Genomic DNA, 55,394 nt, shown 5'->3' with positions numbered 1-55,394 from the left:
TAGCCGGTCCAGTGGCGGGTTGTTTCACCGCTGGCGCGCAACAACCCGCCAGCCGGCACACAACCCGCCACCGTCACCTGACCGGGTCAGTCGGCTTCGGTGCCGGTGAGGAGGGCGGCCAGTTGGGTGGGTTTGTAGAGGACCTGTTTGCCGGTGCGTTGGGGTTCGACCAGGCCGGTACGGCGCAGGAGCTGGAGCTGCTGGCTGACCGCGGAGGGAGTGACCTTGAGTTCGGCCGCGACGTCGGTGGTGGTGCGCGGGTGGGTGAGGAGTTCGAGGATGCGGGCTCGGGCGGTGCCGATGAGTTGGGCCAGGTCGCGGCGTGACGGTGGGTCGACGACCGACCAGAGGGTGGCCTGGCCGCGGGGCGGGTAGCCGAGGATCGGTTCGGCGCCGACGTCCATCGGGATCACGGCGTGCGGGCCGAAGAGGGTCGGCTGGAGGACGAGGCCACGGCCGTCGACACTTTCGGTGCGGCTGACCTCGCTCACGCGGTCGACGCGAAGCAGGCCGTCGCCGTAGCTGATGGCCGGCCCGAGTTCGTTCAGCATCACGCCCGTGCCTCGCTGGGTGACGACATGCCCGCGATAGCTGATGTCGGCGGTCAGCAGCGTGCGCATCCGATTCCAGTACGGCGCTATCGCGGTCTGCCAGTACGCGCGGAGAGCGTCGACCACCTTCGTCACGCCGTCGGGCCCGGCCAGCTCGGCGGGAACCTCACCGTTCACCGCGACGAGCTGGCGTTCAAAGGTCTCGCGGTCGACCGAGGCGATGAGGTCGAGCTCGTCGCCGATCTGGGTGAGCGGTGACGTCGGACGCGGGGTCAGGAAGTCCGGACTGCCCATTGTGTCGTTGACCAACCGGCGCAGCACGCTGAAGTCCAACGACCCGACCAGTGGCTGAACCGCCCGGACCCAGGGCAGCTGAAGCGGGAACCGTCCCGGGTCCTGCAACGCCCGCAGCGACAGCACAGTCTCGGCCGCCGGCGAGACCGCGAACCGGACATCCTCAAGGTCCCGCGAGGTCAACTCATACGTGAGCACGCCTGCCCCCTTGTCGATGTAGCCCAATCCTAAATCGTTCGCAGGCCGCCGCGACGCCCCGCGACAGTCGGGGAATGAGTATCGAGATTGCCGTCGACGCGCGACCGCGCACGACGTTGCTCGGCGTACTGGCCGTGTGCTCGGCGGTCGGCGTCGGGACTGTCTACTTCCCGCAGGCGCTACTGCCATCCGTCGCAGCGTCGCTGCACGTACCGCTGTCGGACGCGGCGCTGGTCGTGACCGCGCCGCAGGCCGGGTACGCCGCTGGCATCCTGACCGTCGTACCGCTGGGTGACACAGGGGCGCAGCGGCGGCTGCTGACCATCTTGTTCGCCGGTGTCGCGGTCTTTGCGATCGCGGCCGCGGCGGCACCGTCGTTGCCGGTCCTGGTGATCGCGTCGTTCCTGATGGGCTGTGCGACGGTGGCATCACCGGTGATCGGTCCGTACGTCGCGGGCATGACCGGTTCGCGGCGATTGGGCAGCGTCAACAGCATCCTGCTCAGCGTGGGCGTCCCCGGGATGATCCTGTCGCGCGCGATCGCCGGGTTCCTGGGCGAGGAGTACTCATGGCGGTACGCCTACCTGGGTGCCGCCGTACTGGCGCTGGTGTGCGCCGCCGTAGCGTGGACTCGGCTGCCCGTGCCGGTGCAGGTCGAGCCGGCGGAGTTCCCGCAGTACCTGCGCCGGCCCTTCGACCAACTGAGGTTGCGCAGCGGTCTGCGTCGATCGGCGTTCTACCAGGCCTGCACGTTCGCGGGCTTCACCGGCACCTGGGCGACTCTGGTCCTCGTCCTGCAGGATTCCTTCGGCCTCGGAGCCGGCGCACTCGGCTGGATCAGCCTGGTCGCGATCGCCACCATGGCCGTCGTCCCGTGGACCGGTCGCATCGTCGATCGCCGTACGCCGGATGCCGTGACGGCCTGGATCCTGGCCGGAACTGTTCTCGCCGCCGTACTCATGCTGGGTGCGTACGCCGGTGGTGCGCTGGGACTCACGCTCCTCGTGGCCGGCGTACTCGTCCTCGATGTGTCGATGCAGTCGGGGATGGTCGCGAACGTCACGCGGATCTACCAACTCGACCCCGGCCGGCGCAGCGCGATGAACACGGCGTACATGGTCTGCGCCTACTCCGCCGGCAGCCTCGGCTCCTGGACCGCCGTACGCCTCTACCACGCCCTCGGCTGGTGGACGGTTCCTACCTTCGTCGCCGCCCTCGCGAGCCTCGCCCTTCTCCGCCTGGTCCTGAAGCCTGACAGTTCGGATGGCGGTCTCGTCGTACATGCATGACTACGACGACGATGTTGAGGGAATTGACTGGGGAGTACGCGGTGGATGCGGCGCGGTCGAGGTTGGGGTTTACGGCGCGGCACACGGTTGGACCTCGGGTTCCTGGGGAGTTCGAGGTGTTCAGTGGGGTGCTTCGGCTGGATGGGGAGGATCCGGGCCGGTCCACGGCGGATCTGACGATTCAGGCGGACAGCATCCAGACCGGCGACCGGCGGCGGGACGCCGCGCTGCGTGAGCATTTCCTCGACGCGGAGACGTATCCGTCGATCAGGTTCAGGTCCACGAAGGTGAGCCAGACCGGTGTGACGACGTTCACGGTGACGGGGAATCTCACGATCCGTGGCGCCACGCGGCCGGTCGTCGTACCGCTGGAACTGACAGGTACCGATGATGGGGTCGCCTTCACCGGATCGCTTCCGCTGCTGCGCAAGCGCTGGTCGGTGAGCTGGAACGCGGCCGTCAACCTCATGGTCGCCCAGAAACTGGACCTCCACCTGGAGCTCACGGCCAATCGCATCGCCTGAGACTGGGTTGTCTCGATCGCCTCTGGTGGTTAGTGTCGGACTGCCGCGGGAGCTCGCACCGGAGCGGGCTGAGAGGGCGACTGTGTACGGCGTCGCCGACCGCTGAACCTGAATCGGGTAATTCCGGCGTAGGGAGGAAGCGATGCAGGAATCCGTCTGGGTGAACGGTACAGAGACCACGGTCGCACCGGGGAAGTCCGTTGCCGACCTGATCCAGGAGTACTCCGACCGCACCACCGGGATCGCGGTCGCGGTCAACCAGACCGTGCTCACGCGCAGCGAGTGGGCCGGTACCACGCTCAAGCCGGGCGACCGGGTCGAGATCGTCAGCGCGGTCCAGGGAGGCTGACATGGACGACCCATTGGAGCTCGGCGGGCGGACGTACACCTCGCGTCTCATCATGGGTACGGGCGGTTCGGCCAACCTGGAAGTGATGGAGGAGGCATTGATTGCCTCCGGCACCCAACTCACCACGGTCGCGATGCGCCGGCTCGGCACCGGCCACGAGGGCTCGGTCCTCGACGTACTGGCGAAGCACGGTATCGAGGTGCTGCCCAATACGGCCGGTTGTCACACCGCCGCGGAGGCGGTGCTCACCGCGCGGATGGCCCGGGAGGCCTTGCAGACCGACCTGATCAAGGTCGAGGTCGTTGCCGACGACCACTTGCTGATGCCCGACCCGGTCGAGTTGCTCGATGCCGTGGACACCTTGGTAGCCGACGGCTTCACCGTGCTCCCGTACACGAACGACGACCCGATCCTCGCACGCCGCCTCGAGCAGGCTGGGTGTGCGGCGGTGATGCCGTTGGCGGCGCCCATCGGTTCCGCGCTCGGGATCCGCAATCCCCACAACCTCGCGCTGATCGCCGAGGCCGCGAACGTCCCGGTGATCGTCGACGCCGGAATCGGTACGGCGAGCGACGCGGCGCTGGCGATGGAGCTCGGGTGTGACGCGGTCATGCTCGCCACCCCGGTCACGCGCGCGGAGAGGCCTGCCTTGATGGCGGCCGCGATGCGCGACGCGGTCGCCGCCGGCCGCGCCGCCCGCCTGGCCGGCCGGGTCCCCCGCCGCTGGCACTCCGCCCTCGCCTCCTCCCCAGCGACGGGCATCGCATCCTTCGGCTAAAGCAGGCGACCCATCAGCGTGCGGGCTTGGGACAAGTCCAGCGGGTGGTCGAGGAGCAGTGCGCTCAGGGAGAACGAGACCGCCTGCTCTGGCCGCAGGTCCAGGGGGCCGTCCCAAGCAAGGGCAGGACCGGCACCGACGTAGTCCTCGGAGCGTAGGAACCACGGCCGGACATCACCCGGCTGGAACAGAAGCAGCGTGGTGAAAGCGTCGGCACGTTGCTGGATGAAGGCCAGCCAGCGGCTGGTCGATCCGTAGGCGGCGTCGCTCCCCTCGCCGGAATCGCTGAGGACAGTTGTGGTTTCGACCGTTGGAAGGCGCCAGAAGATCCCGCCGTACCCGGCGCCGGCGCGGCCTGTGGTGGCCGGGCTGTCGATGCGCACCGGGCCGTAGCGGGCGGTGAAGACGCTCTCCCAGTCGAGGCGCCAACCGCCTTCGGCCAGCGCTCCGCGGAGTAGCCTGCGCTCCGCGAGTTGGGGCCGGCCCTGTTCGTCGTACCAGGTGACTTCGTCGGTCAGGGTGTTGCCGTCGACGGTGACGCCACGGCTGCGTTGCTGACCGTGGTTCGGGAGCAGCGTCGGTCCGCGATCCGGGAGGAAGGTCCGTCCGCCCCAATGCGACGTACCGTTGACTCCGGCAACGGCCAGCGAGACACCGTAGTGGTGCCGGTGATCGACCGGGCTTACCTCGGTGAGCGGGTGACCGCCGAGCGTCCGCACGGGATGCAGGTACGGCCGAGGCGAATGCACCTGCGGCATTCGCCGCCCGAACTCGTAATGCGCGAGCGGCAAGGAATCGCCGCCGAGCACGAACCTGTCCCCCTGCTGCTGCCACCCGACCCGCTCACCCGGAGCATCCCCGGTCAGCTGCGTTGCCTGCGGCACCGGACCCGTGCTCGCCCGCACCGCCAGCCGAAGATCCGGTACGCCGTCCACTTCGGCATCCGCACCGGAGATCGCGGCGTACAACCGACGCCAGGCCAGCTCCCCCAGCTCCTGCTGCGGGACCCGCACAGTCGTCAGCGAAGGTACGGCGAACCGCGACAACCCGATGTCGTCCATCCCGGCGACCGACACATCGGCCGGTACGGCGACGCCCACTTCGTTGAGCCGGGCAAGCAACCCGAACGCGACCAGATCGTTGAACGCGACAACGGCCGTCACGCGGGACTCCAGCACCCGCTCGACCGCGGCGTACCCGTCCTCGATCGACCAGCCGCAGTCCAGCCGGACGAGCTCGAGATCCGGGATCTCCCGCTGCGCGATGTCCAGCGACCGCAGCCGGGCCTGGTTGGACGCACTGGCCGGCGGACCGGCCAGGAACGCGAGCCGGCGGTGCCCGAGACCGACCAGGTGGTTCACCACGATCCGCACCGCGCGGCCGTAGTCGACCGCGACGCTGGCAACCTCCGGCGGGCCTGGCCGGTTGATCAGAATCACCGGCTGGACCTGCGGCAGCAGTTCGAGCAAGCTCTCCTCGTCGAGCCGCGGCGAGACCATGATCAACGCATCGCAGCGTCGGCGCGCCGCCAGCGCGATCCCCGCCTCGGCGGCCGGGTCCTCGTCGGTCTCGGCGACCAGCACCCGGTAGCCGGCCGCGGCCGAGGCGTTCGTGATGCCGCGCAGGACCTGCTGGAACAGCGGGTTGGCCAGATCCGGGACCACCAGCGCGACCATGTCGGTGCGGCCGAGCGACAAGCTGCGGGCCAGATCGCTGGGCCGGTAGTTCAACCGGTCGGCGGCCGCGCGAACGCGTTCGGCGATGTCCGGAGCGACGGTCAGGCGCCCGTTCATCACCCGCGAGACGGTCGCCCGGGACACCTCCGCCGCCCGCGCGACATCGGCGATCGTGATCGAGTCCTTCGGTGTCCTGCCCATGCGCCGTCTTCCGTTCGTACCCAGCCCGGTTGGGAAACCGCCTTCCGAAGCCTATTCGAGCCTCGGCCACTGTGTTACCTTCTCAGGAAAGAAACCGGTTTCTCAACCCCTGTGAGGTGGCGTGAGACCCAGCGCACTGGGCGGGTACGACGACTGGCCGGACTTCGTCCGGGACACCCTGCCACTGACCGGGGACGAACTGACCACCAAGGTCGCCGGACTGCTCGGCGTACCGGAGCCCGGCGCCGCGCCCGCCGTGCGCACCGTGGACGAGTGGCAGGCGGATGGCATCCACACCAGTGAACTCGAGTGGACCATACCGTTCGGACCGCCGACGCGTGCGTGGCTGCTCCGGCCGGCCGGGCGAGCGCCGCGGGCGGGCCTGCTCGGCCTGCACTGCCATGCCGGGGTGAAGTCGATCGGTGCCGAGCGGCTGGTCGACGTACCGCGGCCCAGCCGGGTTGCGGTCAGGGTCCGCGAGGACCTGTACGAGGGCCAAGCCGCCGCCGGTGTGCTCGCCCGCGCGGGCTTCGTGGTCCTGTGTCATGACACCTTCGCCTGGGGTTCCCGCCGCTTCGAGCTCCCGGCCGAGGACGACGAGTCGTACGACGTCGCCGCGGCCGTTCACGAGCACACGGTGGCGAAGGCGGCCGGGATTCTCGGTACGTCGCTGGCCGGCATGGTCGCGTACGACGACCTGACCGCGCTGAGTGTGTTGCGCGGAATCGAAAGCGTGGAAAAGGTCGGCGTCTTCGGCCTGTCCGGCGGTGGTGGCCGCGCCGCGATCCTCACCGCGCTAGATCCCGGCATCGAGGCGTCGGCCGTGGTCTGCATGATGACGACCTTCGCCGGGCTCATTCCGTCGTACGTCGACGCCCACTCGTGGCTGTTCTCGACTCCCGGTCTGGCCCGGCATCTCGATCACCCGACGCTCGCCGCCGGCCGCGCCCGCCACCAGCAACTCGTCGTGTACGCCGAGGACGACGAGCTGTTCAGCCCGGCCGGCATGCACGACGCCGACCGTGAACTCACCGAACACTTCCACTACGGCCCCGGCAGCTACGAAGGCGTCTGGCTTCCTGGCCGGCACCGCTTCGACGCCGGGATGCAGCGACTCGTCGGCGACTTCCTCACCAAGGCGTTGTATACCTGAGTGCGGACGACCCGACTCTGGAGGAACTCTTGAGCAAGCTCTCACACCCGCAACCGGAAGGTGTTGCCCCAGGCAACGGTTACAGCCATGTCGTGACCGGCCCCGGACAATGGGTGGCGATCGCCGGGCAGGTCGCACTGGACGCCGACGGCGCGTTCGTCGGCGTCGGCGACCCGGCCGCCCAGGCCCGGCAGGTGTTCGCGAACCTGGACGCGTGTCTGAAGGCCGCCGGTGCCACCTTCGCCGACGTGGTCAAGCTGAACTTCTTCGTCACCGACATCGCCTACCTGCCGGCGATCCGCGCCGCCCGCGACGCGTACGTCGACACCACCAACCCGCCCGCGAGCACGGCCGTCCAGGTCGTCGCACTCTTCAGCCCCGACGCCCTGCTCGAGGTCGAGGCCTACGCGATCGTCTAGTGTCCTGAGTCCGACTCAGGGCACTAACGCAACAGGTCGACGGCGACGCGCGCGGCCTCGCCGATCGCGGCGTCGACCCTGGGCTGGCGGAAGTCGCCGCGAGCAGCGAGCGTGAACACGGCGATCGCAAAGGCAGCGCCGCCCGGCAGCGTCACGACCCCAACCTCATGCCGCAAGGCACCGAACGTCCCGGTCTTCCCCGCGACGCGTACGCCGTCGTGCGGGAAGCCGGACGCCAGCCGGTGCATGAACAGTTGCCGATGCATCGTCGCCCGGACGAACGCCGTCTGCTCCTCCGAGAGCAACTCCCCCGTCCACAACCGGCGCAGCAGTGTCGTCAGGTCGCGCGGGCTGCTGGCGGACGCATTTGCCGCTTCGTACACGCCAGCCGGATCGGTCCGATCGTTGTCGGCCAGTACGGCGAGTGCCGCATCCGGGTCGTCCACGCCGGTCCGGCGCTGCAGGTCGCGCAGGTTGCCCGCGGTCCCCCGTCGTACCCGGGTTCGTTTCAAACCGAAGGACTCCAGTAGCTCCGCCAGCCGTTGCAAACCGACCACGTCCAGCAACGCATCCGCGGAGGCGTTGTCGGACACGGTCATCATCGACACCGCCAGGTCCCGCAGCGACATGGTCACCGGGTCCGCCAGGATCGACACCCCGGTCGGTCCGGCCGTCCGCGTCGACGGGTCCAGTGTCAGCTGCCGCCGCGGATCGACCTCGCCCAGATCGACCAGCCGGCAGAAGCCCGCCAGCAACGGCACCTTGTAGACCGACGCCATCGGTACGACGGTGTCCGCGTCGACCTCGACCGTCGAATCCGGCGAGTCGAGCGCGACCGCATGCATCCAGCCGCGAACGCCGGCGTCCTCGAAGACCGCGCGGATCCGGGCGCTCATGACGCCACCATCGCATCGGTCAACTGAGCCATCACATCCGCCGGGCGCAGGAACGGCGTACGCGTCCTGGACCACACCAGGCGCAGTCGCACCGGCAGTGGATTGTCGACAATGCGATGCCTGCCGACTCCAGGCGCCGTCAGCGAAGGATCGGCGGTCACCACGATCGCCTGGCCCGCAGCCGCCATCGCAAGCCCGGCCCGCTCGTCGGTGACCACGACCGTGCCGCCGTCCGGCCGATGCAGCGCAAGCGTGTCCAGGAACAGATCCCGAGCCGCCGGCGCCTCGGCCCGCGGCCGGACGGCGATCGGCACCCCGGTCAACCGCCGGAGCGCGACCTCCTCCCCGTCGTTCGCACCAAGTGCCTTCGGTGCGAGTGCCCACGTCGGCAGCAACGTCACCGGCCCAGCCTCGAGCCCGTCGAGTACGGCGGGATGCAGTACGGCGGCCAACGTCAACCGACCCGCGGACACCTGACCTACGAGCGAACTGGTCGGCGCAGAAACCACAGTCACCCGGCTCCCCGGAATCGCGGCACCACAAGCCGCGGCCACTGCCGCACCGGCCGACGGCGGGACCTCCGGCGCCAGCCCGAGCCGGATCTCGGGACCTTCTGGATCACGCGACACTGCGGCCTGACGCAGTTCCTCGATCGAGGTCAGGGCGCGGCGAGCGTACGGCAGCAACGAAGCGCCGGCCGGCGTCAGTTCGACCCGGCCCTGCCCGCGCTCGAACAGCTTCGCGCCGACCAGCGCCTCCAGCCGGCGCAGCCCCTGCGACAGCGGCGGCTGGGTGATGCCGACCACCCGGGCGGCGTCGCCGAAGTGGTGCTCCTCGGCCAGCGCGATGAAGATCTGCAGATGCCGTTCGGTCAGCATTGACGCGGCTGACCTGCGGCGATATCTCCAGACAATCGATTCATGCGCAAGAGCATATTCGACAGCGTCCATCGCCCTCGCCTTGACTGAAGCCCCAGTACGACGAGAGGAGACAGCGTGAAGGTAAGTCGTCGAGGCATGCTGACCGGCGCGGCCGCGGCCGGAGCCACCGGGGTGATCGGAATGGCTACCCGCAGCGAAGCGGCACCGACAGCGAGCGCACCCACGGACCGGACGCCGGTCGAGTTCACCTGGCTCGGCACCCACGCGTGGCAGATCCGGTGCGGCGAGCACATCGTGCTGACCGATCCGTGGCTGACCCGCTTCGAGACCGGGACGTTCACAACCGACGGCGTGAACCCCAAGACCAGACTGGTGATCGACGAGGCCGTGATCGATCGCCACCTCACCGCGGCCGACGCGATCCTCGTGCACCACGGGCACTACGACCACATGGCCGACGTACCGTACGTCGCGCGGAAGACACAGGCGACGGTCCTCGGCACCCAGTCGCACGTCAACCTGCTGCGGGCGATGCGGACGCCGAAGGACCTGCTGTCACCCGTGCGCGGCGGTGAGTACCTGGCCTTCGACGGCTTCACCATCGAGGTCTTCCCGTCGCTGCACTCGTGCGGCGGGAAGCGGCACGACTACGCCTTCGCGGGCTACCGCCTCGACGCCGTACCGCCCCGGCCGCGGGTGATCGAGGACCTGGTCGAGGGCGGCACGCTCGCGTACGTGATCACGATCGGCGGCCTACGCATCCTCAGTCTGAGTACGGCGAACTTCGATCCGAACGCACTGCGCGATCTGGAGGTCGATGTGGTCCTCGCCGCACCAGGCGGCGAGCCCGGCATCACCGACCGACTGCTCCGGACGATCAAACCGGTGCGCACGGTGCTGGCGACCCACTGGGACGACTTCGGCAAGCCGATCGATCAGCCGGCCGTGCCGTGGACCGACCTCACCCCGCTGCGCTCCTCGGTCGAGCGCACGGGGGCGAAGTTCGTCGTACTGGAGTTGCTGGCGAAGGTCACGCTCTGACGCGGTAGTGGTACTGCGAGACCGTCCGGAAACCGAGGCGGTCATAGAGGGCACGGGCCGGGGTGTTGGCCTCGACGACGCACAGGAAGACGCGCTCGACACCCCTGCTCGTTGCCTCCTGCAACAACGCGCGGATGACGGTTCGGGCCAGGCCCTGGCGCCGGAAGCCTTCGTCGACGGCCAGGCAGTAGAGGCCGGCCCAGTCGTCGACGAGCGCGAGCCGGCCGATCGCCTTGGCGTCCTCGGCCGCACCGGGCAGGACGGCGTAGAGCGCACGGCCGCGCTCGAGGATCTGCTGGGCCGACGCCTGCTCGGCCGGACCGCCGCCGCGACCGTCGACAGCCCACCAGCACTTCATCCAGCGATCACTGGGAACCGAGGAAATATTCACGTCGGCGTCCGACTCGGGGAGCTTGGCAAGGACGTCGGCGATCTCGGCGCACTGCACGAGCGTCGGGTTGCGTACCTCGTAGCCGCGCGCCTCGAGCTGGGCGTCAAGGTCGGTCGGCTGGGCCGCCGGGCTGATCTGGAACGACGGCGTGATGCTGTGCGCCTGGTACAGGTTTTCCACGTAGTCCAAGGCTTTTCCGAGGTCGAACGGTGCACCCGCGGGCAGCACCGAGTTGGCTCGGAGGGTGACACCGTCGTTGCGTCGGACCAGCCAGCCGTCCAGCTCGGTGCTGTGCGCGGCGGGCCAGCCCTGGTTCATCAGATTGTCGATGCAAGCAGCGGTTATCACCCGTCCGAGCCTAGAACCATTCGGATCAAATTGCAAGGGACTGGAAGTTTATTCATCGACTGCGTAAGGATCCGATCGCGTCCGCGAGCAGGTCGATGCCCTCGACAACAGCCTTCTGGGTCAGCCCGCCGTACCCGAAGACCAGTCCGGCCGGTCCCGGCGACGCGACCCAGTACGGCGTCAGTCCGTAGACGCCGAGACCGCGTTCGAGCGCCGCCGCCTGGACGTCGGCCTCGGTCAGATCCAGTGGCAGCAACGTCATCACATGCAGGCCGGCCGAGATCCCGACCGGCACCAGCTCGGGCAGTCGCGCCGCTAGCCGGTCGACCAGCGTGTCCCGCAGCAACCGGTACCGCGGCCGCATCCGGCGCAGATGCCGATCGAACTCACCGCGAGCCACGAAGTCCGCGAACGCCAACTGGTCGAACACCGGCGAGCCGCGGTCGTCCATCAGCTTCGCCCGCGACATCGGCTCGACCAGCCTGGTCGGCAGGATCAGCCAGCCCAGCCGCAACCCCGGCGCCAGCGTCTTGCTCGCCGTGCCGGCGTACGCGACCCGGTCCGGCGCGAGGCCCTGCATCGCACCGATCGGCTCGCGGTCGTAGCGGTACTCCGCGTCGTAGTCGTCCTCGATGACCAGCCGATCACCCTCGGCGGCCCAGGCCACCAGCGCCGCCCGCGTCTCCGCCGACGCGACCGCGCCGGTCGGGAACTGGTGTGCGGCCGTCACCAGTACGACGTCCGCCCCCGACCGCTCCAGCGCGTCCACATCGATCCCCGACTCCAGCACCGGTACGCCGACCGCCTCGAGACCGGCCGCTCGAGCCACCTCGCGCAGATCGTTGTCGGACGGATCCTCGACCGCCAGACAGCGATAGCCCTGCTCGGCAAGGACCTGCAGGAGCAACCGCGATCCCTGCGCGAAGCCGTTGCAGATCATCATGTGTTCCGGGCGGGCCGCCGTACCGCGGACTCGATTGAGGTAGTCGGCGAGCGCCGTACGCAGCTCGATCGTGCCGCGCCCGTCGAGATAGGCGAGGCTCTGGTACGGCGTCTCGTTCAGGACCCGCCGGATCGAGCGAAGCCACGCGGCGCGCGGGAACTGCGAGACGTCCGGACGGCTGTAACGGAAGTCGATCCGCGGCTCCCCGGCCGGCTTCGCAACCGCGCCGTCCGGCTCGGCGATCTCCACCGGCGCGACCTGCGTGTAGCCTCCGCCCCGGCTGACCAGGTATCCCTCCGCGACCAACTGCTGGTAGGCCTCGACCACGACGCCACGCGACAATCCGAGGTCGTCAGCCAGCGCGCGGGTCGATGGCATCACGGTGTCGGCGCGCAGCAGGCCCTCGCGGATGCGAGCCCGGATCCCGCCTTCGAGCTGCTGATGCAGCGGCACTCCGGCGTCCCGGCGGAGCTCGACCAACAACTCACCGGCGCCTGAACTGGTCCTGATTCGGCTCACGAAACTGGACCTTATCGGAGTACCGCTTCGCTGTCAGGGTGGTGGACACAACCCGCTGCGAAGGAGCCAGAACGATGACCACCCTGCTACGCGCCGGCGACGCCGGCTACGACGAGGCCCGCACCGTCTGGAACGCGATGGTCGACCGTCGCCCCGCCGTGATCGCCCGGTGCCACGACACCGCCGACGTGGTGGCCGCGGTCCGGTTCGCGCGGACGGCCGGACTCGAGATCGGGGTCCGCTGCGGCGGCCACAACATCGCCGGTCTCGCCGTACCGGACGGCGGCCTGATGATCGACCTCACGCCGATGAACGCGGTCCGGATCGATCCGGACCGGCAACTGGCCTGGATCCAGGGTGGCGCCTTGCTGGGCGAGCTGGACCGGGCCGCGCAGGAACACGGTCTGGCGACGACCGCGGGCAACGTCTCGCACACCGGCGTCGGCGGCCTGACCCTCGGCGGCGGGATGGGCTGGCTGGCCCGGCAGTTCGGCCTCGCCTGCGACAACGTGGCGTCGTACGAGGTGGTCACGGCGGACGGCGAGGTGGTTCGCGCGAGTGCCGAGGAGAACCCGGAGCTGTTCTGGGGACTGCGCGGTGGTGGCGGGAACTTCGGGATCGTCACGTCGTTCGAGTTCCGCCTGCACCAGGTCGGGACGCGGGCGTTGGTTGCCGAGTTCACCTATCCGGCGTCGGCAGGTTTCCCTGTACTGCGGGGCTGGCGGGAACTCAACGCGAACGCACCGCGGGAGGCGACGTTCACCGCCAGCATCAAGGCGGACACCGTCACCGTCGGGTACGTGTGGGTCGGGAAAGGCGGCTACAACCTGCTGCCGTCGTTCCGTGCGCTGGGTCCTGTGCTGGATGAGTCCATCGAGGAGATGCCGTACTTGACCTTGCAGAGTCGGGACGACAGCGTGCAGGGACACCGCTACCGCCGCTACTGGAAGGGCCACTACTTCAAGGCGATGCCGGATGACGCGATCCGTGCGTTGCTGCGGACACCTGGTGTGGCTGCGAGCCTGCAGGCGTACGGCGGTGCGATCGCCGACGTACCGGATGACGATGCTGCGTTCAGCCACCGGGACACGCTGTTCGAGTTCGTCACCGCGACGCGATGGGAGGACCCGGCGGAGGACGAGGCACGGATCACCCAGTTGCGCGAGTACGCCGCGACGCTGGCGCCGTACGCGAACGGGGCCTACATGAACACGCTCAACGGCGACCCGATCAGCCGTGCGTTCCCGCCGGCGAAGCTGGCCCGGCTGGTCGCGCTCAAGACGGCGTACGACCCGGACAACGTCTTCCACCTGAACCAGAACATCCGGCCCGGCGAGGCAGCCACCACGGCGGCCGCCTGACTGGTACTTGTGGACGGTGGACTTCGAGGCCGTGTTCGCCGACGTGGCGCGGGTGATCGAGGGCGCCGGCGTGTTCATCATGGCGATCGGCCTCGCGGTCGTCCTGATCCGCTACGTGTACGACGTACTGAAGGGCGGCACGAACACCTACCAGCGCCTGCGCGTCAACCTCGGCCGAGTCATCCTCCTCGGCCTGGAGATCCTGATCGTCGGCGACATCATCCGCTCGATCATCGTCGACACCTCGGCCCAATCCGTCCTCATCCTGGGCCTGATCGTCGTCATCCGCACCGTCCTCAGCTTCGCTCTGGAGGTCGAGATCTCCGGCTCGTGGCCCTGGCAGCAACGCCGCACGCCGGCGGTCCCGCCGGACACGGCATGATGGAGTGGTGACAACAGAACTGACGCCGGAGTTGGCCGCGACGATCGAGGAGGCGTTCGGCCGGCGGGACCGGTCGAACATGCAGCCGACGATCGACTTCTTCGAGCGGTTGCTGACCGAGCATCCGAACAACCCGTACGTGCTGTACGAGGTCGGCGGGTCGTACGACACCGACGGGCAGGAAGCGAAGGCGATCGAGTACTACGAGCGCGCGCTGCCCGGGTTGAGCGGGGAGACGCGACGCAAGTGCCTGCTGCAGTACGGCAGCACGCTGCGCAACCTCGACCGGTTCGACGACTCGCTGGACGTGTTCAAGAAGGCCTGTGCGGAGTTCCCGGAGTCGGACTCGCTGCGGGTGTTCAAGGCACTCACCCTCCACGCGGCCGGACAGAAGGACAAGGCACTGGCGTCCTTGCTGCTCGTCATCGCCGACCGCGTGGACAGCGCGGAGATCAAGCGCTACGAGGCGGCGATCCGAGGCAACGCTGACTACCTGGCCGGTCTCTGAGCCCGGTCAGCAAGCGCAGGCGATCCCGAGCGGCGCGGTGAGCGGATCGGTCGCCCGGCGTTCGATGCCGTCGGCCGTCTCGACCGGCAACCCCTCCCGGGTCCAGTACTCGAACCCGCCGATCATCTCCTTCACCGGATACCCGAGCCTGGCGAACTCCAGCGCCGCCTTGGTCGCCCCGTTGCACCCCGGCCCCCAGCAATACGTCACCACTGTCACACCGTCGGGTACGACGGACGCCGCGCGGGCAGCGATCTCGCGGGTCGGCAGGTGGACCGCGCCGGGCACGTGACCCTGGTCCCAGCTCTCCTGGCTGCGGCTGTCGATCAGGACCCAGCCTGGGGCCCCGGCACCGATGTCCGCGGCCACGTCGGAAACGTCGGCCTCGAACGACAACCGGCCGGCGAAGTGCGCGACGGCGGCGTCGCGCCCGGCAGCGGGCGTCTGCAGAACAACCGAGGTCAGAACGGTCATGGTGGGCTCCTTAACGCTCATGGGAGCCACCAGCGTCAGGCATCCGCGCCACCTCGCGACAGTGGCAGAAATGCCCTGGTACCACAAGATCCAGTCAGTCCCGGCGACTGATCTTCGCCCGCGCCCGGGCCACGTGGATCGCCGCCTTCAGCGTGTCGACGTCATACGCGCCGTAGTGCCGCTGCCCGTTGATGAAGAACGTCGGCGTCCCGGAGACACCGCTCAGATCGGCCGACTCCACGTCCTGTGCGACCCGGGCCGCCGCGACGTGCCGCTTCACCTCGTCGTGCAACCGGTCCGTGTCGAGTCCGAGCTGACCGGCGTACCCGAGCAGGTCGGCCGGCTGCAGCTTGTCCTGGTTCGCGAGCAGCAGGTCGTGCATCTCCCAGAAGGCACCCTGGGCAGCCGCTGCCTCCGAGACCTCGGCCGCGATCTGCGCCCGCGCATGCACGTCGCTCAGAGGTAGGTGGCGCCAGACGTACCGCAGGTCGTCGTCCAGGAGCAGGTCGCGGACGATGGGCTCCGCCATTCCGCAGTACGGGCACTCGAAGTCGCCGTACTCGACCAGCGTCACCGACGCGTCCTGCGGACCGCGGATGTGGTCGCGTTCGGGATCGACCGGGTCGATCAGGTCGACCAACTGCTCCGCGTCGCCGAGGAGCGCCAGCGCCTTCTTCGGTGGCGAGAGCAGCTTCGCGGTCCGGAACACCAGCCAGGTCAGGGCGGACGCCACCACGACCGCCGACAGCAGGCCGAGCTTGGCCTCCACCAACTCCTGCCCCTCGAAGGCAATCGTTGCTATCAGCAACGACACGGTGAACCCGATGCCGGCGATGGTGCCGCTGCCGATCACGCCGGCCCAGCCGACCTGCGGGCGGAAGCGGCCGCCGGTGGCGCGGTCCAGCAGCCAGGACACACCGATCACCGCGACCGGCTTGCCCACGACGTACCCGATCAGGATGCCGAGCGTGATGGGCGCGGTGTACGCCCGGCCGAGGAAGTCCAGGTCGATCGGGATGCCGGCGTTGGCCAGGCCGAACAGCGGGACGATCAGGTAGCTGGTCCACGGGTGGTACAGGAACTGCAGGCGCTCGTTCGGTGAGATCGTCGCGGTCAGTCCGACCGTCGCGGACCGCGCCAGTTCGGGCGTCGGCTGCTCGCGGAACAGGCGGACCAGCCCGGTCGCCTGCTCGAGTTCCTCACGCCCCGGTGTGTACGCCGTTGCCGTCAGGCCGATCGCGAGTCCGGCGACGACGGGGTCGACGCCACTCGTGAGCAATGCGGCCCACATGACCACACCGAGTACGACGTACAGCCAGGCGATGCGGACCCGGTAGATGGCGAGCGTCAGGACGATGGCGAACGCGACGATCGCCGCCGCCAGCATCATCAGGTCGACGTTCTCGCTGTAGACGACGCCGATCACGACCAGCGCGAGGAGGTCGTCGACGACGAACACCGTCAGCAGGAAGATCCGGATCCGATCGGGTACACCGCGGCCGACCAGGGCCAGCAGCCCGAGCGCCAGTGCGGTGTCGGTCGACATCGCGACACCCCAGCCGTGCGCGCCGTCGCCGCCCACGTTGAAGGCGAGATAGATCAGGACCGGCACGATCATGCCGGCGACGCCGGCCAGCAGCGGCAGGACGAACCGGCTGCGCTCGCGCAGGTCACCGAGGTCGAATTCGCGGCGCGCCTCCAAACCGACGACGAGGAAGAACAGCGTCATCAGACCGCTGTTGATCCACTCCCGTAGGTCGAGACTCAGGACGTTGTTCCCGAGGCCGACGGACAGTTCTGTCCGCCAGAAATCCTCGTACAGACCGGGGGCGACATTGGCCCACAGCAGGGCGACCACGATGGCCGCGGCGAGGACGCCGGAACTGCCCGCTTCGGTCCGCAGGAAGGCACGCATCGGTGCCGCGAACTCCCGCCGCCAGCTGGTCTGGCCGCTCAGCAGAGCGGAGAAGTCCGTCATGGGCTTCACTGTAGCGTTCTGGGTCCAGCGACCCAGAAAATTCGGTGGGCGGCCCGGCTAACATTTTCCGGCCAGGGGGCTGCATCATGTCTCCTGAGGATCACTCCAGCCACGGGGTGCCCGATGGCTCGAGCACGACTGGAGTCCCTGTGATGACCGATCAGGATCTCGCCGCGACGTCGGCGGACGCGTTCGCGCGTCTGGCGATCGAGCTGCACGACGCCCCGGGGGTGGACGAGACGGTCGATGCCGTCGTTCAGTTCGCCCTCCAGGCGCTCAACTGCACGTACGCCGGGGTCGCGCTGTACTCCCGTGGATCACAGCCGGAGATCGCCGCGGTCACCGATCCGGTCGTCAGGGACGTGTACGACCTGCAGCTCACTTCTCAGAAGGGTCCGTTGGTCACCGCGTTGCGGGACCGATCCACGGTCCTGATCCGCGACACCACCACCGCCGACGACCGCTGGCCGGAGTGGGCCGCGAAGGTTGCTGCGCTCGGGGTGCGCAGCGTGCTCGACGTCCCGCTGGCCACTGGTGAGGCGGCTCGTGCGACCGTCGGTGTGCTTGGGCTCTACAGCCCGATCCCGGATGCGTTCACGGAGGACGACGAGGCGATCGCCCACATCCTTGCGCGGCATGCCTCCGTCGCCCTCGCGTCTGCCCGGCATGAGGAGTCGATGGCGCAGGCGGTCGACGCTCGCAAGCTCGTCGGTCAGGCGATGGGCATCCTGATGGAACGCTTCGATGTCGACGGCGACCGGGCCTTCGCCATCCTCAAGCGCTACTCCCAGGACACCAACACCAAACTCCGCGACGTCGCCCAACAGTTGATCGACACCCGCAAGCTCCCGCGGTAGCGCTACACCGCGGTGCCGGTCAGCCGGCTGATCAGCGCGTCGAAGGCGCGGTCCGGGAGGACGCGGCGGAGCGTGATCAGGGGTTTGGCGGCGAAGCCGGCGGTGTAGCGGGTTCGGGGACGGCGGGCAGTGACGGCCTTGCCGATGGCATCGGCGATGACTGTGGGCGGGGAGTTCCGGCGGGCATTGGCTTCGGAGCTCATCGAAGTAGCCATGGCGTCTGCTCGTTCGGCATAAGGACCGTCGGCGGAGACCTTGCGGAGGTTGCTCGCGGCAATGTCACCCCACTCGGTCTGGATGCTGCCCGGCTCGATCACGACCACGTCGATGCCGAAGGGCTTGGCCTCCAGGCGCAGGCAGTCACTGAGTGCTTCCAGTGCGAACTTCGTGCCGTGGTACCAACCTCCGAGCGGGGTGTAGATCCTGCCGCCCATCGAGCTGATGTTCACGATCGTGCCGCTCCGCTGCGCCCGCATCCCGGGCAACACCAACTGGATCAGCCGGGCGGCACCGAACACATTCACCTCGAACTGGTACCGCGCCTCATCCAGCGGCACCTCCTCCACGGCGCCGTACGACCCATAGCCGGCGTTGTTCACCAGTACGTCGATGCGCCCCGTCTCACTGAGGATGCGGTCGACCCCGGTGCGCAGCGAATCGTCGTCGGTGACGTCCATGGCGATTGTGCGGATGCCGTCGGCGGCCAGCTTCTCCATCCGGTCGACGCGGCGGGCGGCGCCGTACACGACGTACCCGAGCGCGTGCAGTTTCCGCGCGGTGGCCTCGCCGATACCGGACGAGGCGCCGGTGACGAGGGCGATCCTGGCTGTCATGGCACTCCCAGGGGATAAGCTGAACGCTGGTTCACGCCTATCATGAACCAGCGTTCACGATATTGCAACGCCCAGCCGAGGAGGCCCATGAGCCCGCGCGCCGACGCGGTCCGCAACCGGACGAAGATCCTGGACGCCGCCCGGGAACAGATCACCCTGCAGGGACCGGACGCCGGGATGGACGAGATCGCCGCGGCCGCCGGGGTGGCCGTCGGCACGCTGTACCGGCACTTCCCGAACAAGACCGACCTGGTCGGTGCAGTCCTCACGGAGCATCTGGATCGCGTCGCCGACGACATCGAGGCGGCCCGGGAGAGGACGGCCGGCGGCGCCAAGGCGATGGACGAGATCCTCGGACTCGTCGAGCGCGTGCTGGAGGCATCCGCCACGGACCACGCGGTGAAGGCGGCGGCCCGCCTGCTCGGCGCTTATCCGACCGACGAACTCGTCGAAGATCGCACCGGCACGGCCTTCGCGGAACTGATCCAGGCCGCCAAGGACGACGGAGATCTGCACGGCGATGTGACGGTCCAGGACTTCTATCTGCTGATCAACACAGCCCCGACCGACCAGCCTCCGGCGGTGCGATCCCGGTGGCTGACTCTGGTCCTCCCCGGCCTGACAGCCCGCGGCCGCTGATCCGCCCGACGTTTTTATCCGTCCTGCAGGCGCTGGCCGGGGTTACTTTTCTGACAGCGTTGTCCCCGATCTTTTCCGGCCGGGTGGGGGCATACTTCGTAAAGAATTGGGTACGGCGCCGTCGGTGCGTTCACCATTTCGAGGGGTGTGGACACCTACACGACGTTGGGTTGATCTCGACGCCGGGGCTTGTGCGGCCAGAACCGCGGACCGGGTCACGTCCCGGCGTCCAGCCCCAGCCTGCGCGGCTACCCTGTCGAAATGGGTGAGTGGCGTCCGCTGACCGGACCGTCGCGGCAGGTGGCGTTGGAGATCCTGCTCGACGGCCCGCTGTCGCGCGCCGAGTTGTCACGCCGCGTGGGCTTGTCACCGGGCAGTTTGACCCGGCTGACCAAACCGATGGTGGAGTCCGGCCTGCTGGTCGAGGTCGCCGGAGGACCGACGGACGCCCGGGTCGGCCGGCCTTCGCAGCCGCTCGATCTCGATCCCGGCGCCCACCACTTCGTCGGCGTCAAACTCACTGGCGACACGGCGATCGGCGTACTCACGACCTTGCGGGCCGAGGTGATCGCGAGTGCCGAGCGGCCGCTGACCGATCCGACACCGTCCGCGGTGGCCGCGCTCGTTCTCGAGCTCACCGACGACCTCGCGGTCCAGGCGCCGGGACCGATCACCGGTCTCGGCGTGGCCCTCGGCGGCCGGGTGGCGAACAGCTCCGAGGTCCGTTGGGGGCCGTATTTGAACTGGGTCGACGTACCGTTCGGCGAGATCCTCGCCGCCCACACCAGTACGCCGGTCGTGATCGCGAACGACCTGGTCGCGCTGACCGAGGCGACCCACTGGTTCGGCGCGGGCCGCGGCATCGACCGCTTCGTGCTGCTGACGATCGGGGCCGGGGTCGGATACGGGCTGATTGTCCACAATCGGATCGTGGACAGCCCGGACACGAGCATCGGCACCATCGGCCACTACCCCCTGCTGCCGGACGGACCCCGCTGCGATCGCGGGCACCACGGCTGCGCGATCAGCATGCTGACAGTCGGCGCCATCACCGAACAGGTCGGCACGGCGCTCGGCCGGTCGGTCGACTACGAGGAGTGCCTCGACCTCGCAGCCAGAGGCGATCCGGCCGCGAGCCAGGTGATCAGTCGCGCCGGCCGCGCGCTGGGCCGACTGATCGCGGCGGCCGCGAACTTCACCCTGCCCGAACTCGTCGTCCTCGGCGGCGAGGGCGTCCGGCTGGCCGACGTCGCGCACGACGACCTGCTCGCCGGGCTCCACGCCGACCGGCACCCGTCCAGCGCGGAACTGCCGATGGTGCTCCAGCCGGCCGACTTCAGCGAGTGGGCCCGCGGCGGCGCGGTGGTCGCCATCCAGACCTTCGTGCTCGGACGGGAGTAACTGACTATCAAACGATAAACAGTTACACTCTCCGCATGGACGATCTCCTCAGGCGGTGGGTGGACGGCTGGCGGCGATGCCGTGGGCTCGAGCCGGCGATCGAGTACGACGATGCGCTCGCCGTCGTACTGCGGTTGCCCGGACGCGACCGGGAACTGTTCGCCCGTGCGGACGACGCAGCGGTCGTCGACCAGCTGGTGGCGCAAGCGGCCGAGGATGTCTGGCTGACTGTCACCACCCAGCACGGCGACGAGATCGCGCGGCGGCTCCGCGCGGCTGGATTGCAGACTTTCGCCGAGCAGAAGGTCCTGATGTCGATCGATCTCGCCGATCACCCGCAGCCGGAGCCACCGACGTCGTACGAACTGACGGCGGAGACCGACGGATCACTGGAGTATCTGCGGCTGCTGCACCACGGTGAAGTCGCGGCGCGCGGCATGGTGGCGATTGTCGACAATGATGCGGTGATGCATGACATCCACACCGATCCGGCCCATCGGCGGCGCGGACTCGGCAGCGTGGTGATGGGCGCCCTCAGCCGACGAGCAATCGCCCGCGGCGCACGGACCGGTCTGCTGATGGCCACCACCGAAGGCGTTCACCTGTACACGAAGCTCGGCTGGTTGCCGGAAGCAACGATGGTGACGGCGACCGGGTCAGGCGGTGCGGGCCCGGTGGGCGGCGACCTTGGTGCGGTTCTGGCAGGCCGTTGAGCAGAACCGCTGCGTGCGGTTCTTGGTCGCGTCCAGGAAGAGGTCGTCGCACCGCTCCGCCTCGCACCGGCGAAGGCGATGGACGTCGTCACTGCCGAGCAGCATCGCGACGGCGGTGGCGAACTCGGCCAGCCAACCGGTCGCCTCGGACGCGTCCGGACCGGCGAAGTGCAGGTGCCACGGTGCGCCCTCGTCCCGGACGAGCTGCGGCGCGGCCTTGGTTACCCGGAGTAAGTCGTTCACCAGGTCGACCGCCGGATCGACCTCCGGTAGTCGGCTGAGGGCGTCGTACAAGGTCTTGCCGCCGGAGGCGTAGTCCGCGGGATCCGGAGAGCCGACGCGGTTGGTGGTCAGCCGCAGCACACTGCCAACGGCTTCCGTGGAGGGCGTTGTCGCGGGCCGTCCCTGACGCCAGGCGGAGCCGAAAGTGTTCGCCAACGCGATCGCCGCGAGGAGCGATGCCTTCAGGTGATCGGTGGCCTCCACTCGTCCATTATGACGAGGCAGGTCAGCCCAGGGCATGCCAACTCGTACTACCAGAGTCGTACGTCCGGCCCGGGCAACATCCTTCCTTACTCCGATGATCCTGATGGTTGCCAGAAACAACAATGGCGGTCATGCACCTGGTTCAGTCTCGCCACCGCCCGGCGACACGTGGGATTGCCGGGCTTTCCGAGGCGGTCGTCGACCTCTCGGCTGTCCGCGACAACGTCCGGACCTTCCAGCGGCTCGTCCCGCAGGACGTGATGGCCGTGGTCAAGGCGGATGCCTTCGGCCACGGCGCTGTACCGGTGGCCCGGGCCGCGGTCGAGGCCGGGGCGACCTGGCTCGGTGTCGCTCGCGCCGACGAGGCACTGCAGTTGCGCGCGGGCGGACTGACCACTCCGATTCTCACCTGGCTGTACGACGCCGCGGAGCTGATGCTGCTCGGCGATGTCGACGTGGATGTGAGCGTCTCGACGATCGCGGAACTCCAGCGCGTCGTTTCGATCCCGTCCGTCCACTGCGTGCACCTCAAGCTGGACACCGGACTGCACCGGGCCGGCAGTGCACCTGACCAGTGGATCGAGCTCACCCGTGCGGCGGCGCATTACGAGGCGCTCGGCGCCGTCACGGTCCGCGGGATCTGGTCCCACCTCTCGCACGGCGACTCCGCCGACGCCGTGCAAAGCCAGAGGCAGCTCCAGCTCCTGCGGACCGGGGTGAGTCTCGCGCGACGGGCCGGTCTGCGGCCGAGCGTCGTACACCTGGCCAACTCGGCCGGTGCGATCACGCTGGACGCGCCGGACTGCGACCTGGTCCGGATCGGCGCCGGTCTGTACGGCATCGACGAGACAGGCATCGGGCTGCGGCCGGCGATGCGGCTGATGAGCAAGCTGGCTCAGGTACGCCGGATCCACGCCGGTGAAGGGGTTTCGTACGGCCACGACTACATCGCGCCGCGGGACACCACGGTCGCGCTGGTCCCACTCGGGTACGCCGACGGCATCCCGCGGGCCGCGGCCGGTCAGGCGACTGTTCTCTGCCGGGGCGCCCGGATGCCCGTGATCGGGCGGATCGCAATGGACCAGTTCGTCGTCGAAGCCGGTGACCTGGCGCTCGAGCCGGGCGAACCGGTGACTGTCTTCGGCGACGGCTCCCAGGGTGAGCCGACCGCCAGGGACTGGGCCGGTTGGGCCGGCACCATCCCGCACGAGATCTACTGCGGCATCGGATCCCGGGTGCCCCGACGCTACGAGGAAGGCAACCGATGAAGGTCGCGGTAGTGATGGGCGGTGCGAGCCCCGAACACCGGGTCTCACTGGCGAGCGGCAGAGGTATCGCCAAGGCGGTCGAAATCCTCGGCCACACGGCGATCCCGCTGGTGATCGATGTCGAGGGCAACTGGGTCGACGGGCAGCACGAGGCGATCGAGATCCTGCAGGCCTGCGACGTCACCGTCCCGGCCCTGCACGGCGAGGGCGGCGAGGACGGCACCCTGCAGGGATTCCTCAACCAACTGAAGGTCCCGTACGTCGGCGGCGGCGTCGCGGCGAGCGCGGTCGGTCTGGACAAGCACCTCACCAAGGCGGTCCTCAAAGCCCACGCCATCGCAGTCACTCCGGGCGTGACACTCAGCGGACCGGATCTCACCGACACCGAGGCCGCGATGCAGACGATCAAGGCGGCCGGCCTCGACTTCCCGGTCTTCGTGAAACCGGGCAACGGCGGTTCCAGCTACGGCGTGACCCGGGCGACCGATCTGGTCTCGCTTGCGCAGGCGATCGCGGACGCCGCCGATCTCGATCCGCACGTACTGGTCGAACGGGAGATGGCCGGCCGGGAGATCGACCTGGCCGTGCTGCAGTTCCCCGATGGCCTGGTCGACACCGCGCCCGCGCTGGAGATCCACAGTGATCCGTCCCAGCCGTTCTTCAACGCGACAGCCAAGTACGACAGCAGTGCCACACGTTTCGTCGTACCGGCGCCGCTGGATCCTGCGTTGGCCGAGCGGCTGCGGCGTACGGCGATCGAGGTGTTCGAGGTCCTGGGTTGTGAAGGGCTGGCCCGGGTGGACTTCTTCGTCCCGGCCGACGGCGAGCCGGTGGTCAACGAGATCAACACGTTCCCCGGGTTCACCCCGGCGTCGCAGTTCCCGCGGATGTGGGCGGCGGCCGGGATGAGCTACGCCGACGTGGTCGACACCCTGCTGCGGACGGCGGTGGCGAACGGATGACCGTCCTACTGAGTGACGAGCGGATCACCACCATCCCTGTGGTGGAGACCGGCGAACCGCTGGTCGACCTGTACACCCGCAGTATCTCGACGCCGAACCAGCAGTTCGCCCGCGAGAGCGTGGCCGACCGGCTGGCGGTGGCGGACACCTTCCTGCCGGCCGGGATTCAACTGCACGTGGTGGAAGGGCTCCGGCCGATCGAGAGCCAGCAGGAGATCTACGACGGCTACCGGGCCGAGCTCGAGCGGCTGCACCCGGGCATCTCCGATCACGACGTTCACGTGCTCGCGAGCCGGTTCGTGTCCCCGGTCGAGGTGGCCCCGCACGTCGCCGGCGCCGCGGTCGACCTCACGCTGATCGGCGCACACGGCCCGCTCGACCTGGGTACGCCGATCGACGCGACACCCGAGCAGAGCAAGGGCGCGTGCTTCTTCGACGCGACCAACATCAGCAGGGAGGCGCGGACCAACCGGGCGTTGCTGGCCGACGTACTGTCCGCGGCCGGGCTGGTGAACTACCCGACCGAGTGGTGGCACTGGTCCTTCGGCGACCGCTACTGGGCCTTTCTCGAAGAGCGCGGGGAGGCGCTCTACGGGCCGGCTCACGCTGGTGAGGTGAGCCTTTCGGCCGCGGTCGTGATGCGATCCGGGCGGGTGTAGACGTTCATACTGCCGTTGCGGATGAAGCCGGCCAGGGTGATCCCGGCCTCCTCCGCCAGATCGACCGCGAGGGAGGACGGCGCGGAGACGGCGGCGAGGACCGGGATGCCCGCCATCACAGTCTTCTGGGCGAGCTCGAACGACGTACGCCCGGAGACGACCAGGATGCAACCGGCGGCCGGGATCATGCCGCCGAGGACTGCCCAGCCGACGACCTTGTCGACGGCGTTGTGGCGGCCAACATCCTCGCGGACGACCAGCAGTTCACCGGTCGCTGTGAACAGGCCGGCCGCGTGCAGGCCGCCGGTCCGGTCGAACACCTGCTGCTTGGCCCGCAACGCGTCGGGCAGTCCGGCGAGTACGTCGAATGGCACGGTCATCGGATCGTCTGCCGGGGAGAATCGCGTCTTCACCCGGACTGCGTCCAGGGACGCCTTGCCGCAGACGCCGCAGGATGACGTGGTGTAGAAGTTGCGCTCTACACCCGCGAGCGGCGGCGGTACGCCAGGTGCGAGGCCGAGGTCGAGGACGTTGTAGGTGTTGCGGCCTTCGTCGTCGAAGGAGTCGCAGTACCGCGCTTCGCGGATGTCGTCGACGCTGCCGATCACGCCTTCGGTGTGCAGGAATCCGTGTGCCAGCTCGACATCGTGTCCGGGGGTTCGCATGGTGACGGCGAGAGGTTTGCCGTCGACGCGGATCTCCAGCGGTTCCTCGACGGCGATCGAGTCCGGGCGCTTCCGCTCGCCTCCCGGGCCGAGACGCAGTACTGGACGGCGGGCGATCACACGGCCCATGGGCGTGCTCCTGGATCGAGTGGCAGCAGTCTCGCGGCGATCGCTTCGGCCGGGCCGGGGTCGACGACGGCCAGTCCATCGGCTGCGGCTGGACCACGGAGCATTGCGGATCCGCCATGCCCAACCGGTACGGCGCCGTACGGCTCGAGGCGGACCGGGACGAGGCGGGTGCTGCGAGGGTGGCACTGGAGGCCGCCGGGGATGGGGGTGAGCGTGAGGCTCGGGAGCGGGAGGCCGCGCATGCGGAGGACGGCCGAGACGCCGAGGGTGAGGAACGCGACGAGCGCGGCGAAGGGGTTGCCGGGGAGGCCGATGACCAGCCGGCCGTCGGGCAGCTGGGCAAGGGCTTGAGGGTGGCCGGGACGGCAGGCGACGCCGTCGACGATCAGCTCGGCGCCGAGGGCGGACAGCGCCGGGCGGAGGTGGTCGGCTGGGCCGGAGGCGGACGAGCCGGAGACGAGGATCAGCTCGGCGTCTGTTGTGTCGAGGGCGTTGATCAGGTCGGCGCCGGAGTCGGCGAGGTGCCTGACGGATGCGGCTACGGCGCCGGCGCGGGTGATCAGGCCGGGGAGCATCGGGCCGATGGCGTCGCGGACCCGGCCCGGTCCGGACGGGCCGCGGTGGGCGAGTTCGTCGCCGGTGACGAGGGCGGCTACGCGTGGTTTCGGGATGACGGTCAGGCGGTTGCGCCCGACGGTTGCGGCTAGGCCGAGGACGGCCGGATCGACGGTGACGCCGGCCGGCAGGAGTTGTTCACCGGCCTTGCATTCTTCTCCGGCCCGCCTGATGTGCTTGCCTTCGTCGCTTGGGCCGTCGAGGCGGTCGCCGAGCAACAGGCTGTCCTCGGACCGCATCACCGAGGTCGCGTCCGCCGGCACCGCGGCGCCCGTCACAATGCCGCAGGCCTCGCCCTCCTCCAACCTCACGAGGTCAGCGCACCTGATCCCCACATGTCCGACCACGCGCCAGGGTCCGGTGCCCCGCACCGCAAACCCATCCATGGCGGAGCGATCCACCGGAGGCACGGCAACCGTAGAAACCAGCGGCGCGGCCAGCGTGAGCCCATCCGCGTCGCTCAAACTCCGCGAGACCGCCCCCAGTGGCGTCCCCGCGGCATGAGCCACCTGCCGAGCGAAATCCCACGAAACATCAGCCCGCCGCGCCCGAAGCTCACGGCCGGGATCCGAAACCTCAGCCCTGCCCTCGCCAAGCTGCTGGAGGGCCGGGTCGTGGTCTGTGGTCACTTGGTGGCCAGCTGCTGGGCTGCTAGGGCGGCGATGGGGTCCAGGTCCTCGGCTCCGGATTGGACGTGGGCTATCAGGGCTGCCTTCATGCGCGGGTCCCAGACGGCGTTCATGTGGGTGGCGACCGCGGTGGCGGCGTCCGTGGGTGGGCGGTGCGCGAACTGGGCGGCGATCTCGTTCGCCAGCCGGACGTGCGGGGGCAGTCCGGCGCTCATCGGTTGCCGCCGGCAACGGCAGGCTCGCGTTCGGCCCGGGTGGCCACCCGGTCGGGCAGCAGGTCGACCTGGACCGCGGTCACCTTGTACTCCGGGCAGTTCGTGGCCCAGTCGGAGTTGTCGGTGGTGATCACGTTCGCCCCGGTGACCGGGTGGTGGAACGTCGTGTAGCAGACCCCGACCGGCATCCGGTCGGACAGCTTGGCTCGCAACTCGGTCCGGCCGACCCGGCTCGACAGTGCGACCTGGTCGCCGTCCTCGATCCCGCGGACCTCGGCGTCGTGCGGATGCATTTCCAGAATGTCCTCCGGGTGCCAGGCGACATTCGCCGTACGACGGGTCTGGGCGCCGACATTGTATTGCGACAGGATCCGCCCGGTGGTGAGGATCAGCGGGAACTTCCGCGTCGACCGCTCCGTGGTCGGCACGTACACGGTCTCCATGAACCGCCCCTTGCCGCGGGTGAACTCCTCCTCGTGCATGATCGGCATCCCGTTCGGGAAGTCCACGTTGCACGGCCACTGGATCGAGCCGACCTCGTCCAGCTTCTTGAACGAGACGCCCATGAACGTCGGCGTGGTCTGCGCGATCTCGTCCATGATCTGGCTCGCCGAGTCGTAGTGCATCGGGTAGCCCATCGCCTGGGCGATCTCGCAGACGATCTCCCATTCCTGCTTGCCGGTCGCCGGGGCCATGATCGGGCGAACCCGGTTGATCCGCCGCTCGGCGTTCGTGAACGTGCCGTCCTTCTCCAGGAACGATGTCCCCGGCAACAGCACGTGCGCGAACTTCGCGGTCTCGTTGACGAACAGGTCCTGCACTACCAGCAAATCCAGAGCACCGAGCGCCGCGAACACGTGCTGCGTGTTCGGGTCGGACTGCGCGATGTCCTCACCCTGCACGAACAGACCCCGGAACGATCCCTCGATCGAGGCGTCGAACATGTTCGGGATCCGCAGGCCCGGCTCGTTCAGCAGCGGCGTACCCCAGAGCTTCTCGTAGACCTCGCGGACGCCGTCGTCGGACACGTGCCGGTAGCCCGGCAACTCGTGCGGGAACGAACCCATGTCGCACGAACCCTGCACGTTGTTCTGCCCACGCAACGGGTTCACCCCGACGCCGCGGCGGCCGATGTTGCCGGTCGCCATCGCGAGGTTCGCCATCCCCATCACCATGGTCGAGCCCTGGCTGTGCTCGGTGACGCCGAGCCCGTAGTAGATCGCGCCGTTGCCGCCGGTCGCGTACAACCGGGCCGCCGCGCGGATCTCCTCGGCCGGTACGCCGCTGATGTCGGCCACCGCCTCGGGGCTGTGCTCGGGCTGCGCGATGAACGACTCCCACGTCTCGAAGTCCTCGCACCGATCCGCCACGAACGCGCGGTCGACCAGGTTCTCGGTGACCACGACGTGCGCGATCGCATTGATGATCGCCACGTTCGTGCCGGGCGCGAGCCGCAGGTGGTGCGCGGCCTCGATGTGCGGTGAGCGGACCAGGTCGATCCGCCGTGGGTCGATCACGATCAGCTTGGCGCCTTGCCGCAGCCGCTTCTTCATCCGGGACGCGAAGACCGGGTGGGCGTCGGTCGGGTTGGCGCCGATCACCAGGATCACGTCGGCCTCCTCGACCGACTTGAAGTCCTGGGTACCGGCCGACTCGCCGAACGTCTGCTTCAGGCCGTACCCGGTCGGCGAGTGGCACACCCGCGCGCAGGTGTCCACGTTGTTGTTGCCGAAGACCGCGCGGACCATCTTCTGTACGGCGTAGACCTCTTCGTTGGTCGTCCGCGACGAGGTGATCGCCCCGATCGCGCCCGGCCCGTACTGCGCCTGGAGCTCGCGCAACCGACGTGCGGTGAACGAGATCGCCTCGTCCCAGGAGACCTTCCGCCACTCGTCCTCGATCGTGTCGCGCACCATCGGCTCCAGCACCCGGTCCGGGTGGCTGGCGTACCCGAACGCGAACCGGCCCTTCACGCAGGAGTGGCCCTCGTTCGCGCCGCCGTTCTTGTACGGCACCATCCGCACCAGCTCGTCACCGCGCATCTCGGCCTTGAACGAGCAGCCGACACCGCAGTACGCGCAGGTGGTGATGACGGACCGCGTCGGCATACCCAGCTCGACGACGGACTTCTCTTGCAGAGTCGCGGTCGGGCACGCCTGCACGCACGCGCCGCAGGACACGCAGTCGGACTCCATGAACGAGACGCCCGCTCCGGCCGCGACCTTCGAGTCGAACCCGCGGCCCTCGATCGTCAGCGCGAGAGTTCCCTGTACTTCGTCACAGGCGCGGACGCAGCGCGAACACGCGATGCACTTGGACGCCTCGAAGTCGAAGTACGGGTTGGAGGAGTCGGTCGGCAGGTCCAGGTGGTTCGCGCCTGCCTCGACCCCGGAGCCGTACCGGACCTCGCGCAGGCCGGTGACGCCGGCCATGTCCTGCAGTTCGCAGTCGCCGTTGGCCGAACAGGTCAGGCAGTCCAGCGGATGGTCGGAGATGTAGAGCTCCATCACACCCCGGCGGAGTTTGCCGAGCCGTTCGTTCTGGGTCCGCACGGACATGCCGGGTGCCACCGGTGTCGTGCAGGAGGCCGGCGTACCGCGGACTCCGTCGATCTCGACCACGCACAGCCGGCAGGAGCCGAACGCCTCCAGGTTGTCGGTGGCGCACAGCTTCGGGACGTCGACCCCGGCCTGCTTGGCCGCGCGCATGACCGAGGTCCCGGGTGGGACGGTCACCGTGATTCCGTCGATGGTCAGTTCGACGGTGGCTTCGCCGGGGCGGGCCGGCGTACCGAAGTCGGGTTCCTTGAGGAGCGTCATGCACCAAAGTCCTTTCCGAAATGGCGGACGGCACTTTGTACCGGCATGGGTGTCAGCCCGCCCATCGCGCAGAGCGAGCCGTCGGTCATCAGTTCACACAGGTCGTCGAGCAGGACGAGGTTCTTCTGCCGCTCCTCACCGGCCACGATCCGGTCGATCGTCTCGACGCCGCGGACGGCGCCGACCCGGCACGGGGTGCACTTGCCGCACGACTCGGCCGCGCAGAACTCGAACGCGAACCGCGCCATCGAGGCCATGTCGACGGTCTCGTCGAACACCACGATCCCGCCGTGCCCGACCATCGCACCGGCCGCCGCGAACGCCTCGTAGTCCATTGGCAGGTCGAACTGCTCGACCGGGAGGTACGCCCCGAGCGGGCCGCCCACCTGGACGGCCCGCACCGGGCGGCCCGACGACGTACCGCCGCCGAAGTCGTTGACCAGTTCGCCGAGAGTGATGCCGAACGCGGTCTCGACGATCCCGCCGCGGGCCACGTTCCCACCGAGCTGGAACACGCTCGTGCCGAGCGACCGGCCGGTCCCGTACGCCGCGTAGGCCGCGGCACCCTCGGCCAGGATCACCGGGACAGTTGCCAGCGACAACACGTTGTTCACCACGGTCGGACGGTTGAAAAGCCCTTCCAGGGCGGGGATCGGGGGCTTGGCCCGGACCTGTCCACGCTTGCCCTCGAGGCTCTCCAGCATCGAGGTCTCTTCACCGCAGATGTACGCGCCCGCACCGACGCGGACGTGCAGCTCGAAGGCGAACCCGGAGCCGAGGACGTCGTCCCCGAGCCAGCCCTCCGACCGGGCGATCTCGATCGCGGCCCTGAGCGTCGCCACCGCGTCGGGGTACTCGGACCGCAGGTACACGTATCCTTCCGAGGCCCCGACGGCGTACGCCGCGATCGTCATCCCCTCGATCAGCGTGAACGGATCGCCCTCGATCAGCATCCGGTCCGCGAACGTCCCGGAGTCGCCCTCGTCGGCGTTGCAGCAGACGAACTTGAGGTCGGACTCGGCCCCGAGCACGGTCCGCCACTTGATCCCGGTCGGGAACCCGGCGCCGCCACGGCCGCGCAACCCGGAGTCCACCACCGTCTCCACCACCTCGGCCGGCGTCCGTGCCAGCGCCGCCCGCAGTCCGCGCATCCCGCCGTACGACGTGTACTCCTCGGCGGAGAGTGGATCGGTCACCCCGACCCGGGCAAAGGTGAGTCGTTGCTGCCGCTTCATCCAGGGCAGTTCGTCGACGAGGCCGAGGTGAGCGCCGATGTCGCGGACCTCGCCGCTGATCATCCCGGCCGCGAGCAGGCCATCGACATCCTCAGGCGCCACCGGACCGTAGCCGACCCGGCCTTCGACGGTCTCGACCTCGACCAGCGGCTCGAGCCAGAGCATGCCGCGCGAACCGTTGCGCACGACCTGCACATCCTGACCGAGAGCGGCGGCCGCCGCGGCGATCCGCTCGGCGACCTCGTCCGCTCCGACGGAGCGTGCGGCCGCGTCGCGCGGAACGTAGACACGGATCGTCATCGGGCCTCCCCGAGAAGGGCGTCGAGCCGTGCCGGTGTTACGCGACCGTGCAACTTCTCGCCGACCTGGACCGCAGGTCCGAGGGCGCAGTTGCCGAAGCAGAAGATCTCGTCGAGGGTGATCCGGCCGTCGTACGTCGTCTCACCGAAACCGCAGCCGATACTGCGCTTGGCGTGCTCGGCCAGATCGGCCGCACCGACTGATCGGCATGCCTCCGCCTGACAGATCGCGACCGTCGTCCGTCCGGCCGGCGCCCGGCGGAAGTCCTTGTAGAAGGTGACCACGCCGTGCACCTCGGCGACGGCGATGTTGAGGACGTCGGCGATGACCGGGATGTCGGTCTGGTCGACGTACTCCAACTCTTCCTGGACGGCATGCAGGATCGGGATCAGCGCCCCCCGCAGCCCACGCAGTTCGGTGGCTATCTCGCGTACTCGCTGGGCACGCCCGGGGACCGGGACGGGGGCTGCGGCCACGACCTCACTCGTCATGTATACAACATTCCGTCGCCAGCATCGCAGGGTCAAAGCAATGCTGCCTATCAGTCGATAGGCAGCGTCTATGAAGACCGCCGGCGAAATGTCGAGGCCGCTCGGGTGGGTACGACGTCCGGGGCATGAACGACTACGGAGTGACCGGTGCGAGCACCGAGGTCCAGGTGGTGTTGAGGGTTCCCGTCGAGCAGGTGTGGGCGGGAATCACGGCCGTGGATCGGTACGGCGAGTGGAGTCCGGAGTGTTACTACGGCGCCTGGCTCGACGACAACCGGCTCGTCGCCGGGGCACGGTTCGAGGCGCGGAACAGATTCGCGGACGGGTTCGAGACGTACGTGACGTGCGTGGTCACGGTTGCCGACGAGCGGGCCAGGTTCGGCTGGGACGTGTACGGCGACGAGGACGAGCCGTTCGCCCACTGGGAGTACGACCTGCGACCGCAAGGCGCGCAGACCCTGGTGCACCAGACCTTCACCCACGGTCCCGGCGAGAGCGGCCTGCGGGTGGGCGTCCGCAACGACCCCACCCACGCGGCGCACGTCATCCAGGGCCGGCTCGATCAGCTCGCCGGCAACATGCGCAGAACCCTCACCGCGATGGAGGCTGCCCTCCTCCCTAGCTGACCCACGTCACGGACACGGACTTGCCAGGTCCTCCGCGGGGACCTGGATGGACTGCTTCAGGGTGCGGATGCGCTCGATCTGCGCCTGGGTCTTCGCATCCTTCGCCAGTTCGGCGTACACGGGCTGGACCGCCTTGGTCAGTGCCGCGAGATCCGCGGTGCTGGCCGTGACGATCTTTCCCCCGAGATTGCAGAACGCAACGGCGTTGGCAGCCTCGGTGGTCCGGTTCGCGAGCACCCATTCCTGCAGGTCTTTCACTGCGGTCTGCAGGACCGTCCGGTTGGCCTCCGACAACCCGGCGTACACCTCGGGGTTGATGACGAGGGTGTTCACCTTCTCGTTGAAGGTGACGTTCCCGGCCGCGGTGGACGGCGCCGGAAGTCCGCGGGCCAAGCTGAATCCCGACTCGACGCCGGCCATCGACCCGTCCTGGACGCCCTGGACGAAGCTGCTGTCGGTGATGTCGACCGGCTTCCCGCCGAGCGCCCGGAAGGTCGCCTCGTTGAGCACGGAACGAGGTGTCCGGATGGTCTGGAGGTTGTAGTCCTCAACCCGCACCAGAGCGTGCCGGAAACCGAAGGTGTGGCGCGGGCTCTCCGGCAGCAGCGTCAGACCCGTGACGCCGGCCGCCTCGAGGCCCGACATCAACTCGGTGGACAGGTCGGAACTGGTGACGATCTTGTCGGCCAGCGCGTCCGACGTGACCAGGAACGGAGCATTCAGCGCACGGAACGAGGTCACGCCTTCGGTGTCCCAGGCTCTGGCCGGGACCATCCCCATTCCGAGTTGCTTCGCCTTGACCATCCGGGCGATCTTCTGGTCCCACTCGACGGATTCCTGCCCGGACGCCTGCCAGACCGGATAGATGAGCACTTCCCCGGCGGAGCCGGAGCGGACCAGTTCAACCAGCTTCATGATCGCGATCCCGCCGGGCGAGTCCGGATCGTCGTCGGCCGTCCCGATCTGGATGGTCACCGGGCCCGCGTAGGCCTCGGCCCTCGTCTCAGGTACGTCGTTGCCGCAGGCCACCGCCGCTCCCAGCAGCGCCACCACCAGCGTGAAAATCCCCAGGCGTCGTCTCGGATTCATGACTCCCCCACCCCCGACGGAGGCTTGGCCGCACTCGGCCGCGCACTTCCGATGCGCTGTCGATACCCACCGTCACATCGGCCCCCCTGCGGGCCGGTCGCGACGGCGGTGAGCTACGCCGACCGTCACTCTCCACAGTCGCACGACTCAGACCCCTCCACCACCTCCGGCCGTCAGGGACCGGCCTTGCTGTGGCTCAGGAGGCAGCTGAGGTGTCGGTGGGTCCGGGGGCTACCCAGAGGCAGTCGGCGGTGCCCTCGTCGAGACTCTCGGTGTAGATGTCGACCTTGTGGGTGATCACGTTCAAGCACTCGTTGAGTTCCTGGATCTGCGCGCTGACGTAGTCCTGGTGGCTACGGAGCAACGCCAGGCGGTCCTGCTCGTTGCCCGGCCCTTGACGCACCAGATCGGTGTACTTGCGGATCGTGTCGAGCGGCATGCCAGACGAGCGGAACTTGATGCACATGTCCAGCCAGTCGACGTCGTCCTCGGTGTAGACGCGCCGGCCGTTCGACTCCCGCCGGACCGGGTCCGCGAGCAGCCCTTCCCGCTCGTAGAACCGCAGCGCGTGCACACTCAGCCCGGTCCGCTCCGCCACCTGCCCGATGCTCAGACCCATGGGCCGCACCCTAACCCGGCAGCTAGACCCACAACTACCTGTTAAAGCAGGGGCTTCAAAGCTGTCAGGGCCTGATGTACGTCGGCTTGCGTGGAATAGATGTGGAAGGACGCGCGGAGCTTGCCGTCGCGGACGGCGGCACGGATACCGGCGGCCGCGAAGGCGTCGTCGGCTCCGGCGATGTTGGTGCTGACGATCGCGCTGTTCGACGGCGGCAGACCGAGGCCGGCGCGGAACTCGTTCGCCAGGTCGACGTTGTGGCGGTTGATCGTCTCGACGCCGATCTCCTCGACCAACTCGAGCGCCGGTGCGGCACCGACGAAGCAGAACCAGGCCGGCGACTGGTCGAACCTGCGCGCGCCGTCAGCGAGGTCCATCCGGGTCCCGTAGTACGAGCTGTGCACGTCCTGACCGGCGTACCACCCGGCGGCCATCGGGCGGCACCGCTCCTGGAGTCGCGGCGAGAGGTAGCCAAGCGTCGCACCGCGGGGCGACATCAGCCACTTGTAGGTGTGGGCGACGAGTACGACGATGCCGTCCACGGTCAGCGGCAGCCAGCCGATCGCCTGGCTCGCGTCGATCGCCACGAGCGCACCGACCTCCTTGCTCGCGGCAACCACCGCGGGCAGGTCGAGGACGGCACCGGTCGACGACTGGACCGCACTCACCGCGACCAGGTCGACACCTGGTCGGATCGCCGAGACCAACTGGTCCCCCGGTACGCCGGCAACCTCGATGCCACGGTCCTCGTGCACCTTCCACGGGAAGACGTTCGACGTGAACTCGACGTCGTCGGTGAGAACCTTCGCGCCATCCGGAAGGGCGGCCGCGATCGGGACCAGCGCCGCCGAGACCGTACTGCCGACGAAGACATCCCGTACGTCGGCTCCGACCATGCGCGCGAACGACTCTCGCGAACGGGTCGTGGACTCGTCCCACGGCTCCCAACTCGTGGCGCCGACCCGCCAGTCGGACAGCACCGCCTGCAACGCCTCCCAGGCCGGCCTCGGCGGCAATCCATAGGAGGCCGTGTTCAGCCAGCCCGGCTCCGGATCCCACAACCCCGCGAACTCGTCGACACCGCCCACGTGCACTCCTCAGCTCGGCTCTCCGGCCACCTTATGCGGGGCTTGACCTAGACAGCGGTCTAGCTCCTAGCCTCCGGGACATCGAGTCACGACACAGGAGGCGTTCGTTCATGCGTTATCGCACGTTGGGTGGGACGGGGATCGAGGTCAGTGTGCACTGCCTCGGAACGATGATGTTCGGTGCCGTCGGCAACCCCGACCACGAGGACAGTGTCCGGATCATCCATACCGCGCTCGACCAGGGCATCAACTTCGTCGACACCGCGGACATGTACTCCACCGGCGAGTCCGAGGAGATCGTCGGCAAAGCCCTGAAGGGACGCCGGGACGACGTCGTCCTGGCGACCAAGGTGCACTTCCCGCTGCACGACGGGAGCCGTAACCAGAGCGGGAACTCGCGCCGGTGGATCACGCGGGCGGTCGAGGACAGCCTGCGCCGGCTCGACACCGACTGGATCGATCTGTACCAGGTCCACCGGCCGGATCACACCACGGACATCGAGGAAACACTGTGGGTGATGAGTGATCTCGTCTCCCAAGGAAAGATCCGCGCGTTCGGGTGCTCGGCGTTCCCGGCCGAGGAGATGGTGGAGGCGTACCACGTCTCGGAGCGGCGCGGGTACGGGCGTTTCCGCACCGACCAACCGCCGTACTCGATGATCAGCCGCGGGATCGAGCGCTCGGTGCTGCCGACCTGCCGGCGGCTGGGGATGGGGGTGCTGACGTACAGCCCGCTGGCGTGGGGCTTCCTGTCCGGCAAGATCCGCAAGGACCACCCGATCGACCTCACCACTGGCCGCGCAGCCCTTGCACCGCACCGTTTCGACCCATCACTGCCCGCCAACGCCGCGAAGTACGACGCTGTCGAGCGGCTGATGGAAGTTGCCGAGGGCATCGGGGTCACGCTCCCGGAGCTGGCGCTGTCGTTCGTCACCACGCACCCGGCGGTCACCTCGGTGATCAACGGCCCGCGCACGATGGACCAATTGGAAGGCCTGCTGAAGGCCGCCGACCTGATCCTGGACGACGCCGTTCTCGACCAGATCGACGAGATCGTCCCACCCGGCACCGACCTCTACGAAGCCGACGCCGCCTGGCAACCCCGGTCGCTGACGGAGGTCGCGCAGCGCCGTCGGCCGGCCGCGGACCGGTGAGGTGCGGACCGCCAGGCCATCACAATCCGCGGCTCAGGAGGCGTGCCCAGCGCAACTCGGTGTCGCCGGGCACATTGTGATGGCCTGGCGGTCCGCGCATCAGCGCGTGCGGATCTTCGTCACCAGCGCGTGCAGGGTCGCGCGCTCGGCCGGGGTCAGCGGCTGCAGGGTTGTCTTCTCGACGTCGCGGACGGCCTGCTGGGCCGTCCTTAGCGCAGTCCGGCCCCTGGCGGTGAGGGTGATCCGGTAGCGGCGGCGGTCGGCCGGGTCGCGCTCTCGCTGGACCATCCGCTTCTCGATCAACGCGTCCATCAAGCGGACCATGTCGGCGGTGTCCATCCCGAGTGCGGCAGCGAGCGCGTTCTGCGCCGACGGGCCGAGCTCGGCCAGCTCCGCCAGGGCGGCGTACTCCCACAACGTGAGGCCGGGGCGCTCGGCCAGCCGGTCGGCGATCGCGCGCCGGCCGGCCACCGCCACCTTGTGCAGCACGAAGGTGGTCGTCCCACTGAGCGTCTCCATCGCGCTATTGTAGGCCCGAACCAACTGTTGGTTGTTCCCAACTAATTGGAGATGCTCACCCATGGACGCGCTCTACCCGCGGCTGCTGGTCCGCGACTTCCCGGCTGCCGTCGACTTCTACCGGCCCGCACTGGCCGAGCTGTACGGCGTTCAGCCGGTCAAGGTGATCCCCGAGGCGCAGTACGCGAACTGGGATCTGGACGGCCAAACCGGTCTGGTGCTGTTCGGACGGGCGATGATCGCGAGCACGATCGACACCGCCGCCTTACCGGCTGAGGTGGAGTCCCAGGACGCGTCGATGCTGGTGCTGAAGGTCGACGCTGTGGACCCGGCGGCCGCGGTGCTGGAGAAGCTCGGCGCCACGGTTCTGACACCGCCCCAGGACCGCCCGCAGTGGGGCCCGAACCTCCGCACCGCCCACCTCCGAGCCCCCGACGGCACCCTGCTCGAGCTCCAGTCGTACTGACCGCACTTTTCGATCGTTGGAAATCGGGAACCGGGGTGGGGTAATCGGAAGAAAGAGTGAGGTCGATGGCACCCCTGCCGCAGTCCATCCGCAACGCCGCGGAACCCTGGACAGCACAAGAACTCAGCAAGCTCAAGGCACTCGCCGCAGAGAACCTGCCACCCTCGGTGATCGGTCTCCGGCTCGGCCGGCCGGAGGGAGCGATCCTCAGCAAGGCGCTCCAGACCGGTATCACGCTCACCCCACTGAACCGCCCGCCGTACGGCACCTGATCCGGGGCTCGTCGACGTACCGTGGAGGTACGGGGACGATCCCAGGGAGGGTGTCATGAGTTTCGACAGGCCCGGCGTGCCGCATCCCGGTCACGAGATGGACCCGAATATCGACCAGGATCTGGTCGAAGAGGGTGTCGAACTGACCCATCACGAGCCGGACATCCCGGACCACCCGGGCGGTCCCTCGGCCGGTCCGCAGCCGAACCCGCCCCGGCGCCCACCGCACGAAGTGCCGCCGTCGACTGACGACTGAGCGGTCCGGGCGGTCGCGTGCATTACCGTGTGTGCCCATGACCAGTGGTTGGGGGTGACGGCATGGCGGTGACGATGCGTGACGTGGCCCGGCAGGCCGGAGTGTCACCGAAGACCGTCTCCAACGTGATGAACGGGTACCCGTACATCCGTGAGGAGACCCGGATCAAGGTGCTCGCCGCGATCGATGCGCTCGGCTACCAGATGAACATCTCCGCCCGGAACCTCAAGTCCGGCCGGACCGGCATCATCGGCCTGGCCGTGCCCGAGCTCAGCCTGCCGTACTTCGGCGAGCTCGCGGACGCGGTGATCGAGGCCGCGGAGCTGCACGGCCTGACCGTGATGATCGAGCAGACCGGCGCGGACCGCGACCGCGAGCTGACCGTGATCAAGCGGCCGCGCGGTCACTTGGTCGACGGCCTGCTGTACAGCCCGCTCGGCCTCGGGCAGGAAGACATCGGGCAGCTGACGACGTCCGCACCGATGGTCCTGCTCGGCGAACGCATCTTCCACAGCCCGGTCGACCACGTGATGATCGACAACGTGGCCGGCACCAAGGCCGCGGTCGAGCACCTGCTCCAACTCGGCCGCCGCCGGATCGCCGTCCTCGGCGTCCACCCCGGCGAGAAGGTCGGCACCGCCGCCATCCGGTACGACGCGTATGCCGAGGCGCTCACCGAGCACGGCGTACCGGTGCCGGAGGAGCTCGCCTTCCACGCGGGCAAGTGGCACCGCTCGACCGGCGCCGAGGCGACCCAGGCTCTACTCGCCTCCGGGCGCAAGTTCGACGCCGTCCTCGCCCTCAACGACACCCTCGCCCTCGGCGCGATCCGGACCCTCACCAAGCACGGCCTGCGCGTCCCGGACGACGTCGCCGTCGCCGGCTTCGACAACATCGACGAAGCTCAATACAGCACGCCGACCCTGACCACCGTCGACCCCGGCCGCGCCCAGATCGCGCGCACCGCAGTCGACCTCCTCGTCCGCCGAATGAAGGGCGACGACTCCGAACACGAGGAGATCGTGGCGCCGTACAAGCTCCACACCCGCGAATCCACCCTCGGCACCAACTGAGCCCTTGACGGTCCCAGAGCACCCGGGCATCATCTCTACACCGATGTAGTACACCGATGTAAAGTAGGCTCGCATGGTTGACGACCGCCCTTCTCGTCCACGGCGCAGAGCAGTACTAGGTGGCATGCTCGGCGCCCTCGCGCTCACCGGTTGCGGCAGCCTCGGGTCCCGGCCGCGGGTCCGGGAATGGAATCTGTTCGGCGGCGGTGACGGCGCCCGCCTGCTGCAGATCCATCAGCAGTACGTCGCCGAGCACCCAGACGTCGACTTCGAGGCGCACACGCTCGCCTGGGGTCCGCCGTTCTACACGAAGCTCGCGATGTCCGCGGCCGGCGGCCGCGCGCCCGAGGTCGCGACCCTGCATCTGTCCCGGCTGAAGGGATTCAGCCCGACCACGATGCTCGATCCGATCCCGGTCGACCTGCTCGAGGAGGCCGGCGTCCGCGAGGCCGACTTCCTGCCGGCGACGTGGAACCGCTGCATCGTCGACGGGAAGCTGTACGCCGTACCGCTCGACCAGCACCCGTTCGTCCTCTACTACAACACCGACGTCTGCAAGAAGGCCGGTCTCCTCGGCCCGGACGGCAAGATCAAGCCGGTCCAGGGCGTCACCGAGTTCCTCGACATGCTCAAGGCGGTCAAGGAGACCACCGGCAAGTACGCCGCCTCGGTCGAGACCACGAACCCGTGGCGAATCTGGTGGACTCTCTACGGCCAACTGGAAGGCAAGTTCTTCAGCGACGACGGCACGCGGCTCGTCCTGGACGACGCCAAGGCGCTGGAAGCCCTTGAACTGATGGCGAAACTCGCCACCGACGGACTCACCCCGAAATCGTCGAACTACGCCGCCCTGGTCGCCCAGTTCACCAACGGCGACGCCGGCCTGAGCTTCAACGGTGAGTGGGAGGTGACGACGTACCAGACCGCGAAGACGCCGTTCAGCATGGCGCCGTTCCCGGTCGTGTACGACGTACCGAGTTTCGCCGGCGACTCGCACACGTTCGTGCTGCCGCACCAGGCCAACCGGAACAAGGACGACACCAAGGCGACGATCGAGTACATCGCCTGGATCCTCAAGCACAGTGCGGACTGGGCGGCCGGCGGCCACATCCCGGCGTACCAGCCGGTGGCGAAGAGCCAGAAGTACCTGGACCTCAAGCCACAGGCGGAGTACCGCAGTGTCGCGCCGGATGTGCTCTACGACCCGGACGGCTGGTTCAGCGGTTCGGGAGCGCAACTGGAGAACGAGGCCGGGGCCGCGTTCAGCGGAGTGTTCTCCGGCCAGGCGACCCCCAAGGCGGCGCTCGCGCAGTTCAAGGCCGCCACCCAGAAGTTGCTCGACACCCCGTCCCCGGTCTGACAGGAGGTCACGTTCATGGCCGTACAGACACAACCTCAGGTCACCACGACCACGCCGCGCACCGCGGCGAAGCCGGCGACGGGACAGCCCTGGAAGGAACGCTGGGGCGGGCTGTTCTTCGTCGCGCCGTTCCTGCTGCTGTTCGCCGTCTTCATGATCTGGCCGATCATCTCCGGGCTGTGGAACAGCTTCTTCAACACCAGTCTCGCCGGGGTGAAACAGGAGTTCCTCGGGCTGCAGAACTGGCGGGAGATGTTCGGCGATCCGGCCGTCTGGTCGTCGCTGAAGAACACCCTCGTCTTCACCGCGATGAGTACTCCACCACTGGTCGTCATCGCGCTGGTGATGGCCCTGCTGGCCAACCGCAAAGGCCTGCTGGGCTGGCTGTTGCGGTTCTCGTACTTCGCTCCGTTCGTCCTGCCGGCGACAGTCGTGACCCTGATCTGGGTGTGGATCTACCAGCCCGGGTTCGGCCTGGTGAACGGGCTGCTGACGGCCGGCGGGTTCGCTGAGATCGACTGGCTGAACACCGAGAACCGGGCCATGCTCGCCGTGGTGATCACGACCGTCTGGTGGACGGTCGGATTCAACTTCCTGCTCTATCTCGCTGCCCTGCAAGGGATTCCGGCCCAGGTGTACGAGGCGGCCGCGATCGACGGCGCGAACGGCCGGCAGCAGCTGTTCCGGATCACGCTCCCGCTGCTGAGCCGGACCACCGGGCTGATCGTCGTACTGCAACTGGTGGCGTCGTTGAAGATCTTCGACCAGATCTACCTGATGACCAACGGCGGTCCGAACTTCGCGACCCGGCCGATCATCCAGTACATCTACCAGAACGGCTTCACCAACTACCGGATCGGCTACGCGTCGGCGATCTCGTACATGTTCTTCGCGGTCATCGTGGTGGTCGCGGTGCTGCAGTTCAGACTGTTCTCGGGCCGGAAGGAGGCCGACCAATGAGGACGACGTGGACCTTCCCGAAGGTGGCGACCATCGTCGGTGCGGTACTGCTGGCCGCGCTCTGGCTGGTTCCGTTGCTCTGGGCCCTCGACACCTCGCTCAAGCCGGAACCGGAGACGACCCGGTCACCCATCACGTGGTTGCCGGCAGCACCGACCATGGCGGCGTACAGCAGCGTGCTCGACCAGGGAGACCTGATTCGCTGGTTCTTCAACAGCACCGTCGTGTCGGTGCTGGTCACCGGGCTGACCCTGGTCGTCTCGGTACTGGCGGCGTTCGGCTTCTCCCGGACCAGGTTCCCCGGCCGGCGGGTCCTGTTCGGCCTGATCATCGCCGGCATCCTGGTCCCGCCGCAGGTGCTGATCGTGCCGCTGTTCCAGGAGATGACCGGGCTCGGTCTGGTCGACACCTACTGGGGCATCGTGCTGCCGCAGGTGGTCGCGCCGGTGATGGTGTTCGTACTGAAGAAGTTCTTCGACGGCATCTCCCGCGACTACGAGGACGCCGCCCGGGTGGACGGCGCGACCCGGTGGCGGATCGTCTGGAGCGTGATGGTGCCGATGTCGCGGCCGATCCTCGTTGCCGTCGGCATCTTCACGTTCATCGGGGCCTGGAACAACTTCCTCTGGCCGTTCATCGTGACCACCGACCCGTCGATGATGACGATCCCGGTCGGACTCGCCAACGTGCAGGGCTCCTACGGCCTGCGCTACGCCCAGATCATGGCGTCCGCCGTGCTGGGCGGACTTCCCTTGCTGATCGTCTACGCCCTGTTCCAGCGCCATGTGGTGCGTGGGGTGGGCGACGCCGGCATCAAGGGATGACCTCACCTCTCACGACAGGAGCCACCTGGTGACCTCTGCCCGCATCATCATCGACCCCGCGTTCACGGTTGCCCCGGTCAACCGGCGGACCTTCGGCACGTTCGTCGAGCACATGGGCCGCTGTGTCTACACCGGCATCTATGAGCCCGGGCACGCGACCGCCGACGAGGACGGCTTCCGCAAGGACGTCCTCGAGCTGACCCGGGAGCTCGGGGTGTCGGTGGTCCGCTACCCCGGCGGCAACTTCGTCTCCGGCTACCGCTGGGAGGACGGCGTCGGCCCGCGCGAGGGCCGGCCGCGGCGGCTCGACCTGGCCTGGCACAGCGTCGAGACGAACGAGTTCGGCCTGGACGAGTTCATCCGCTGGTGTGCCAAGGCCGGGGTGGAGCCGATGATGGCGCTGAACCTCGGAACTCGCGGCGTGCAGGAGGCGCTCGACCTGCAGGAGTACTCGAACCACCCAGGTGGGACCGCCCTGTCCGACCTGCGTGAACAACACGGCGCGTCGCCGTACGGCGTCAAACTGTGGTGCCTGGGCAACGAGTTGGACGGGCCGTGGCAGATCGGGCACAAGACCCCGGCCGAGTACGGGCGGCTCGCGGCCGAGACGGCCCGGACGATGCGGATGATCGAACCCGATCTGGAGCTGGTCGCGTGCGGTTCGTCGTCGTCGCAGATGCCGACCTTCGGCACCTGGGAGCGTGAGGTGTTGCGGGAGACGTACGACTTCGTCGACCACATCTCATGCCACGCGTACTACGGCAACGACGACGGCGACACGGCGTCGTTCCTGGCCTCCGCGGTGAACATGGACCGCTTCATCGACGCCGTCACGGCAACCGCGGACCACGTGGGTGCGGAACTCAAGAGCAGCAAGCAGATCGGCATCTCGTTCGACGAGTGGAATGTCTGGTACAAGGACCGCTCGCGGCGGACCGACGGACCGCACGACCAGTGGGAGGTCGCCCCACGCCGGATCGAGGACGAGTACAACGTCACCGACGCCGTTGTCGTCGGCAACCTCCTGATCTCGTTGCTGCGGCACAGCGACCGGGTCGCCGTGGCCTGCCTCGCGCAGCTGGCGAACGTGATCGCGCCGATCATGACGGAGCCGAACGGCCCGGCCTGGCGGCAGCCGACGTTCCACCCGTTCGCGATCACGTCACGACTCGCGGCCGGCCAGGTGCTGCGGCTGGAGACCGACTCGCCGACCGTCAGCACCGCCAAGTACGGCGACGTCCCGGCCGTCGACGCGGTCGCGACGTACTCCGAGGGCGAACTGGCGGTCTTCCTCGTCAACCGCTCGTCCGAGGACACGGTCGACGTCACCGTCGACGTCAGCCGCTCCGGCGTCACCACGATCGAGGAAGCCGTCATGGTGCACGACGCCGATCCGCTGGCCACCAACTCGGCCGAGCACCCCGACCGAATCTCCCCACAACCAGCCGATTCCCGCCTGCAGGACGGCAAGCTGACCGTCACCCTGCCGGCCATCAGCTGGGTCGCGCTAAGGCTGTCGACCGACTGAGCTCGCGGTGTCAGACTGGGTGACCGTGGCCACCCAGTCTGACCTTGCGGACACCTCGCGGATCGAGGCCTTCAGCGACGGCGTGTTCGCGATCGCGATCACCCTGCTCGTCCTCGAGTTGCACATTCCCGAGCTCGAAGCGGACGAGCGGCTCTGGCCGGCGTTGGTGCGGGAGTGGCCGCAGTTCGCGGCGTACCTGACCAGCTTCGCGGTCCTCGGCATCATGTGGGTCAACCACCACTCGATGTTCCGGCAGATCCGGCGGGCGGATCGCGGACTGATGTTCCTCAACCTGCTGCTGTTGCTGTGGACCGCATTGCTGCCGTTCCCGACGAACCTGTTCGCCGAGTACCTGCGCGACGACACGATCGATGCCCATGTCGCGGCCGCGGTCTACAGCACCAACCTGACGCTGGCGGCGATCGCGTTCAGTCTGATCTGGTGGCACGTGCTGCGGTCTCACCTGGTCGATCACAACCTCACGCCGTCCGAGCAGCGCGCGTCGGTCCTGCGCTACTCGATCGGCACGTTGTTCTACGCGGCCTGTATCGGGCTGTCGTTCATCTCGGCCCCGCTTACCTTGCTCGTCCAGTTCGTCCTTGCCCTGTACTACGGCTTCGAGCAACTGAGGACCCGGTCGTCAGCCGTGGCCTGACCCGTCGTCGCCGGACTTGCCCTTCCCGGAGGTGCCGGAGTCCCCACCCTTGTCGTCACCCGGCTCGATGGTGTTCGAGCCCTTGGTGGTCGTGCGATCGCCGCCCTTGTCATCGCCGCGCTCGGTCGTCCTGGTGGGCGACGGCGTACGGGTGCGGTCGCCGCCGTGGTCGTCCGGACTCAGTGTCGGCGTCGGCGTGACCGTGGCGCTCTGCGGGTTCACGGTGACCGGCGGCGGCAGCCAGAGCTGGGCTGGTGACTCGTTGGGGGTGCCGGGGTCGAAGGCCGTCCAGACGGCGGTGCCGCCTGCGACCAGGCCGGCTGCCGCAGCCAGGCCGAGCAGTCCGGTGCCGGCCCAGGCCAGGTAGCGGGCCGGGCGGCGAGTGGACGCCGGCTCAGCGGATCGCGACTGCAGGACGACCGGTCGGCGTCTCGGGTCTTCTGACTCCATACTCCGATGGTGTCCGGTCGACCGGGTCCGGCACCATCGGACCTTGGTACTAGTACCCCTGGTCCGGCTGCCGCTGGGCGTGCCGCTGCGCCCACAGCGCGGCCTGCGTGCGGTCGGTGACGCCGAGCCGCTGGTACACGTTGGTCAGGTGCGCCTTGACCGTGCGCTCGCTGATTCCCAGCCGGCGCGCGATCGTCTTGTTCGGCAGCCCGTCGCCGACCATCCGCAGTACCTCCTGCTCCCGCCCGGTCAGCTTGACCTCCGGACCGGGGCTGCGCCGGTGCGTCAGCAGCACCCGCGCCGCCTTCGGGTCGAGCGGCGATCCACCCGCCATCACCTCGCGGATGCCGGCCAGGATCACCTCGGGCTCACTGTGCTTGAGCAGATACCCCTCCGCGCCCGCCTGCAGCGCGTCCAGGATCCGCGTCTGGTCGCTGAACGACGTCAGCACCACGACCCGCACGGACGAGTCCGCGGCGACGATCCGCCCGGTCGCCGCGACCCCGTCAGTGCCCGGCATCGACAGATCCATCAGTACGACGTCCGGCCGCAGCTCGGCCGCCATCGTGACCGCCTGGTCCCCGTCGTCCGCGGCGCCGACCAGCTCGAGGTCGTCCGCCGTACCGATCAGCTGGGACAGGCCGGTCCGGACGATCGCGTGATCGTCGGCGATCAGTACCCGGATCATCAGACCGGCACCTCGACTTCCACTCGTGTCCCCTGACCTGGCGCGGCCCGCACCGTCAGCATGCCACCTGAGTCCGCCAGCAGGTCGCCGATCGACCGTAGCCCGAGGTGTCCGTTGCTGCTGCGCTCGTCCAACCGCGACTCGTCGAATCCGCGCCCGTCGTCGTCCACGACCAGTCGTGCGACGCCGTCACTCCGGTCCGCGCTGATCAGCACACCGCGCGCCCCACTGTGTGCGGCCACGTTGCGGATGATCTCCTGCGCGGCCCGGAACAGTAGCGCGGCGACTGCGGGTGGCAGCTGCTCCGCACCGTCGGTCTCCAGCCGTACGTCGATCCCTACGCGCTCGAGACCGGCAGCCAGCTCAGCCAGTGCGGACGCCAGGCCTTCCTCAGCCAGGTTGGGTGGGTAGATGTCGACCAGCAGCGACCGCAACGAGCCGATGCTGCCACGTAGGCGCGAGGCGCTGTCCGCGATCAGTTCGGCACGCTGACCCTCGGTCGGATGACCCAACCGCATGGCGTCGAGCGCGTAGTTGAGCCCGGTGAGCTCCTGCACCACTCCGTCGTGCAGTTCGCCCGCGATCCGGCGCCGTTCGGCATCTGATGCCTCGACAGCGTGCTGCAAGAGCCGGGCCCGATCGCGCTGCTGCTTCTGGACTCGGCGGGCCAGCGACCAGGCGAACGGGATCTGCACAAGCTCCAGCAGGAGCAGTGCCCCGAGTGACGGTGGAGCGAAGCGCTGCCAGGCGGCCTGTCCGGCCTCGGTGACGGCTTGGTACTGGAAGTACGCCTCGAACAGCATCGGTTCGCCGTTGGCCGCCCGGACGCCGACGTACACCTCGAGGAGCTTCTCGTACGGGATCTCGAAGCGGTTCTCGGGGCGGCTCAGGTCGCTCACCTCGGAGGCGCTGCCCTGCACGCGGAGTGCCTCGATCTCCTCCGCGCCGAGGGGAAAGGTCTGCCCGATCAGTTCCGACTGGTCGGAGTAGACGATCGTGCCGTTCGCGTTCCACAGCTTGACCCGGACCAGTGAGCCCTGCAGCACGTACCTGCGCATCGCGGCGTCGAACGCCTGCAGGGCGGCAGGCTGACCCGCGACGACCTCCGCGGTCAGGCGTGGCTCGACCACGCCGCGCGCGGTCACGTACGTCACCTGCCGAGCGGACTCGGAGGCCTGCTCGATGCCGGCCTGACGAGCGATGTACGCGATCAGCGCGGCCAGCGACAGCAGCACGATCAGGCCGGCGGCGGTGAAGCGCACCAACAGACCGGCGGTCGAGACCGGCTCGCGCTCGGCCCGCCTACGTCGCAGTTTCACCATGCCTGGGATCGTAGGGCGGCCGGACAGTCCGCGGGCAGCCCGACAAGAGTCGTAGTACCAAGGTGCACTACCGATGCCGACCTCGGGCCGACGACCGTGGTTGGCATGAAGCTCCCGCTGTCACTCACCGTCGCAGGCCCCGCGGCCAGAGCGCAGTTCCCTGCACTCGCCGCCGCGGCCGGACTGGTCGCGCTGCGGGTCGGTGTGGTGCTGCTGCGTCCGTGGCCGCTGGCTCTGGCCGTCGACCACGCACTCGACGACCGCTCTGCCGGCGGACCGGATCCGCTCCTGGTACTCGGCGCCGCGGCAGCGGCCGGCGTGCTGCTGAGCGGCGAGATCGGCCTGCTCGATATGGGGAGTCTGCGCGCCGCGGAGGGTGCGGCCGAGCGGATCGGTGCGGCGCTGCGGGCCACGATGTTCCAGCGGACCATGACCAGATCGCTGCGCTGGCACGACCGGATGCGCAGCGGCGAGCTGGTCTCGCGGCTCACCACCGATGTCGGCCGGGTGCTCGACGGCATCGTCGCGCTGGCCACCTCGTTCCTGCCGGATGCCGTGATGCTGCTCGGCGTTCTGGCCCTGCTGTCCGCGTTCGACCCCGAGCTTGCGCTGATCGGGCTGGCCGTCGTACCGGTGCTGGCGGCGTTCGCCGTACGGCAGCGCCGGCTGATCAAGTCCGCTCAGCAGGACGCACGCGCCGAGTCCGGACGACTCGCAGGTACGACGACCGACCTGCTGCGCAATGTGCGAGCGGTGCAGGCCTTCGGCCGGACGGACCGGGCTTCTGCCGTCTTCGGCACGCGGAACCGCGCGGTACTGGACGTGGAACTGCGGGCGATCGACGTGGATGCACGCTGGACTCCGGTTGCCGACATCGTGCTCGCAGTCGGGTCGGCGCTGGTCCTGATCGTCGGCGGACGGCATGTGCTGACCGGTGCACTGACCACTGGGCAGTTGCTGGTCGTGCTGGCCTACCTGCGGGACCTGTACTCGCCCGTCCGTGGTCTTACCCGACTGTCCGCCGTACTGGCCAAGGCTGGAGCGAGTGCGACCCGGGTGCGCGACGTACTGGACAACGACGAGGCTGTGGTCGATCGACCGAGCGCACGGCCTGCGCCCCGGCTGGTGCACGAGGTCCACTTCGAGCGGGTCGGGTTCAGCTACGAGGCGGCGCACCCGGTGCTGCTGGACTTCGACCTGCGGATCGCGGCGGGCGAGACGGTGTGCCTGCTCGGCCCGAGCGGCATCGGCAAGAGCACCGCGCTGCACCTGCTGCTCCGCCTGTACGACGTGGACGCGGGCAGGATCCTGATCGACGGGGTGGATGTGCGGGACTGCGACCAGCGGTCGCTGCGGGAGCGGTTCGCGTTCGTACCGCAGGACCCGTGGCTGCTGGACGCGACGGTCGCCGAGAACATTGCCTTCGGCAACCAGGAAGCGACCCGGGCCGGTGTGGTCGCGGCCGGCCGGGCGGCGCTGGTGGACGAGTTCGCCGGCCGGCTCCCGCAGGGGTACGACACCCCGCTCGGCGAAGGCGGCGTCCGCCTCTCCGGTGGTCAGCGCCGCCGGGTCGCGATCGCCCGGGCCGCCGTGTCGACCGCGCCGATGGTCCTGCTCGACGAACCCACCGCATCACTCGACCCCGAGTCCGCGGCGGCGGTGATCGAGGCGATCCGCAGTACCACGACGAACCGCACCGTGCTGCTCGTCACCCACGACCGCGCGCTGGCGTCGATCGCTGATCGGGTCGTCACCTTGGTTTCCTCCCGGCCGCCGGCCAGGGGGCTCCTCCAGAACGCCGGAAGGAGGTGAACACCATGCTCCGGATCAAGCCGACCATGCACCACGGCCACGGTCGCGGACGGTCCCGTAGCCGTTCCCGCAGCCGCAGCCGCTCCCGCAGCCGCTCGCGCGACTGACGGACCCGGCCCGCCGGACACCGCTCAGGGTGTGTCCGGCGGGCCGTCAACCTTCTGGAGGGGACAGCGATGGACGAGTTGGCGGTAGACGGCCTGGCGGTGTGGGAATCGGCCGAAGGTTCGGAGCTCCCCGGCGGGATGCTCGCGATCGAGCGGCTCGGCGTCGGCACGCGCTGCGAGACCTGGCTGGTGTGGTCCCCCGATCTGTGGGCTCCGGCCGTGCTGAAGGTCGCCCGCCCGCATCAGATCCGCCACCCGCGCGCCGTCCGGTCCCTGCGACGGGAGACGGCCGCCCTCAGCGGGAACCAGCATCCGGCCCTCCCCCGGTTGCTTGCCGACGGCACCGACGACGCCGTACCGCACATCGTGATCGAGTACGTCGACGGTCCTTCGCTGGCGGACGAGATCGACGAGAACGGTGCGCTGCCCGACCTCCAGGTCGCGCTGGTCGGCGCCCAGCTCCTGCCGGCTCTGGCGACCCTGCACCGCCGCGGCCTCGCGCATCTGGATCTGAAGCCGGACAACGTCGTACTGCGGGACGGCCGGCCGATCCTGATCGACTTCGGCACCGCCCGCCGGATCGGCTCACTGCAGCCGGCCGGGCATCCCGTCGGCACGCTCGGGTACGCCTCGCCCGAGCAGGAAGCGTGCACACCGGTCAGTGTCGCGATGGATCTCTACAGCCTGGGCTGCACTCTCGCGGAGTGCCTGGACCCCGGCACCGGCAAGGTCTGGCAGGTCGTCAATCGCCTGACCTCGACGGACCCAGCCGCCCGCGGCACTGTCGCCGAAGCGTTGCTCGATCTCGCCGATGCCGCCGGTGAGCTGCGGCCGTGGCCCGAGTGGCTCGACCGTTTCTACCGCTCGAACTGAGTGACCTCGACGCCGAGGGCGACCTCGATCCGGGCGATCTCGTGGTAGCCGCGGGACTTGTAGAGGTTGACGGCCGGAGTGTTCGCGCTGCCGGTCGAGACCAGGCTGGCCGGCCGCGGCTCCTGCTGGTCGAGGTGGTCGAGCAGGGCGCGCCCGTGACCGCGGCGGGCGTACGCCGGATCGACGATCAGGCGGGAGATCTCGACTGTGTCGTCGTCCGGGAACTCGTACGCCACCGCGCCGACCAGGACGTCACCGTCGTACCGGCCGAGCCAGTGTTCGGTGGACGACATCAGACCGGCGAGGTCCTCCTGCAGTGGCGGGATGCCGTCGAAGCCGATCAGCTCGGCCTCGATGGCGTACGCGGCGTGCTGGATCGCCAGCAACCGTTCGGCAAGCGTGCGGTCGCTGAGGTCGAGAGGGCTGATCACGCCCGTCAGGCTACGCGGCCTTCCAGTAGCCCAAGGCCTTCACCCGGTGCTTCGGTACGGCGAGGTCCTTCAGGACGTACGTCGTGAGGGCGCGGGTGGTAGCGGTGTCGCAGGCGATCCAGACGTACGCGCCGGACGCCTCGCCGAGGAGCTTCGGAAGATCCGCCTTGACGCTCGCGACCAGTTCCGGCCGTGGGATCGCACGGAGCTCGTGCCGCTCGGGGTCGATCCGGAACGGGAGCGAGTGGTCGGCGTCGTGCGAGGTCTCGAACCAGATCGTGGCCGGCAGCTTCGGTGCGACCGCGAGCAGCGAGTTGATGGCCGGCAGGGACGCCGGGTCCCCGATCACCAGCATCCGCGCGGGCAGTGGGTCCGGCACCTCGAACCCGGTCCCCTGCACGGTCGCCTCGATCGTGTCGCCGGGCTGGGCCTTGCGGGACCAGTCGCTCGCGCAGCCGTCGTGCAACGCGAACTCCAGACTGAACGTCCCGGCGTCGACATCCGGGTCGACCAGCGTGTAGGCCCGCTGGTGCGGCTTGCCCGCGTTGTCGAACCACAGCCGCACCCACATCGTCGGGTGAACCCCGCTGGCTTCGAGTAGACCGCCATCGGTGAAGTGCACCCGGCGGTAGCGCTCGGTGACCTGTTCGGCACCCGTCACGGTGAAGACGAAGTCCTTCCCGCGGAACAGCTTGAGCACCACACCTTCCCAGCCGTGCCCCACGAGAACCTCCCCTAGAGTCGATGTCATTGCGGCCGAAGAATCTGACTTGTAAGTTAGCGCAGCCTAACCTAACTGAAACGAGGCCAGGAGTGAATGCTCGGGTGTTCCGGGACGCGTACGGCGTACCGCATCTGCGGGCTGGAGACCCGCTGGCTCTCGTGTACCTGCAAGGCACCAACGCCGCGGCCGACCGTGCCTGGCAGCTCGAGCTCGAGCGCCGCCGGTTCCTCGGCACCAGCGCGGCCTTCCTGGGCGCCGAGGCGGCGGGCTGGGATGTGTTCGCGCGGCAGGCCCGGCTCGCCGACACCGCGCAGCGCTGCTTCGAGGCGCTCGACGAGCAGACCCGCGAGTGGATCACGGCGTACGTCGAGGGCGTCAACCACGCGCTGCCCGGTGGAGCCGCCCGTGCCCCCGAGTTCGCCGAGACCGGCCTCACGCTGCAGGAGTGGGAGCCATGGGCGCCGCTCGGCATCTGGCTCGCGGTGCACATCCTGTTCGCCGGCTTCCCGAGCAAGCTGTGGCGCACCCACGTGGCGCGGACCCTCGGCGACGACAAGCTCGATCTGTTCACCTCGGAGGGACCGCGGACGGCGGGCAGCAACGGCTGGATGATCCCGGGGTCACTGTCCAGCAGCGGCCAGGCGATCGTCGCCGGCGACCCGCACCGCTACATCGAGAGCCCGGGCGTCTACCAGCAGATCCGGTTGTCCTGCCCCGAGTACGACGTATTGGGCCTCGCCGTCCCCGGGATCCCCGGCGTCGCACACTTCGGCCACACCGGGGAGGTCGCCTGGGCGATCACCAACGCGATGGCCGACTACCAGGACCTGTACGCCGAGCAGCTCCGGCCGGGCGGGCCGGGACTGGAAGCGCTCGGCCCGGACGGCTGGAAGCCGGCGCAGGTCCACACCGAGGTCGTCGAGGTGGCCGGCGCGGATCCGATCGAGGTCGAGGTGATCGAGACCGAGCGTGGCCCGGTGATCGTGAACGACTCGAGCCGGACGATCAGCCTTCGGTACCCGCCGCGAGTGACCGGGCGGCTCGGCTTCGAGGTCATTCCGAAGTTGCTCCAGGCAACCACCGTGGCGGACATCGACGCGGCCGTCGGCGACTGGGTGGAGCCGGTCAACGTGATCCTCGCGGCCGACATCGCGGGTGGGCTGCTCCATCGCACCGCCGGGCTGGTCCCGCGACGTCACGGCGACAACATGCTGCGCGTCGTGCCGGCGTGGGAAGCCGGCCACCAGTGGGACGGATGGCACGACCCGATGCCGCGGGCAACCGTCGACGGGCCGGCCGTGATGGCGAACGCGCGGGAGCTCGCGGCCTCACTCGGCGTCGAGTTCGCCGCGCCACATCGGTCTCGCCGGATCCGTGAACTGGTGTCGTCACAGTCGAGCTGGTCGGTGGCGGAGATGCCATCGATCCACAAGGACACCTACCTCGGGTCGGCCGCGGGCCTCCTCGCCCTGCTGGCCGGCCTCGAGGAGCTGTCGCCGGAAGCCGTTGCCTTGCGCACCGAACTGCTCGGCTGGGACCGGCGGATGGACGCGGCCAGCAGCACCGCTTCGTCGTACGCCGCGATCCGGAAGGCGCTGGTCTCGCGGCTGGCCGACCACTTCGGCGTACTCGAGGACGCGCAGGTCCCCGAGGTGTTCGTGCCGTGGATGGACGTGCTCACGCATGTCTCGTACGCGGTGGAGAACCTGCTCACGACCGAGCTGATCCCGGACGTCAACGTGTCCTGGCTGGCACGCGAGGCGCTGGAAGAAGTTGCCGCACGCAAGCGCCGGCCGCCGTGGGGCGAGACGCACCAGCTGGCGCCGTTGCACGCGTTGCGCGGGCCGGTCTTCGCGCCGGGCGAGGAGCCGTTCGACCTTGGGCTGTCCGGCGACCATCACTGCGTGATGTCGACGTCGTCACTGCCAGGACTGACCGATGTGTGCGTGCGCGGCTCGGCTGCGCGCTATGCGTGGGATCTCGCGGATCGGTCGGCCAGCCGATGGGTGGTGCCGTTGGGCGCGTCCGGCGTACTCGGCGAGCCGCATCATCACGATCAGCTGCCGCTCTGGTTGCGCGGTGAGCTCGCACCGATCGTCACCGAGTGGGACAGGCTCGAGCAGGAGGACCGGAGTTTCACCCACGAGATCGAGGGCTTCGGCACGGTCGGAATTGTGGAGGCGGATCCGTCGCGAGACCTCGACCTCATCCACGGCTGGGTCACGGCCGACCGCGCGAGCTTCTGGGGCATGGGCGAGTTGTCCCGGGAGGAGATCGCGGCGACGTACGAGTTCCTGGACTCGGTGCCGACGCATCACGTGTACGTCGTGCGGTTGGACGGCGTACCGATCGGACTGCTGCAGACGTACGATCCACAGGCCGATCCGGTCGGTGCGGCGTACGAGATCCAGGCCGGGGACATCGGGGCGCATCTGCTGGTTGCGCCGGGTGATCCGCGGCCGGGGTTCACCGGGAACCTCTTGCGGGCGCTGGGCCGATTCGTGTTCGTCCACCTCGGCCATCCGCGGCTCGTCGCCGAGCCCGATACGCGCAACGAACGGGCGGTCGACCGCTTGTACCGGTCCGGATTCACCATCGGCCAGGAGGTCAAGATCACGCTGGCGGACGGCACCACGAAGACCGCGCAACTCGGCTTCCTCACGGCGGAGCGCTTCCTGAACTGAACGGCAGCTTCAGGTCACGGCGCCGGGGTCTCCGCCGCCGGGATTCGTGTGGAAGTGGGGCGATCAGTCCTTGGCCGCGAGCACGGCGGCGATCAGCGGCTGGTAGTCGGTGAGCTCTTCGACGGGCTCGCGGTTGCGCCACCTGACCGCCGGGACCAGGCCGGGCTCGAGGACGGTGAACCCGTCGCCGTACAGCGCGAGGATCTGCTCGTCGGTGCGCCAGCGGCCGCGGCCGAGCGAGCCCTGCAGGACCTGTTCCAGCTCCTGGCTGCGCGGGTCGTTCTCGCTGCGGAAGTGGCTGATGAAGACGTGGCTGCCGGACGGGATCCGGTCGTACCAGAACCGGACCAGACCGGCCGGGTCCTCGTCGTCGTTCACGTGGTGCAGTGTGGCGCTGAAGATGATCCCGACCGGCTTGGCGAAGTCGATCAGCGCGTTGGTGTCCGGGTGCTCGTAGATCGCCTTCGGCTCGCGCAGGTCGGCCTGGATCACGGTGGTGTGCTCGTTCTCGGCCAGCAGGGCGCGGCCGTGGGCGAGGACGATCGGGTCGTTGTCGACGTACACGACCTTCGCCTCGGGCACGTACCGCTGCGCGACCTGGTGGACGTTGTCCGCGGTCGGCAGGCCGCTGCCCAGGTCGATGAACTGCCGGACCGGCGTGTGGGTGATGATCTGCTGGACCGCCCGGACCAGCGCCCCGCGGTTGTCGTGGGCGATCACCGCCGAGCCGGGCAACTCGTTGATGAACCGGTCCCCGAAGGCGCGGTCGACGGCGAAGTTGTCCTTGCCGCCGAGCAGGTAGTCGTAGGTGCGGGCGATGCTCGGCTTGGTCACATCGAACTCCGCGTACGAGCGCTTCCCCTGCTTGCCTGCATCGGCCATCGCGGCGGGTCCTTCCGATCCGGTAGTGACCCCAGTCACTCTATGCGACGCCGAAACCACCCCGCTCCCGCCCCCGGCCAGTCCTTTCCGAACTCCGGGTCGCGCGGGCGGTCGATCACGCCCTCTGGTCCGGCGGGGAGCTCAGTCGGCAGGCGTGGGAGGGCGTGCGTGAGCTCCGCAAGGCTCTGCGTTCCCGGCCGTGGGTGGATCGGCTCCAGGCATCGCTCGAGTTGCGGACGTTGTTCCGAGGCTGAGTCCGCCCGGTTGAGACGCCCGGTTGAGACAGCCCGCAGCGGCCGTCGGGTTCCGGCACGACGGCCGCTGTGGTGACTGCCGGCTGTTGTCGGTGACCTGATCTGGCGGGCCCTGTCACCGGTGTGTCAGCCCGGTCTCTCAGGCGAGGGCGGTCGTGGTCTTCTCGTGGTCGCGACCGGCCGGATGCCGCTCGCGGGGTGATTCGTGCACCGCATGGTCAGCGGTTCGTGGGGCCGGGCACACCGGGCCGCGGCGGATCGGTCCGCCTCCCAGCCGCCGGCTCTTCCACTGCTTCTCTTCGTAGTCGTAGTAAGTGTCGACGCCTCCGACTGTCATCCAGATCCTCCCGTCAACCCCCCGGCTACACCCCTGGCGGTTACACGGTCCGCCTCCAGCGCGCCGGAGGCAAGCGATCCCGGAAATCACCATCGACGAACAGGCTCGAACGCCGGGTTGTGTTGGATTGCGCCGGAAATAGGGGCGTTGGAAAGTCCAAGTGTCCTGGGTCGGAGGTTCGACGGCGCTTTCGGCGCCCAGGCACGCACCTCGCGGCACTTGCCCAGCGCCCACGATGCTCCGCATCGAGGCCACTGCTCAAGCACCCCGA

At 68.8% G+C, this 55,394-nt stretch carries 59 protein-coding genes and 1 riboswitch (1 of these 60 running past the window's edge); of the genes, 32 read left to right on the top strand and 27 right to left on the bottom strand.

Annotated features, from left to right (window positions below):
- Positions 1-3, top strand: partial view of a hypothetical protein gene (locus AB0I34_RS10940; RefSeq protein WP_360442980.1) — the final stretch only. Its footprint begins 492 nt before the window's first position; only the last 3 of its 495 coding nucleotides appear in the window; its start codon lies beyond the left edge, outside the window; the stop codon is at positions 1-3.
- A gap of 83 nt (positions 4-86) precedes the next feature.
- On the opposite strand, the gene AB0I34_RS10935 is transcribed toward AB0I34_RS10940, so the two are convergent.
- Positions 87-1,043 (bottom strand): DUF5937 family protein, encoded by a 957-nt coding sequence (locus AB0I34_RS10935; protein WP_360442977.1) that lies wholly within the window; start codon positions 1,041-1,043, stop codon positions 87-89.
- Between the two features lie 74 nt (positions 1,044-1,117).
- On the opposite strand from AB0I34_RS10935, the gene AB0I34_RS10930 reads away from it, so the two are divergent.
- The 4 genes from AB0I34_RS10930 to AB0I34_RS10915 all read left to right on the top strand — a co-directional run bounded on the left by AB0I34_RS10930 (position 1,118) and on the right by AB0I34_RS10915 (position 3,983).
- Complete coding sequence (locus AB0I34_RS10930; protein WP_360442974.1) at positions 1,118-2,332, top strand: MFS transporter; 1,215 nt, start codon at positions 1,118-1,120, stop codon at positions 2,330-2,332.
- The gene (locus AB0I34_RS10925; protein ID WP_360442971.1) at positions 2,329-2,856 is read left to right on the top strand and encodes a YceI family protein; all 528 of its coding nucleotides are present in this window, start codon (positions 2,329-2,331) and stop codon (positions 2,854-2,856) included. Before AB0I34_RS10930 ends, AB0I34_RS10925 begins: the two co-directional genes overlap by 4 nt.
- 35 nt (positions 2,857-2,891) lie before the next feature.
- Positions 2,892-3,008, top strand: a riboswitch (TPP riboswitch).
- Positions 2,999-3,205: a sulfur carrier protein ThiS gene (thiS, locus tag AB0I34_RS10920; RefSeq protein WP_360442968.1), complete on the top strand. Its 207-nt coding sequence runs from the start codon at positions 2,999-3,001 to the stop codon at positions 3,203-3,205. It overlaps the preceding riboswitch by 10 nt.
- A 1-nt stretch (position 3,206) precedes the next feature.
- Positions 3,207-3,983 carry a thiazole synthase gene (locus AB0I34_RS10915; protein ID WP_360442965.1) on the top strand — a complete coding sequence of 259 codons (777 nt, stop codon included), beginning with the start codon at positions 3,207-3,209 and terminating at the stop codon, positions 3,981-3,983.
- Here AB0I34_RS10915 and AB0I34_RS10910 read toward each other — a convergent pair.
- The gene (locus AB0I34_RS10910) at positions 3,980-5,860 is read right to left on the bottom strand and encodes a DUF6807 family protein (protein WP_360442962.1); all 1,881 of its coding nucleotides are present in this window, start codon (positions 5,858-5,860) and stop codon (positions 3,980-3,982) included. The two genes, AB0I34_RS10915 and AB0I34_RS10910, sit on opposite strands and share 4 nt — an antisense overlap.
- A gap of 121 nt (positions 5,861-5,981) precedes the next feature.
- Here AB0I34_RS10910 and AB0I34_RS10905 point away from each other — a divergent pair, with 121 nt between their 5' ends.
- Positions 5,982-7,013, top strand: coding sequence for a hypothetical protein (locus tag AB0I34_RS10905; protein WP_360442959.1), 1,032 nt, complete (start codon positions 5,982-5,984; stop codon positions 7,011-7,013).
- 29 nt (positions 7,014-7,042) lie between these two features.
- The gene (locus AB0I34_RS10900) at positions 7,043-7,432 is read left to right on the top strand and encodes a RidA family protein (RefSeq protein ID WP_131511000.1); all 390 of its coding nucleotides are present in this window, start codon (positions 7,043-7,045) and stop codon (positions 7,430-7,432) included.
- Between the two features lie 23 nt (positions 7,433-7,455).
- On the opposite strand, the gene AB0I34_RS10895 is transcribed toward AB0I34_RS10900, so the two are convergent.
- Both AB0I34_RS10895 and AB0I34_RS10890 read right to left on the bottom strand, forming a co-directional pair.
- On the bottom strand, positions 7,456-8,328 hold the full coding sequence (locus tag AB0I34_RS10895) for a serine hydrolase (protein ID WP_360442956.1): 873 nt from the start codon (positions 8,326-8,328) through the stop codon (positions 7,456-7,458).
- Complete coding sequence (locus AB0I34_RS10890) at positions 8,325-9,206, bottom strand: LysR family transcriptional regulator (RefSeq protein WP_360442953.1); 882 nt, start codon at positions 9,204-9,206, stop codon at positions 8,325-8,327. The genes AB0I34_RS10895 and AB0I34_RS10890 overlap by 4 nt, the downstream gene beginning before the upstream one ends.
- Before the next feature lie 117 nt (positions 9,207-9,323).
- Between AB0I34_RS10890 and AB0I34_RS10885 the strand changes: the two genes are divergently transcribed.
- Positions 9,324-10,250: an MBL fold metallo-hydrolase gene (locus tag AB0I34_RS10885; protein WP_360442950.1), complete on the top strand. Its 927-nt coding sequence runs from the start codon at positions 9,324-9,326 to the stop codon at positions 10,248-10,250.
- Here AB0I34_RS10885 and AB0I34_RS10880 read toward each other — a convergent pair.
- Together AB0I34_RS10880 and AB0I34_RS10875 are read right to left on the bottom strand one after the other, a co-directional pair.
- Entirely contained in the window at positions 10,240-10,989 is a 750-nt protein-coding gene (locus tag AB0I34_RS10880) for a GNAT family N-acetyltransferase (RefSeq protein ID WP_360442947.1), read from the bottom strand. The two genes, AB0I34_RS10885 and AB0I34_RS10880, sit on opposite strands and share 11 nt — an antisense overlap.
- Before the next feature lie 52 nt (positions 10,990-11,041).
- The gene (locus AB0I34_RS10875) at positions 11,042-12,451 is read right to left on the bottom strand and encodes a PLP-dependent aminotransferase family protein (RefSeq protein ID WP_360442944.1); all 1,410 of its coding nucleotides are present in this window, start codon (positions 12,449-12,451) and stop codon (positions 11,042-11,044) included.
- Positions 12,452-12,525: 74 nt separating this feature from the next.
- On the opposite strand from AB0I34_RS10875, the gene AB0I34_RS10870 reads away from it, so the two are divergent.
- From AB0I34_RS10870 to AB0I34_RS10860, 3 genes are read left to right on the top strand one after another with little or no spacing between them, the layout of a single operon-like run.
- The gene (locus AB0I34_RS10870; protein ID WP_360442941.1) at positions 12,526-13,812 is read left to right on the top strand and encodes an FAD-binding oxidoreductase; all 1,287 of its coding nucleotides are present in this window, start codon (positions 12,526-12,528) and stop codon (positions 13,810-13,812) included.
- 16 nt (positions 13,813-13,828) lie between these two features.
- Positions 13,829-14,194: a DUF1622 domain-containing protein gene (locus tag AB0I34_RS10865; protein ID WP_360442938.1), complete on the top strand. Its 366-nt coding sequence runs from the start codon at positions 13,829-13,831 to the stop codon at positions 14,192-14,194.
- Between the two features lie 7 nt (positions 14,195-14,201).
- The gene (locus tag AB0I34_RS10860) at positions 14,202-14,702 is read left to right on the top strand and encodes a tetratricopeptide repeat protein (protein WP_360442935.1); all 501 of its coding nucleotides are present in this window, start codon (positions 14,202-14,204) and stop codon (positions 14,700-14,702) included.
- Between the two features lie 6 nt (positions 14,703-14,708).
- Here AB0I34_RS10860 and AB0I34_RS10855 read toward each other — a convergent pair whose 3' ends face one another.
- Positions 14,709-15,176 carry a rhodanese-like domain-containing protein gene (locus tag AB0I34_RS10855; protein WP_360442932.1) on the bottom strand — a complete coding sequence of 156 codons (468 nt, stop codon included), beginning with the start codon at positions 15,174-15,176 and terminating at the stop codon, positions 14,709-14,711.
- A 94-nt stretch (positions 15,177-15,270) separates the two neighbouring features.
- The gene (nhaA, locus tag AB0I34_RS10850) at positions 15,271-17,154 is read right to left on the bottom strand and encodes a Na+/H+ antiporter NhaA (protein ID WP_360442929.1); all 1,884 of its coding nucleotides are present in this window, start codon (positions 17,152-17,154) and stop codon (positions 15,271-15,273) included.
- A 152-nt stretch (positions 17,155-17,306) separates the two neighbouring features.
- Here nhaA and AB0I34_RS10845 point away from each other — a divergent pair, with 152 nt between their 5' ends.
- On the top strand, positions 17,307-18,011 hold the full coding sequence (locus AB0I34_RS10845; RefSeq protein WP_360442926.1) for a GAF and ANTAR domain-containing protein: 705 nt from the start codon (positions 17,307-17,309) through the stop codon (positions 18,009-18,011).
- Between the two features lie 2 nt (positions 18,012-18,013).
- Here AB0I34_RS10845 and AB0I34_RS10840 read toward each other — a convergent pair whose 3' ends face one another.
- On the bottom strand, positions 18,014-18,844 hold the full coding sequence (locus tag AB0I34_RS10840; protein ID WP_360442923.1) for an oxidoreductase: 831 nt from the start codon (positions 18,842-18,844) through the stop codon (positions 18,014-18,016).
- An 87-nt stretch (positions 18,845-18,931) separates the two neighbouring features.
- On the opposite strand from AB0I34_RS10840, the gene AB0I34_RS10835 reads away from it, so the two are divergent.
- The 3 genes from AB0I34_RS10835 to AB0I34_RS10825 all read left to right on the top strand — a co-directional run bounded on the left by AB0I34_RS10835 (position 18,932) and on the right by AB0I34_RS10825 (position 21,597).
- A complete protein-coding gene (locus AB0I34_RS10835; RefSeq protein WP_360442921.1) occupies positions 18,932-19,483 on the top strand; it encodes a helix-turn-helix domain-containing protein in 552 nt (183 codons plus the stop codon).
- Between the two features lie 261 nt (positions 19,484-19,744).
- Positions 19,745-20,884: an ROK family transcriptional regulator gene (locus AB0I34_RS10830; RefSeq protein WP_360442918.1), complete on the top strand. Its 1,140-nt coding sequence runs from the start codon at positions 19,745-19,747 to the stop codon at positions 20,882-20,884.
- Between the two features lie 35 nt (positions 20,885-20,919).
- Entirely contained in the window at positions 20,920-21,597 is a 678-nt protein-coding gene (locus AB0I34_RS10825) for a GNAT family N-acetyltransferase (RefSeq protein WP_360442915.1), read from the top strand.
- Here the strand turns inward: AB0I34_RS10825 and AB0I34_RS10820 are convergent.
- Positions 21,541-22,083, bottom strand: coding sequence for a CGNR zinc finger domain-containing protein (locus tag AB0I34_RS10820; protein WP_360442912.1), 543 nt, complete (start codon positions 22,081-22,083; stop codon positions 21,541-21,543). The genes AB0I34_RS10825 and AB0I34_RS10820 overlap by 57 nt on opposite strands.
- A gap of 131 nt (positions 22,084-22,214) precedes the next feature.
- Between AB0I34_RS10820 and alr the strand changes: the two genes are divergently transcribed.
- From alr to AB0I34_RS10805, 3 genes are read left to right on the top strand one after another with little or no spacing between them, the layout of a single operon-like run.
- Positions 22,215-23,351 (top strand): alanine racemase, encoded by a 1,137-nt coding sequence (gene alr, locus AB0I34_RS10815; protein WP_360442909.1) that lies wholly within the window; start codon positions 22,215-22,217, stop codon positions 23,349-23,351.
- Positions 23,348-24,313, top strand: a complete 966-nt coding sequence (locus tag AB0I34_RS10810; protein ID WP_360442906.1) for a D-alanine--D-alanine ligase family protein — start codon at positions 23,348-23,350, stop codon at positions 24,311-24,313. The genes alr and AB0I34_RS10810 overlap by 4 nt, the downstream gene beginning before the upstream one ends.
- The gene (locus AB0I34_RS10805; protein WP_360442903.1) at positions 24,310-24,972 is read left to right on the top strand and encodes a M15 family metallopeptidase; all 663 of its coding nucleotides are present in this window, start codon (positions 24,310-24,312) and stop codon (positions 24,970-24,972) included. The genes AB0I34_RS10810 and AB0I34_RS10805 overlap by 4 nt, the downstream gene beginning before the upstream one ends.
- Here AB0I34_RS10805 and fdhD read toward each other — a convergent pair.
- The 6 genes from fdhD to AB0I34_RS10775 all read right to left on the bottom strand — a co-directional run bounded on the left by fdhD (position 24,915) and on the right by AB0I34_RS10775 (position 32,070).
- The gene (gene fdhD / locus AB0I34_RS10800; RefSeq protein ID WP_360442900.1) at positions 24,915-25,766 is read right to left on the bottom strand and encodes a formate dehydrogenase accessory sulfurtransferase FdhD; all 852 of its coding nucleotides are present in this window, start codon (positions 25,764-25,766) and stop codon (positions 24,915-24,917) included. The genes AB0I34_RS10805 and fdhD overlap by 58 nt on opposite strands.
- Positions 25,754-26,890 (bottom strand): molybdopterin molybdotransferase MoeA, encoded by a 1,137-nt coding sequence (locus AB0I34_RS10795; protein ID WP_360442898.1) that lies wholly within the window; start codon positions 26,888-26,890, stop codon positions 25,754-25,756. Before AB0I34_RS10795 ends, fdhD begins: the two co-directional genes overlap by 13 nt.
- Before the next feature lie 116 nt (positions 26,891-27,006).
- Entirely contained in the window at positions 27,007-27,225 is a 219-nt protein-coding gene (locus AB0I34_RS10790; protein WP_360442895.1) for a formate dehydrogenase subunit delta, read from the bottom strand.
- Complete coding sequence (gene fdhF / locus AB0I34_RS10785) at positions 27,222-30,044, bottom strand: formate dehydrogenase subunit alpha (protein WP_360442892.1); 2,823 nt, start codon at positions 30,042-30,044, stop codon at positions 27,222-27,224. The genes AB0I34_RS10790 and fdhF overlap by 4 nt, the downstream gene beginning before the upstream one ends.
- Complete coding sequence (locus AB0I34_RS10780; protein ID WP_360442889.1) at positions 30,041-31,579, bottom strand: NADH-ubiquinone oxidoreductase-F iron-sulfur binding region domain-containing protein; 1,539 nt, start codon at positions 31,577-31,579, stop codon at positions 30,041-30,043. Before AB0I34_RS10780 ends, fdhF begins: the two co-directional genes overlap by 4 nt.
- Positions 31,576-32,070, bottom strand: coding sequence for an NAD(P)H-dependent oxidoreductase subunit E (locus AB0I34_RS10775; protein ID WP_131511022.1), 495 nt, complete (start codon positions 32,068-32,070; stop codon positions 31,576-31,578). Before AB0I34_RS10775 ends, AB0I34_RS10780 begins: the two co-directional genes overlap by 4 nt.
- Positions 32,071-32,195: 125 nt before the next feature.
- Between AB0I34_RS10775 and AB0I34_RS10770 the strand changes: the two genes are divergently transcribed.
- A complete protein-coding gene (locus AB0I34_RS10770) occupies positions 32,196-32,696 on the top strand; it encodes an SRPBCC family protein (RefSeq protein WP_360442886.1) in 501 nt (166 codons plus the stop codon).
- A gap of 6 nt (positions 32,697-32,702) precedes the next feature.
- Here the strand turns inward: AB0I34_RS10770 and dctP are convergent, their stop codons facing one another.
- The 3 genes from dctP to AB0I34_RS10755 all read right to left on the bottom strand — a co-directional run bounded on the left by dctP (position 32,703) and on the right by AB0I34_RS10755 (position 35,492).
- Complete coding sequence (gene dctP, locus AB0I34_RS10765; protein WP_360442883.1) at positions 32,703-33,785, bottom strand: TRAP transporter substrate-binding protein DctP; 1,083 nt, start codon at positions 33,783-33,785, stop codon at positions 32,703-32,705.
- A gap of 196 nt (positions 33,786-33,981) precedes the next feature.
- Positions 33,982-34,404, bottom strand: coding sequence for a MerR family transcriptional regulator (locus tag AB0I34_RS10760; protein ID WP_131511025.1), 423 nt, complete (start codon positions 34,402-34,404; stop codon positions 33,982-33,984).
- Positions 34,405-34,445: 41 nt separating this feature from the next.
- A complete protein-coding gene (locus tag AB0I34_RS10755) occupies positions 34,446-35,492 on the bottom strand; it encodes an aminotransferase class V-fold PLP-dependent enzyme (RefSeq protein ID WP_360442880.1) in 1,047 nt (348 codons plus the stop codon).
- A 110-nt stretch (positions 35,493-35,602) separates the two neighbouring features.
- Here AB0I34_RS10755 and AB0I34_RS10750 point away from each other — a divergent pair, with 110 nt between their 5' ends.
- A complete protein-coding gene (locus AB0I34_RS10750) occupies positions 35,603-36,646 on the top strand; it encodes an aldo/keto reductase (protein WP_360442877.1) in 1,044 nt (347 codons plus the stop codon).
- A gap of 99 nt (positions 36,647-36,745) precedes the next feature.
- Here AB0I34_RS10750 and AB0I34_RS10745 read toward each other — a convergent pair whose 3' ends face one another.
- Positions 36,746-37,165: a MarR family winged helix-turn-helix transcriptional regulator gene (locus AB0I34_RS10745; RefSeq protein WP_360442874.1), complete on the bottom strand. Its 420-nt coding sequence runs from the start codon at positions 37,163-37,165 to the stop codon at positions 36,746-36,748.
- Between the two features lie 61 nt (positions 37,166-37,226).
- On the opposite strand from AB0I34_RS10745, the gene AB0I34_RS10740 reads away from it, so the two are divergent.
- The 9 genes from AB0I34_RS10740 (at position 37,227) to AB0I34_RS10700 (ending at position 44,559) form a co-directional block, all read left to right on the top strand.
- Positions 37,227-37,631 (top strand): VOC family protein, encoded by a 405-nt coding sequence (locus AB0I34_RS10740; RefSeq protein WP_360442871.1) that lies wholly within the window; start codon positions 37,227-37,229, stop codon positions 37,629-37,631.
- A 65-nt stretch (positions 37,632-37,696) separates the two neighbouring features.
- Complete coding sequence (locus AB0I34_RS10735; RefSeq protein ID WP_360442868.1) at positions 37,697-37,903, top strand: hypothetical protein; 207 nt, start codon at positions 37,697-37,699, stop codon at positions 37,901-37,903.
- A gap of 55 nt (positions 37,904-37,958) precedes the next feature.
- Positions 37,959-38,159 carry a hypothetical protein gene (locus tag AB0I34_RS10730; RefSeq protein WP_360442865.1) on the top strand — a complete coding sequence of 67 codons (201 nt, stop codon included), beginning with the start codon at positions 37,959-37,961 and terminating at the stop codon, positions 38,157-38,159.
- Between the two features lie 62 nt (positions 38,160-38,221).
- Positions 38,222-39,232 (top strand): LacI family DNA-binding transcriptional regulator, encoded by a 1,011-nt coding sequence (locus AB0I34_RS10725; RefSeq protein ID WP_360442862.1) that lies wholly within the window; start codon positions 38,222-38,224, stop codon positions 39,230-39,232.
- A 73-nt stretch (positions 39,233-39,305) separates the two neighbouring features.
- Positions 39,306-40,592 (top strand): extracellular solute-binding protein, encoded by a 1,287-nt coding sequence (locus AB0I34_RS10720; protein WP_360442859.1) that lies wholly within the window; start codon positions 39,306-39,308, stop codon positions 40,590-40,592.
- 15 nt (positions 40,593-40,607) lie between these two features.
- A complete protein-coding gene (locus AB0I34_RS10715) occupies positions 40,608-41,552 on the top strand; it encodes a sugar ABC transporter permease (RefSeq protein WP_360442856.1) in 945 nt (314 codons plus the stop codon).
- Entirely contained in the window at positions 41,549-42,376 is an 828-nt protein-coding gene (locus AB0I34_RS10710; protein ID WP_360442853.1) for a carbohydrate ABC transporter permease, read from the top strand. Before AB0I34_RS10715 ends, AB0I34_RS10710 begins: the two co-directional genes overlap by 4 nt.
- Before the next feature lie 28 nt (positions 42,377-42,404).
- Positions 42,405-43,904 (top strand): alpha-N-arabinofuranosidase, encoded by a 1,500-nt coding sequence (locus tag AB0I34_RS10705; protein ID WP_360442850.1) that lies wholly within the window; start codon positions 42,405-42,407, stop codon positions 43,902-43,904.
- Positions 43,905-43,929: 25 nt separating this feature from the next.
- A complete protein-coding gene (locus tag AB0I34_RS10700) occupies positions 43,930-44,559 on the top strand; it encodes a TMEM175 family protein (RefSeq protein WP_360442848.1) in 630 nt (209 codons plus the stop codon).
- Here the strand turns inward: AB0I34_RS10700 and AB0I34_RS10695 are convergent.
- Genes AB0I34_RS10695 through AB0I34_RS10685 form a run of 3 tightly spaced genes read right to left on the bottom strand, consistent with a single transcriptional unit; the run spans position 44,545 to position 47,019 of the window.
- Positions 44,545-45,009, bottom strand: a complete 465-nt coding sequence (locus AB0I34_RS10695; RefSeq protein WP_360442845.1) for a hypothetical protein — start codon at positions 45,007-45,009, stop codon at positions 44,545-44,547. The two genes, AB0I34_RS10700 and AB0I34_RS10695, sit on opposite strands and share 15 nt — an antisense overlap.
- A gap of 49 nt (positions 45,010-45,058) precedes the next feature.
- Entirely contained in the window at positions 45,059-45,697 is a 639-nt protein-coding gene (locus tag AB0I34_RS10690) for a response regulator transcription factor (RefSeq protein ID WP_360442842.1), read from the bottom strand.
- Entirely contained in the window at positions 45,697-47,019 is a 1,323-nt protein-coding gene (locus AB0I34_RS10685) for a histidine kinase (RefSeq protein ID WP_360442839.1), read from the bottom strand. Before AB0I34_RS10685 ends, AB0I34_RS10690 begins: the two co-directional genes overlap by 1 nt.
- A gap of 105 nt (positions 47,020-47,124) precedes the next feature.
- Between AB0I34_RS10685 and AB0I34_RS10680 the strand changes: the two genes are divergently transcribed.
- Positions 47,125-48,831 carry an ABC transporter ATP-binding protein gene (locus AB0I34_RS10680; RefSeq protein ID WP_360442836.1) on the top strand — a complete coding sequence of 569 codons (1,707 nt, stop codon included), beginning with the start codon at positions 47,125-47,127 and terminating at the stop codon, positions 48,829-48,831.
- Positions 48,832-49,007: 176 nt separating this feature from the next.
- Positions 49,008-49,811, top strand: coding sequence for a serine/threonine-protein kinase (locus tag AB0I34_RS10675; protein ID WP_360442833.1), 804 nt, complete (start codon positions 49,008-49,010; stop codon positions 49,809-49,811).
- Here AB0I34_RS10675 and AB0I34_RS10670 read toward each other — a convergent pair.
- Both AB0I34_RS10670 and AB0I34_RS10665 read right to left on the bottom strand, forming a co-directional pair.
- On the bottom strand, positions 49,796-50,242 hold the full coding sequence (locus AB0I34_RS10670) for a GNAT family N-acetyltransferase (protein ID WP_360442830.1): 447 nt from the start codon (positions 50,240-50,242) through the stop codon (positions 49,796-49,798). The genes AB0I34_RS10675 and AB0I34_RS10670 overlap by 16 nt on opposite strands.
- Positions 50,243-50,252: 10 nt before the next feature.
- On the bottom strand, positions 50,253-50,966 hold the full coding sequence (locus tag AB0I34_RS10665; RefSeq protein ID WP_360442827.1) for a siderophore-interacting protein: 714 nt from the start codon (positions 50,964-50,966) through the stop codon (positions 50,253-50,255).
- Between the two features lie 89 nt (positions 50,967-51,055).
- On the opposite strand from AB0I34_RS10665, the gene AB0I34_RS10660 reads away from it, so the two are divergent.
- Positions 51,056-53,650 carry a GNAT family N-acetyltransferase gene (locus tag AB0I34_RS10660; protein WP_360442824.1) on the top strand — a complete coding sequence of 865 codons (2,595 nt, stop codon included), beginning with the start codon at positions 51,056-51,058 and terminating at the stop codon, positions 53,648-53,650.
- Positions 53,651-53,713: 63 nt separating this feature from the next.
- Here the strand turns inward: AB0I34_RS10660 and AB0I34_RS10655 are convergent, their stop codons facing one another.
- Both AB0I34_RS10655 and AB0I34_RS10650 read right to left on the bottom strand, forming a co-directional pair.
- A complete protein-coding gene (locus AB0I34_RS10655) occupies positions 53,714-54,532 on the bottom strand; it encodes an SAM-dependent methyltransferase (RefSeq protein ID WP_360442821.1) in 819 nt (272 codons plus the stop codon).
- Positions 54,533-54,925: 393 nt separating this feature from the next.
- Complete coding sequence (locus tag AB0I34_RS10650) at positions 54,926-55,123, bottom strand: hypothetical protein (RefSeq protein ID WP_131361650.1); 198 nt, start codon at positions 55,121-55,123, stop codon at positions 54,926-54,928.
- Positions 55,124-55,394 lie beyond the last annotated feature (271 nt).

It is taken from the genome of Kribbella sp. NPDC050281, assembly GCF_040655855.1.
In the GTDB taxonomy this organism is placed as follows: domain Bacteria; phylum Actinomycetota; class Actinomycetes; order Propionibacteriales; family Kribbellaceae; genus Kribbella.
This window is presented reverse-complemented; position numbering and strand designations above follow the sequence as displayed.

Coding starts and splice junctions, on each gene's coding strand:
- AB0I34_RS10930 (WP_360442974.1), top strand. CDS start 1,118: ATGAGTATCGAGATTGCCGTCGACGCGCGACCGCGCACGACGTTGCTC.
- AB0I34_RS10925 (WP_360442971.1), top strand. CDS start 2,329: ATGACTACGACGACGATGTTGAGGGAATTGACTGGGGAGTACGCGGTG.
- thiS (WP_360442968.1), top strand. CDS start 2,999: ATGCAGGAATCCGTCTGGGTGAACGGTACAGAGACCACGGTCGCACCG.
- AB0I34_RS10915 (WP_360442965.1), top strand. CDS start 3,207: ATGGACGACCCATTGGAGCTCGGCGGGCGGACGTACACCTCGCGTCTC.
- AB0I34_RS10910 (WP_360442962.1), bottom strand. CDS start 5,860: ATGGGCAGGACACCGAAGGACTCGATCACGATCGCCGATGTCGCGCGG.
- AB0I34_RS10895 (WP_360442956.1), bottom strand. CDS start 8,328: ATGAGCGCCCGGATCCGCGCGGTCTTCGAGGACGCCGGCGTTCGCGGC.
- AB0I34_RS10890 (WP_360442953.1), bottom strand. CDS start 9,206: ATGCTGACCGAACGGCATCTGCAGATCTTCATCGCGCTGGCCGAGGAG.
- AB0I34_RS10870 (WP_360442941.1), top strand. CDS start 12,526: ATGACCACCCTGCTACGCGCCGGCGACGCCGGCTACGACGAGGCCCGC.
- AB0I34_RS10855 (WP_360442932.1), bottom strand. CDS start 15,176: ATGACCGTTCTGACCTCGGTTGTTCTGCAGACGCCCGCTGCCGGGCGC.
- nhaA (WP_360442929.1), bottom strand. CDS start 17,154: ATGACGGACTTCTCCGCTCTGCTGAGCGGCCAGACCAGCTGGCGGCGG.
- AB0I34_RS10845 (WP_360442926.1), top strand. CDS start 17,307: ATGACCGATCAGGATCTCGCCGCGACGTCGGCGGACGCGTTCGCGCGT.
- AB0I34_RS10840 (WP_360442923.1), bottom strand. CDS start 18,844: ATGACAGCCAGGATCGCCCTCGTCACCGGCGCCTCGTCCGGTATCGGC.
- AB0I34_RS10835 (WP_360442921.1), top strand. CDS start 18,932: ATGAGCCCGCGCGCCGACGCGGTCCGCAACCGGACGAAGATCCTGGAC.
- AB0I34_RS10830 (WP_360442918.1), top strand. CDS start 19,745: ATGGGTGAGTGGCGTCCGCTGACCGGACCGTCGCGGCAGGTGGCGTTG.
- AB0I34_RS10825 (WP_360442915.1), top strand. CDS start 20,920: ATGGACGATCTCCTCAGGCGGTGGGTGGACGGCTGGCGGCGATGCCGT.
- alr (WP_360442909.1), top strand. CDS start 22,215: ATGCACCTGGTTCAGTCTCGCCACCGCCCGGCGACACGTGGGATTGCC.
- AB0I34_RS10810 (WP_360442906.1), top strand. CDS start 23,348: ATGAAGGTCGCGGTAGTGATGGGCGGTGCGAGCCCCGAACACCGGGTC.
- AB0I34_RS10805 (WP_360442903.1), top strand. CDS start 24,310: ATGACCGTCCTACTGAGTGACGAGCGGATCACCACCATCCCTGTGGTG.
- fdhD (WP_360442900.1), bottom strand. CDS start 25,766: ATGGGCCGTGTGATCGCCCGCCGTCCAGTACTGCGTCTCGGCCCGGGA.
- AB0I34_RS10790 (WP_360442895.1), bottom strand. CDS start 27,225: ATGAGCGCCGGACTGCCCCCGCACGTCCGGCTGGCGAACGAGATCGCC.
- fdhF (WP_360442892.1), bottom strand. CDS start 30,044: ATGACGCTCCTCAAGGAACCCGACTTCGGTACGCCGGCCCGCCCCGGC.
- AB0I34_RS10780 (WP_360442889.1), bottom strand. CDS start 31,579: ATGACGATCCGTGTCTACGTTCCGCGCGACGCGGCCGCACGCTCCGTC.
- AB0I34_RS10775 (WP_131511022.1), bottom strand. CDS start 32,070: ATGACGAGTGAGGTCGTGGCCGCAGCCCCCGTCCCGGTCCCCGGGCGT.
- AB0I34_RS10770 (WP_360442886.1), top strand. CDS start 32,196: ATGAACGACTACGGAGTGACCGGTGCGAGCACCGAGGTCCAGGTGGTG.
- dctP (WP_360442883.1), bottom strand. CDS start 33,785: ATGAATCCGAGACGACGCCTGGGGATTTTCACGCTGGTGGTGGCGCTG.
- AB0I34_RS10760 (WP_131511025.1), bottom strand. CDS start 34,404: ATGGGTCTGAGCATCGGGCAGGTGGCGGAGCGGACCGGGCTGAGTGTG.
- AB0I34_RS10750 (WP_360442877.1), top strand. CDS start 35,603: ATGCGTTATCGCACGTTGGGTGGGACGGGGATCGAGGTCAGTGTGCAC.
- AB0I34_RS10745 (WP_360442874.1), bottom strand. CDS start 37,165: ATGGAGACGCTCAGTGGGACGACCACCTTCGTGCTGCACAAGGTGGCG.
- AB0I34_RS10740 (WP_360442871.1), top strand. CDS start 37,227: ATGGACGCGCTCTACCCGCGGCTGCTGGTCCGCGACTTCCCGGCTGCC.
- AB0I34_RS10735 (WP_360442868.1), top strand. CDS start 37,697: ATGGCACCCCTGCCGCAGTCCATCCGCAACGCCGCGGAACCCTGGACA.
- AB0I34_RS10730 (WP_360442865.1), top strand. CDS start 37,959: ATGAGTTTCGACAGGCCCGGCGTGCCGCATCCCGGTCACGAGATGGAC.
- AB0I34_RS10725 (WP_360442862.1), top strand. CDS start 38,222: ATGGCGGTGACGATGCGTGACGTGGCCCGGCAGGCCGGAGTGTCACCG.
- AB0I34_RS10720 (WP_360442859.1), top strand. CDS start 39,306: ATGGTTGACGACCGCCCTTCTCGTCCACGGCGCAGAGCAGTACTAGGT.
- AB0I34_RS10715 (WP_360442856.1), top strand. CDS start 40,608: ATGGCCGTACAGACACAACCTCAGGTCACCACGACCACGCCGCGCACC.
- AB0I34_RS10710 (WP_360442853.1), top strand. CDS start 41,549: ATGAGGACGACGTGGACCTTCCCGAAGGTGGCGACCATCGTCGGTGCG.
- AB0I34_RS10695 (WP_360442845.1), bottom strand. CDS start 45,009: ATGGAGTCAGAAGACCCGAGACGCCGACCGGTCGTCCTGCAGTCGCGA.
- AB0I34_RS10690 (WP_360442842.1), bottom strand. CDS start 45,697: ATGATCCGGGTACTGATCGCCGACGATCACGCGATCGTCCGGACCGGC.
- AB0I34_RS10685 (WP_360442839.1), bottom strand. CDS start 47,019: ATGGTGAAACTGCGACGTAGGCGGGCCGAGCGCGAGCCGGTCTCGACC.
- AB0I34_RS10680 (WP_360442836.1), top strand. CDS start 47,125: ATGAAGCTCCCGCTGTCACTCACCGTCGCAGGCCCCGCGGCCAGAGCG.
- AB0I34_RS10675 (WP_360442833.1), top strand. CDS start 49,008: ATGGACGAGTTGGCGGTAGACGGCCTGGCGGTGTGGGAATCGGCCGAA.
- AB0I34_RS10655 (WP_360442821.1), bottom strand. CDS start 54,532: ATGGCCGATGCAGGCAAGCAGGGGAAGCGCTCGTACGCGGAGTTCGAT.
- AB0I34_RS10650 (WP_131361650.1), bottom strand. CDS start 55,123: ATGACAGTCGGAGGCGTCGACACTTACTACGACTACGAAGAGAAGCAG.